The organism is Chryseobacterium sp. CP-77 (assembly GCF_036362765.1).
GTDB classification, from domain to species: Bacteria; Bacteroidota; Bacteroidia; order Flavobacteriales; family Weeksellaceae; genus Chryseobacterium; species Chryseobacterium cupriresistens.
In genome coordinates, this window is record NZ_CP143637.1 from 1,038,088 (window position 1) to 1,095,758 (window position 57,671).

At 36.9% G+C, this 57,671-nt stretch carries 52 protein-coding genes and 1 other RNA gene (2 of these 53 only partly in view); 13 read left to right on the plus strand and 40 right to left on the minus strand.

Annotated elements, in window-relative coordinates; genetic code table 11:
* The 8 genes from V0410_RS04565 to V0410_RS04600 form a co-directional block, all read right to left on the minus strand.
* Positions 1 to 2,670, minus strand: the 5' portion of a protein-coding gene (locus V0410_RS04565; protein WP_330746511.1) for a multicopper oxidase domain-containing protein. 108 nt of this gene lie to the left of the window's left edge; the window shows 2,670 of its 2,778 coding nt (coding positions 1-2,670); it begins with the start codon at positions 2,668 to 2,670; its stop codon lies beyond the left edge, outside the window.
* Between the two features lie 89 nt (positions 2,671 to 2,759).
* A complete protein-coding gene (locus V0410_RS04570; protein ID WP_330746512.1) occupies positions 2,760 to 3,233 on the minus strand; it encodes a DUF3347 domain-containing protein in 474 nt (157 codons plus the stop codon).
* A gap of 120 nt (positions 3,234 to 3,353) precedes the next feature.
* Entirely contained in the window at positions 3,354 to 3,734 is a 381-nt protein-coding gene (locus V0410_RS04575) for an HYC_CC_PP family protein (RefSeq protein WP_330746513.1), read from the minus strand.
* Between the two features lie 112 nt (positions 3,735 to 3,846).
* Positions 3,847 to 6,084 (minus strand): TonB-dependent receptor plug domain-containing protein, encoded by a 2,238-nt coding sequence (locus tag V0410_RS04580; protein ID WP_330746514.1) that lies wholly within the window; start codon positions 6,082 to 6,084, stop codon positions 3,847 to 3,849.
* A gap of 43 nt (positions 6,085 to 6,127) precedes the next feature.
* Positions 6,128 to 6,937, minus strand: coding sequence for a 3-deoxy-8-phosphooctulonate synthase (kdsA, locus tag V0410_RS04585; RefSeq protein WP_330746515.1), 810 nt, complete (start codon positions 6,935 to 6,937; stop codon positions 6,128 to 6,130).
* A gap of 813 nt (positions 6,938 to 7,750) precedes the next feature.
* Positions 7,751 to 8,278, minus strand: coding sequence for a DUF1697 domain-containing protein (locus tag V0410_RS04590; protein WP_330746516.1), 528 nt, complete (start codon positions 8,276 to 8,278; stop codon positions 7,751 to 7,753).
* Between the two features lie 121 nt (positions 8,279 to 8,399).
* Positions 8,400 to 9,893: a hypothetical protein gene (locus V0410_RS04595; RefSeq protein ID WP_330746517.1), complete on the minus strand. Its 1,494-nt coding sequence runs from the start codon at positions 9,891 to 9,893 to the stop codon at positions 8,400 to 8,402.
* Positions 9,894 to 9,982: 89 nt separating this feature from the next.
* Entirely contained in the window at positions 9,983 to 13,468 is a 3,486-nt protein-coding gene (locus V0410_RS04600; RefSeq protein WP_330746518.1) for a glycosyltransferase family 117 protein, read from the minus strand.
* 222 nt (positions 13,469 to 13,690) lie between these two features.
* On the opposite strand from V0410_RS04600, the gene V0410_RS04605 reads away from it, so the two are divergent.
* The 5 genes from V0410_RS04605 to V0410_RS04625 all read left to right on the plus strand — a co-directional run bounded on the left by V0410_RS04605 (position 13,691) and on the right by V0410_RS04625 (position 20,363).
* Entirely contained in the window at positions 13,691 to 14,728 is a 1,038-nt protein-coding gene (locus V0410_RS04605; protein ID WP_330746519.1) for a PLP-dependent cysteine synthase family protein, read from the plus strand.
* Between the two features lie 88 nt (positions 14,729 to 14,816).
* Complete coding sequence (locus V0410_RS04610) at positions 14,817 to 16,088, plus strand: aminotransferase class I/II-fold pyridoxal phosphate-dependent enzyme (protein WP_171006283.1); 1,272 nt, start codon at positions 14,817 to 14,819, stop codon at positions 16,086 to 16,088.
* Positions 16,089 to 16,154: 66 nt separating this feature from the next.
* The gene (locus tag V0410_RS04615) at positions 16,155 to 17,033 is read left to right on the plus strand and encodes a DMT family transporter (RefSeq protein ID WP_110010214.1); all 879 of its coding nucleotides are present in this window, start codon (positions 16,155 to 16,157) and stop codon (positions 17,031 to 17,033) included.
* Between the two features lie 228 nt (positions 17,034 to 17,261).
* Positions 17,262 to 18,023 (plus strand): hypothetical protein, encoded by a 762-nt coding sequence (locus V0410_RS04620; RefSeq protein ID WP_330746520.1) that lies wholly within the window; start codon positions 17,262 to 17,264, stop codon positions 18,021 to 18,023.
* A gap of 150 nt (positions 18,024 to 18,173) precedes the next feature.
* A complete protein-coding gene (locus V0410_RS04625) occupies positions 18,174 to 20,363 on the plus strand; it encodes a B12-binding domain-containing radical SAM protein (protein WP_330746521.1) in 2,190 nt (729 codons plus the stop codon).
* A 362-nt stretch (positions 20,364 to 20,725) separates the two neighbouring features.
* On the opposite strand, the gene V0410_RS04630 is transcribed toward V0410_RS04625, so the two are convergent.
* The 3 genes from V0410_RS04630 to atpD form a co-directional block, all read right to left on the minus strand.
* The gene (locus V0410_RS04630) at positions 20,726 to 21,544 is read right to left on the minus strand and encodes a hypothetical protein (protein WP_330746522.1); all 819 of its coding nucleotides are present in this window, start codon (positions 21,542 to 21,544) and stop codon (positions 20,726 to 20,728) included.
* Between the two features lie 78 nt (positions 21,545 to 21,622).
* Positions 21,623 to 21,904 carry a FoF1 ATP synthase subunit delta/epsilon gene (locus V0410_RS04635; RefSeq protein WP_062674884.1) on the minus strand — a complete coding sequence of 94 codons (282 nt, stop codon included), beginning with the start codon at positions 21,902 to 21,904 and terminating at the stop codon, positions 21,623 to 21,625.
* A gap of 88 nt (positions 21,905 to 21,992) precedes the next feature.
* A complete protein-coding gene (gene atpD, locus V0410_RS04640) occupies positions 21,993 to 23,501 on the minus strand; it encodes a F0F1 ATP synthase subunit beta (RefSeq protein WP_062674887.1) in 1,509 nt (502 codons plus the stop codon).
* A gap of 287 nt (positions 23,502 to 23,788) precedes the next feature.
* Here atpD and V0410_RS04645 point away from each other — a divergent pair, with 287 nt between their 5' ends.
* Positions 23,789 to 24,709 carry a bifunctional riboflavin kinase/FAD synthetase gene (locus V0410_RS04645; protein WP_330746523.1) on the plus strand — a complete coding sequence of 307 codons (921 nt, stop codon included), beginning with the start codon at positions 23,789 to 23,791 and terminating at the stop codon, positions 24,707 to 24,709.
* Positions 24,710 to 24,748: 39 nt separating this feature from the next.
* On the opposite strand, the gene V0410_RS04650 is transcribed toward V0410_RS04645, so the two are convergent.
* On the minus strand, positions 24,749 to 25,240 hold the full coding sequence (locus tag V0410_RS04650; RefSeq protein WP_330746524.1) for a hypothetical protein: 492 nt from the start codon (positions 25,238 to 25,240) through the stop codon (positions 24,749 to 24,751).
* Between the two features lie 82 nt (positions 25,241 to 25,322).
* On the minus strand, positions 25,323 to 25,676 hold the full coding sequence (locus V0410_RS04655; protein WP_330746525.1) for an MmcQ/YjbR family DNA-binding protein: 354 nt from the start codon (positions 25,674 to 25,676) through the stop codon (positions 25,323 to 25,325).
* Between the two features lie 115 nt (positions 25,677 to 25,791).
* Between V0410_RS04655 and V0410_RS04660 the strand changes: the two genes are divergently transcribed.
* The gene (locus V0410_RS04660; protein ID WP_202840627.1) at positions 25,792 to 26,448 is read left to right on the plus strand and encodes an NAD(P)H-binding protein; all 657 of its coding nucleotides are present in this window, start codon (positions 25,792 to 25,794) and stop codon (positions 26,446 to 26,448) included.
* A 128-nt stretch (positions 26,449 to 26,576) separates the two neighbouring features.
* On the opposite strand, the gene V0410_RS04665 is transcribed toward V0410_RS04660, so the two are convergent.
* Entirely contained in the window at positions 26,577 to 27,092 is a 516-nt protein-coding gene (locus V0410_RS04665; RefSeq protein ID WP_330746526.1) for a VOC family protein, read from the minus strand.
* A gap of 28 nt (positions 27,093 to 27,120) precedes the next feature.
* Here V0410_RS04665 and V0410_RS04670 point away from each other — a divergent pair, with 28 nt between their 5' ends.
* Entirely contained in the window at positions 27,121 to 27,246 is a 126-nt protein-coding gene (locus V0410_RS04670; protein WP_330746527.1) for a hypothetical protein, read from the plus strand.
* A 66-nt stretch (positions 27,247 to 27,312) separates the two neighbouring features.
* Here V0410_RS04670 and V0410_RS04675 read toward each other — a convergent pair whose 3' ends face one another.
* The 10 genes from V0410_RS04675 to V0410_RS04720 form a co-directional block, all read right to left on the minus strand.
* Positions 27,313 to 27,888 (minus strand): glutathione peroxidase, encoded by a 576-nt coding sequence (locus V0410_RS04675; RefSeq protein WP_110010221.1) that lies wholly within the window; start codon positions 27,886 to 27,888, stop codon positions 27,313 to 27,315.
* Positions 27,889 to 27,922: 34 nt separating this feature from the next.
* Positions 27,923 to 28,585, minus strand: coding sequence for a histidine kinase (locus V0410_RS04680; protein WP_202840629.1), 663 nt, complete (start codon positions 28,583 to 28,585; stop codon positions 27,923 to 27,925).
* Positions 28,586 to 28,670: 85 nt separating this feature from the next.
* Complete coding sequence (gene kdsB, locus V0410_RS04685; RefSeq protein WP_330746528.1) at positions 28,671 to 29,393, minus strand: 3-deoxy-manno-octulosonate cytidylyltransferase; 723 nt, start codon at positions 29,391 to 29,393, stop codon at positions 28,671 to 28,673.
* Positions 29,394 to 29,532: 139 nt separating this feature from the next.
* On the minus strand, positions 29,533 to 30,519 hold the full coding sequence (locus V0410_RS04690; RefSeq protein WP_330746529.1) for a phosphatase PAP2 family protein: 987 nt from the start codon (positions 30,517 to 30,519) through the stop codon (positions 29,533 to 29,535).
* 317 nt (positions 30,520 to 30,836) lie between these two features.
* Entirely contained in the window at positions 30,837 to 32,090 is a 1,254-nt protein-coding gene (locus tag V0410_RS04695) for a pyridoxal phosphate-dependent aminotransferase (RefSeq protein ID WP_330746530.1), read from the minus strand.
* A 77-nt stretch (positions 32,091 to 32,167) separates the two neighbouring features.
* A complete protein-coding gene (locus tag V0410_RS04700; RefSeq protein WP_330746531.1) occupies positions 32,168 to 33,883 on the minus strand; it encodes a phospho-sugar mutase in 1,716 nt (571 codons plus the stop codon).
* Positions 33,884 to 33,947: 64 nt separating this feature from the next.
* Complete coding sequence (locus tag V0410_RS04705; protein ID WP_330746532.1) at positions 33,948 to 34,649, minus strand: GIN domain-containing protein; 702 nt, start codon at positions 34,647 to 34,649, stop codon at positions 33,948 to 33,950.
* 195 nt (positions 34,650 to 34,844) lie between these two features.
* On the minus strand, positions 34,845 to 35,228 hold the full coding sequence (locus tag V0410_RS04710; protein WP_330746533.1) for a hypothetical protein: 384 nt from the start codon (positions 35,226 to 35,228) through the stop codon (positions 34,845 to 34,847).
* 198 nt (positions 35,229 to 35,426) lie between these two features.
* Positions 35,427 to 36,377 carry a glycosyltransferase family 2 protein gene (locus V0410_RS04715; RefSeq protein ID WP_110010230.1) on the minus strand — a complete coding sequence of 317 codons (951 nt, stop codon included), beginning with the start codon at positions 36,375 to 36,377 and terminating at the stop codon, positions 35,427 to 35,429.
* Between the two features lie 16 nt (positions 36,378 to 36,393).
* Positions 36,394 to 36,996 carry a DUF4199 domain-containing protein gene (locus V0410_RS04720; RefSeq protein WP_062674918.1) on the minus strand — a complete coding sequence of 201 codons (603 nt, stop codon included), beginning with the start codon at positions 36,994 to 36,996 and terminating at the stop codon, positions 36,394 to 36,396.
* A gap of 131 nt (positions 36,997 to 37,127) precedes the next feature.
* Between V0410_RS04720 and ffs the strand changes: the two genes are divergently transcribed.
* An RNA gene (ffs, locus tag V0410_RS04725) (signal recognition particle sRNA small type) lies at positions 37,128 to 37,225 on the plus strand.
* A gap of 117 nt (positions 37,226 to 37,342) precedes the next feature.
* Here the strand turns inward: ffs and V0410_RS04730 are convergent.
* The 4 genes from V0410_RS04730 to V0410_RS04745 all read right to left on the minus strand — a co-directional run bounded on the left by V0410_RS04730 (position 37,343) and on the right by V0410_RS04745 (position 40,460).
* On the minus strand, positions 37,343 to 38,029 hold the full coding sequence (locus V0410_RS04730) for a metal-dependent hydrolase (protein ID WP_330746534.1): 687 nt from the start codon (positions 38,027 to 38,029) through the stop codon (positions 37,343 to 37,345).
* Positions 38,030 to 38,156: 127 nt separating this feature from the next.
* Complete coding sequence (locus V0410_RS04735) at positions 38,157 to 38,603, minus strand: SRPBCC family protein (protein WP_330746535.1); 447 nt, start codon at positions 38,601 to 38,603, stop codon at positions 38,157 to 38,159.
* A 17-nt stretch (positions 38,604 to 38,620) separates the two neighbouring features.
* Positions 38,621 to 39,550: a 1,4-dihydroxy-2-naphthoate octaprenyltransferase gene (menA, locus tag V0410_RS04740; RefSeq protein WP_227942235.1), complete on the minus strand. Its 930-nt coding sequence runs from the start codon at positions 39,548 to 39,550 to the stop codon at positions 38,621 to 38,623.
* Positions 39,551 to 39,623: 73 nt separating this feature from the next.
* Positions 39,624 to 40,460 (minus strand): 1,4-dihydroxy-2-naphthoyl-CoA synthase, encoded by an 837-nt coding sequence (locus tag V0410_RS04745; RefSeq protein ID WP_034697698.1) that lies wholly within the window; start codon positions 40,458 to 40,460, stop codon positions 39,624 to 39,626.
* Positions 40,461 to 40,827: 367 nt separating this feature from the next.
* On the opposite strand from V0410_RS04745, the gene V0410_RS04750 reads away from it, so the two are divergent.
* A protein-coding gene (locus tag V0410_RS04750; RefSeq protein ID WP_330746536.1) for an IS3 family transposase occupies positions 40,828 to 42,080 on the plus strand; the annotation gives its coding sequence in 2 pieces (ribosomal slippage) (positions 40,828 to 41,155 and positions 41,155 to 42,080; 1,254 coding nt in all).
* Between the two features lie 64 nt (positions 42,081 to 42,144).
* Here V0410_RS04750 and V0410_RS04755 read toward each other — a convergent pair.
* Both V0410_RS04755 and gyrA read right to left on the minus strand, forming a co-directional pair.
* Positions 42,145 to 43,182 (minus strand): tetratricopeptide repeat protein, encoded by a 1,038-nt coding sequence (locus tag V0410_RS04755; protein WP_330746537.1) that lies wholly within the window; start codon positions 43,180 to 43,182, stop codon positions 42,145 to 42,147.
* Positions 43,183 to 43,212: 30 nt separating this feature from the next.
* Positions 43,213 to 45,807 carry a DNA gyrase subunit A gene (gene gyrA, locus V0410_RS04760; protein ID WP_227942237.1) on the minus strand — a complete coding sequence of 865 codons (2,595 nt, stop codon included), beginning with the start codon at positions 45,805 to 45,807 and terminating at the stop codon, positions 43,213 to 43,215.
* 149 nt (positions 45,808 to 45,956) lie between these two features.
* On the opposite strand from gyrA, the gene V0410_RS04765 reads away from it, so the two are divergent.
* Positions 45,957 to 46,271: a DUF4286 family protein gene (locus V0410_RS04765; protein WP_062674931.1), complete on the plus strand. Its 315-nt coding sequence runs from the start codon at positions 45,957 to 45,959 to the stop codon at positions 46,269 to 46,271.
* Positions 46,272 to 46,651: 380 nt separating this feature from the next.
* Here V0410_RS04765 and V0410_RS04770 read toward each other — a convergent pair whose 3' ends face one another.
* The 3 genes from V0410_RS04770 to V0410_RS04780 all read right to left on the minus strand — a co-directional run bounded on the left by V0410_RS04770 (position 46,652) and on the right by V0410_RS04780 (position 48,077).
* Positions 46,652 to 46,831 carry a quinol oxidase subunit 4 gene (locus V0410_RS04770; RefSeq protein ID WP_110010236.1) on the minus strand — a complete coding sequence of 60 codons (180 nt, stop codon included), beginning with the start codon at positions 46,829 to 46,831 and terminating at the stop codon, positions 46,652 to 46,654.
* A 236-nt stretch (positions 46,832 to 47,067) separates the two neighbouring features.
* Entirely contained in the window at positions 47,068 to 47,559 is a 492-nt protein-coding gene (locus V0410_RS04775; RefSeq protein WP_110010237.1) for a GNAT family N-acetyltransferase, read from the minus strand.
* Positions 47,560 to 47,564: 5 nt separating this feature from the next.
* Positions 47,565 to 48,077 carry a DUF421 domain-containing protein gene (locus V0410_RS04780; RefSeq protein WP_062674938.1) on the minus strand — a complete coding sequence of 171 codons (513 nt, stop codon included), beginning with the start codon at positions 48,075 to 48,077 and terminating at the stop codon, positions 47,565 to 47,567.
* Positions 48,078 to 48,301: 224 nt separating this feature from the next.
* On the opposite strand from V0410_RS04780, the gene V0410_RS04785 reads away from it, so the two are divergent.
* Positions 48,302 to 48,733 carry a hypothetical protein gene (locus tag V0410_RS04785; RefSeq protein ID WP_330746538.1) on the plus strand — a complete coding sequence of 144 codons (432 nt, stop codon included), beginning with the start codon at positions 48,302 to 48,304 and terminating at the stop codon, positions 48,731 to 48,733.
* Between the two features lie 34 nt (positions 48,734 to 48,767).
* On the opposite strand, the gene V0410_RS04790 is transcribed toward V0410_RS04785, so the two are convergent.
* The 6 genes from V0410_RS04790 to V0410_RS04815 form a co-directional block, all read right to left on the minus strand.
* Positions 48,768 to 48,902 (minus strand): bacteriocin-like protein, encoded by a 135-nt coding sequence (locus V0410_RS04790; RefSeq protein WP_082798797.1) that lies wholly within the window; start codon positions 48,900 to 48,902, stop codon positions 48,768 to 48,770.
* Between the two features lie 114 nt (positions 48,903 to 49,016).
* Positions 49,017 to 49,421, minus strand: coding sequence for a hypothetical protein (locus V0410_RS04795; protein WP_330746539.1), 405 nt, complete (start codon positions 49,419 to 49,421; stop codon positions 49,017 to 49,019).
* 318 nt (positions 49,422 to 49,739) lie between these two features.
* On the minus strand, positions 49,740 to 52,571 hold the full coding sequence (gene uvrA / locus V0410_RS04800; protein ID WP_330746540.1) for an excinuclease ABC subunit UvrA: 2,832 nt from the start codon (positions 52,569 to 52,571) through the stop codon (positions 49,740 to 49,742).
* A 285-nt stretch (positions 52,572 to 52,856) separates the two neighbouring features.
* Positions 52,857 to 54,740 (minus strand): type VI secretion system baseplate subunit TssF, encoded by a 1,884-nt coding sequence (locus V0410_RS04805; RefSeq protein ID WP_227942242.1) that lies wholly within the window; start codon positions 54,738 to 54,740, stop codon positions 52,857 to 52,859.
* A gap of 24 nt (positions 54,741 to 54,764) precedes the next feature.
* Positions 54,765 to 55,205: a GPW/gp25 family protein gene (locus V0410_RS04810; protein ID WP_002979175.1), complete on the minus strand. Its 441-nt coding sequence runs from the start codon at positions 55,203 to 55,205 to the stop codon at positions 54,765 to 54,767.
* Positions 55,206 to 55,362: 157 nt separating this feature from the next.
* Entirely contained in the window at positions 55,363 to 56,775 is a 1,413-nt protein-coding gene (locus V0410_RS04815) for an APC family permease (protein WP_330746542.1), read from the minus strand.
* 142 nt (positions 56,776 to 56,917) lie between these two features.
* Between V0410_RS04815 and V0410_RS04820 the strand changes: the two genes are divergently transcribed.
* Positions 56,918 to 57,415: a DUF4920 domain-containing protein gene (locus tag V0410_RS04820; RefSeq protein WP_202840669.1), complete on the plus strand. Its 498-nt coding sequence runs from the start codon at positions 56,918 to 56,920 to the stop codon at positions 57,413 to 57,415.
* A gap of 200 nt (positions 57,416 to 57,615) precedes the next feature.
* Here the strand turns inward: V0410_RS04820 and V0410_RS04825 are convergent, their stop codons facing one another.
* Positions 57,616 to 57,671, minus strand: partial view of a M14 family zinc carboxypeptidase gene (locus V0410_RS04825; RefSeq protein ID WP_330746543.1) — the 3' end only. It continues 1,054 nt past the right edge of the window; 56 of the gene's 1,110 nt are visible here — the last part of the coding sequence; its start codon lies off the right edge, out of view — the gene reads right to left on this strand; its stop codon occupies positions 57,616 to 57,618.

Below are 57,671 nucleotides of genomic sequence, written 5' to 3' on the forward strand. Positions count from 1 at the left end.
GTCTGAGTTGACAGAAAAATTTCCTCTCAGCCTTCTTGAAAGTGGGATATCTTCGCGGCTCAATTCCAGTAGTACTTTTCCGTTCTGATCTACACTAGCATCAGCAGTAATCAGCATTGGCAGCACATACTGCATACCCACCATGAATGTAAACTTATTTTTGGAGGCTTTCTGCTGTCCGAACCAGGTCTTTTTACCATGAAAATCCGTTCCCATATCTTCTGCCATCTGTCTTTCCATGATCTCATGATTCTTTTGAACTCTGATTCCGGCATAAGGAAGCGCCCACTGGAATTTACCTAAAAAACGTCCCACTTTCGCACTTCCTTCGAAATGATCAAAGTTCCAGTTGGAATGAAACTCATTCAGGTTAGCCCATCTAGGCCCGAACATCGTCATCGTTTCTGCATGGATTCTATTGCTTGCTACATCCAGCATCGCCATAGAGCTTGTCATTTTATTATCCTGTATGAAATTTTTCCAGGCTAATTTCCTGTTGGGAAGCTGCGGATTGGGCTTTGAGTTTTCATAACTGAAGATTCTTCCCATTCCTGCCATCATATGATATAGAATATGACAGTGGAAAAACCAGTCTCCATCCTGATTCGCAGCAAATTCTATCGTTACGGTTTCCATTGGCATGATATCCACAACATTTTTCAATGGAGAATATTCTCCTTTTGAATTGATCAATCTGAAATCATGACCGTGAAGGTGCATCGGGTGACGCATCATAGAATTATTATACATCTTGATTCTCAGAACCTCTCCTTTTTTGATCAGAATTTTATCTGTTTCTGTAACCGTTTTGTTATCCAGTGTCCACAGATAATGGTTCATATTCCCTTCCAGTGTAAATTTCATTTCACGAATACTGTCTGTGGGAAGAATGGTTTTCTCAGGAGATTTCAAAATATTGTAAGACAGTCTTTTGATTGTTTTCTCTTCCTTCATATCCATTCCGGCATGTTGAGAATGATCCTCTTTCTGATCTTCCTTCGTCTTCACACCCATCATTTCATTGATGTGCTTCGCTGTAGTCTTTCTCTGGCTTTCGGATAATTCAGGGTACATCACTTCGTTCATATCCATCATCTGATTTCCCATCGTCATATTCATCGGTTTCATATTTCCGCTCATCTCCATCATACCGTTCATCATTTTCATGCCTTCAAAAAGCATCAGCCTTGGAAGGTTGGGCGCTTCAACCTTTTCTCCTGAACCTAGCCAGAGAGATGCGTGCCCTATTCTGTCTTCAGAAGTCGCTCTGAATTCAAAGCTTTTGTTTTCAGGAATGGTCACTTCAATATCATAAGTTTCAGAAACTCCTACAATCAGGCGGTCAACTTCTACAGGCATCACATCATTTCCGTCATTTCCCACTACTTTTATCTTTCCTCCACCATAGTTCAGCCAGAAATAGGTAGATGAACCTCCATTGGCAACTCTCAGTCTTACTTTATCACCAGCTTTTACATTAGAATAATCTGAACTTGGTGCGCCATTGATTAAGAATTTATCGTAATAAACATCACTTACATCCATGGCTTCCATTCTTTTCCATTCATTCAGGGCTTTTGTCCCTAAATTTCCGGATTTGATGGCTTCCCAGTAACTCTGTACGGCATTTTTCTTTACCGCATACCAGTCTGTATTGGCCATATGAAGCCTTCTTGCAATCTGCATCGGATCATCATCACTCCAATCTCCAAGTAATACCGGAATTTCAGCATTGTATGTTGTTTTCGGCTCACCCTCTCTTTTTTTGAAAACCAGAATGCCGTTCATCCCAATCTGTTCCTGAAGGGCTTCGTGCGAATGATACCAATAGGTTCCGTTCTGAGAAATTCTGAATTTGTATAAATGAGTTTCCCCGGGTTTTACAGGTTTTGTGGTAAGGTATGGAACACCGTCATGTTCATTGGGAAGAATCACGCCGTGCCAGTGCAGCCCTGTATTTTCCTTAAGCATATTGTGCAGGTAGATCTCTGCAGTATCTCCTTCAGTAAAATACAAGGTTGGAGCCTGAAGTTTACCATTGATTGCAATGGCTCTTCTGTTTTTTCCTGTAAAATTGACAATCGTATCTTTTACATAGAGATCGTAACGAACTGTTTTTCCTCCAAAAGTAATCTTTCCATTTTCTGAATTACGTTTTAAAACAGATTTTTCTTCTTTAGGATTTTCAGTCTGTGCATGGGAATGATCTTCTTTTTCTACCAGTTCCATGCCGCATTTCGGACATTTTCCCGGTTTGTCTGAAACTATTTCAGGATGGATCGGGCAGGTATACGTAGCCTGTTTCTGAGCTTTAGATTCCGATTGATTTAAATCCTGAGTTTTAGCCGGCAATACAGTCTTTGTTTCAGATTTAGCATCATTAATCTTTTTAGCCTCCGCTTTTTTCTCAACCTTTCTCTTATTTATTTTTGTTTCTGCAGGTTTTGCTTTAGTCTCTGTTTTAGGGGTAGGTTTTACTTCCGGTTTTGCTGCTACTTTGGGTTTTATAACCACTGTTTTTTTCACGAGAGTCATTCCGCATTTCGGGCAGTCTCCAGGCTTTGATGACACCACCTCAGGGTGCATCGGACAGGTATAATACGTTTTTGTAGTTTGTGCGAAAGTAAAAACAGAGAATAAAAGCATCAGAAACATTATAAGTTTTTTCATAATATTTCGAACTTTTTACAAGCTGCATGAATTAAAGTTAATTCTAATTTAAGCCATGCAACTCATTGTTTTTAATAATAATACAGCAATTAATTAATTTCTGACTTTACACTTCCGCAAGAAAGCATAGACTTCCCATAGTATGGGTTAGCGATCTGTTTTTCATCGCTTAGCCAGCTTCCGTCTGCCATTGGGCAATATTGAACGTAGATTGGTTTTTCAGAAAGTTTGAACTCTTTGGTCAAAGCAATCATATTGTCGGAAAGATTGAAAAACGTTTCTCTTTGTGCGGCAACTGTTCTTGCTTCAGAAATGGCAGAGGCATCTTTTCTGAGAATATTAAGGTTTCCTTCAGAAACAACTTTATAGTCGATGGCTGAAGCTGTTTTAATGAATTCTGTTGCTGCTTTTGAAGTTGTGTCAGCATCATCTGAAGCTAAAGCTGATTTAATAGCGATATAGTTCTGATACAGCTTAGTAACCTGAGCATCCTTTTTAGATTGTGCTGATAATGATACGATTGAGAATAAAGATAAGGCTGCTGTGATGATATATTTTTTCATTGTTTTAAATTTTAGAATTAATTTTTTAATAAAGAATAAGGGATAACGCATCGGTAGTGCGTTAGAACATGTCGTCTGTAACGGTATATGATTCATTATACCGGAAACGACTGACGGATTCTAAATTCTAAAATTACAATGATTAATGTAGATAGGGACCAGCCTGTATTCAGGCGGCGCATTAATCTGGATCTGTGTAAATTTCGTAGCTGAAAAAGACTTGTCAACAACTGGAAACTGATGTTTCACCGGAATTTCTGAAACTGCACTTAAGAAATCCACATTCAGATAATCTGATTTCTGTGAATCGTCTACTTTTACAATTTTGATCTCCGTTTTGCAGCATCCCTTTTTATCTTTAACGCCGCATTTTCCACAGATGTCATCTACTTTCTGGCTTACGGAAACAAATTCTTTCATGCAATAATGAATGCTAAATGCCGCTCCGGAAGAGAATCCGAAGTAGAAAATAGAAAACAATATGGCAAGAATCTTTTTCATTGGTAGGACAAAGTTAAAAATATCTGTGATACCGTTGTTATAAAATTTGGTAATGTTGTTATAAAATTCGGGTAAATAAAAAAGCTTCCAAAAAAATTTGAAAGCTATTATTTTACAGTTTGAATTCCAGTTTTACATTAAAGAAACGTCCTGTAAGACGTACCGGAACAGGATACATATAATTGCTGTTATAATCTGTGATCCATTGGTTCGCAACAGTATTGTTAATATTAAATGCATTGAACACCTGAACGCCTAATGTCAGCTCTTCAAAATTACCCCAGAAACCGGATCTCTTATTTTTTTCTTTTGGATCAATGAATACCTTTGTCAACCCTAAGTCTACCCTTTTATAGGAAGGAAGGGTCTGCTGATAATTATAAGCTGAGCCAAAATCCGGCTGTCCGTTACTGTTAAACATTACAGGAGCTCCTGTCGGTAATCCCATAGCGTACACCAGGGTAAGGTTCACACGCATACTCGGAAAGCTTGGCATATAGTCCTGATAGAACATCGCAAACCTCAACCTCTGATCTGTAGGTCTGGGAATATCTCCTCTTCCATCAATATTTTCATACACTCTGGCATAACTTGCAGACAACCAGGAATCTACACCCGGAACAAATTCTCCGAATAACCTGGTATCAATACCATACGCATATCCTTTTGAATTATTCTGCCCGGAATAACGAATTCTTACATTATCCATATAATATGGGATCAGGTTATCCATTTTTTTGTAATAAAGTTCTGTTGTCAGTTTGAATGGTCTGTCATACATCTGGAACTCATAATCATTGGCCAGAATAACCTGGATAGAACGCTGCGATTTTATATTAGAGTTAAAATTACCATCCAAATCTTTAATTTCTTTATAGAAAGGAGCCTGATAGTAGATTCCCCCTGAAATTTTGAACAACATATCGCTGTCCCAATCCGGTTTGATCGCAAACTGGGCTCTTGGTGAGAATATCGTTTCTTTATTGAAACTCCAGTTGGCAACACGTACTCCTGCATTCACAAACACTTTACTGGCTCCCCAGTAGAACTTCTGTGAATACTGTGCATATGCTGAAAGTCTTGTAGGCTCAATATTATTTTGCCCGGCAATATAATAAGCAAGCTTAAGATCTCCTGTGGTTCCTGTTCTCGGATCAATAACTTCCGGTCTTGGAAGGCTGTATCCTGCAGAGTCTACCAATTTCCATTCATTGGTAAGATCTTTCAGGTTTTCTTTTTCATATTTGAAACCTACTTCAAAATCTGTATTGACATTGGGTGAAAATTTAGCTCTGAATTGTGTTCCGTAGGTTCTTACAAACAAGTCGTTTCTGGCATGTTCTATTTGTCCTCCCACATCAAAAGACGTTACAGGCTGCTGCGTCACAGGATCAAAAGTTTGCAGCTCGTATGCTGACTGTATCGTGTAATATTCTCTTTCTCTGTTCTGATAAGCAAAGGCATCCAGGGTAAGCTTCCACTTGTCCGCCGGCTTATAGTTCATGGAGAATGTTCCCATCATATTTTTATATTGGTCATTTTCCTGACCTCCATAGCCGATATTTACGGTAATAGGCTGCTGAAGACTTCCGAAAGTAACACTTTTTGCTCTGGGGATCATCTCATAATCATTCTTGGAATAATATCCGATGAATGACATGGAGAATTTGTCACTGACATGATAATTGAGATAAGACTGGAAATCCCAATAGGTTGGATTAAAGTCTGTATCTTCTTTTAAGGTATTAAGAACAAGGTTGGTATTTCTGTATCTGCCAGAAAATAAAGCAGTAAATTTTTTATTTTTTGAAGCCAGACCTGTTGTAAGCCTGCCTCCGATTAAGCTTGCCTCTCCTGAAACTTCAAATTTTTCAGGCTCACGGTAATAGATATTCAAAGCAGAAGACATTTTATCGCCATACTTAGCTTCAAATCCTCCCGCAGAGAAATTCACTGCAGAAACCATATCCGGGTTGATAATACTCATCCCTTCCTGTTGAGAGTTTCTGATCAGGAAAGGTCTGTAGATCTCAATATCATTAATGTAAATCAGGTTTTCATCATAGTTTCCACCACGAACCATATATTGTGAAGACAGCTCGGTATTGGAGTTTACGGAAGGAAGTGTTTTAAGCAATCCTTCAATCCCACCATTAATTGAAGCTACTGATTTCGCTTCTTTCGCTGAAATCCTTACATTGGTAAGGTCATTGGTTCTTCCTGTTGCTTTTTTCTGGAAGACAACTTCCTCTATATCGGTTACTTTAGTGGTCGCTGTATCTTTTTTCCTTTGTTGGGAGAAAAACAGTACAGGGACCATAAGGCTTAGCGGTAAAACTAGTTTTTTCAAAAGAAATGTTTTAGAATTTCTAAAATTAATGTTTTTTTAACAATTACAAAATCGATTCTCTAATTCTTGTCAATTTTTGTAACAAATCTTCTAATAAATCTAATCTTAACATGTTGGCACCATCAGATAATGCCGTTTCCGGTGTAGGATGCGTTTCGATGAAAATTCCGTCTGCTCCCACTGCAATTCCTGCTTTGGCAACGGTTTCAATAAGATCTGGTCTTCCTCCTGTAACGCCTGAACTTTGGTTAGGCTGCTGCAGAGAGTGTGTAACATCCAAAATCACTGGAGCGTATTCTCTCATCGTAGGAATTCCTCTGTAATCTACGATCAGATCTGTATATCCGAAAGAATTTCCTCTTTCAATGATGGCTACTTTCTCGTTATTGGAATCTGTAATTTTCTGAACGGCAAACTTCATCGCTTCCGGAGAAAGGAACTGCCCTTTTTTCAAAGTCACACATTTTCCTGTTTGTGCTGCCGCCACCAATAAATCGGTCTGGCGCACCAGGAATGCCGGAATCTGTAAAACATCCACATACTGTGCTGCTAATGCTGCATGTTCGTTCTCATGAATATCTGTTGTGGTAGGAATATTGAACGTCTCTCCTACTTTTTTAAGAATTTCCAGAGATTTCTCTTCACCAATGGTTGTGAAAGAATCTACACGGCTTCTGTTTGCTTTTTTGAAACTTCCTTTGAAAATATAAGGAATATTGTATCTATCGGTAATACTGATTACTTTTTCAGCAATTCTTAATGCCATATCTTCCCCTTCAATAATACAAGGTCCGGCAATAAGGAAAAAGTTTTTTGAATCTTTGTGCGAAATATTATCTAAATACTGAATCATTTTTGTTGTAATTAAAAAGTTCAGTAAAAATACTGAGAAAGTTTCACAAATGGAAATTATTTGATTGCTTTAACAGGCTATGGCTGCAATAGTTTTTGGCTTTTGGATTTCTTATTATTTATTGATAGATGCTTCGACAGGCTCAGCATGACAGCTCTAATACTAGCTGTTAATCGGCACTGGATAAGTGATAAGTGATAGATGCTTCGACAGGCTCAGCATGACAGTTCTAATACTAGCTGTTAATCGGTACTTGATAAGTGATAAGTGATAATTGATGGATGCTTCGACAAGCTCAGCATGACAGCTCTAATACTAGCTGTTTTATTAATGTGAAAACTATAATACAAAGTATAAACCATCAATGTACAAACACCTACGTCGAGCCACATTATATTAACGTTATTTTTTAGCGGTGTCATGCTGAGCCTGTCGAAGCATTGCAATAATTATTTAGAATTTTTTAAAATTTTCTCATGCCTGTTCACCTTCCTGCTGGTAAACTGATCTTTAAGAGTTTTTTTGCCCAGTACTTTCCAAAGGTAGAATCTGTGTAGATCTGAGAAATCTGTGGGAAACTCTACAATAACTTATAAAATAGGTTTTGGCTGAAGCCAATGGCTGCTACTATTATGGATAAAGAGGCTGTCTCAAAAGTACCCCCTCTCTCGGACTCCTGCCTGACAACTTTTGTCATTTAGGAAATTCTCAGAGCGTTAATTTACCTTTTGAGACAGCCTCTTCCCTATTGAATTTCCAATAAATGTTATAATATCACTGGATAAGCTATATCCGAAGGATAATTCGTGTATTTTAATTCATCTTTTTCAGAATCTTCTCAAACGTATTCACATTCCTGCTGGTAAACTGATCTTTAAGGCTTTTTTTGCCCAGCACTTTTCCGAAAGTAGAATCTAAAGTATTTCCCTTAGGAATCTGCCAGTAAAATATACCATTGATAATTTCTGCTTTTTCATTTTCTGCCTGAGCGGCTTTTTGAAACTCCTCCATCAAAACTTTTTCCACGCCCGGAATACCGACAAAACTATAAATATGGAGACTCTCATTCTTTTCAAAAGGAATACTGTTCCAGAACACTTCTATCTCTTCCTGGGTTTTCACAAACAAAAAAGCTTCGTAAGAAAAATGGTCTGACATCGCTTTTTCAAGAATGGTTTTTAACTCCTCAACATTTTTATCTGAAGAAAACACAATATTTCCGGACGCCAATATTGAACTTACGTCTTTCATCCCCGTATCTTTAAAAACCTGGCAGACTTCCGCCATTTTCATATTGGTTCCTTTTACGTTGACGCCACGGAGAAAAGCACAGTATTTCATTTTTTTCAGGTATTAGGTTTGTTTTGAGTTTGAGGGTTTGAGGGTTTGAGAGTATTAGAGTGAAAGAGTTATTATAAAACTTTTTTTCTGAATACTTTCAGTTTTTAAATATTTTAATCTTTTAATCAATTCTAATGTACAAATTATAGTCTGTTCCGGAAGGTTTCAGATGGTAAATTTTTTCCAGAATCTTATGATCACTATTCAGATGATCTTTCACACGGAATTCCTTCAAAAGTTTATAATGGGTTTTATAGTATTCTGAATTGGCATTCTTTTCTTCATATAAATTCTGATAAGAAAGAAGATATTTCGGTTTTCTGTTTTTTACCGTGTTGATCCAGTAATTCGTTTTATCTTTTTTAATTTCCTCCTGAATCTGTTTATCAACCAATCCAACCTCATCAATCGTTTTTAATCCTGAGAAATAAGGAACATAACCTGCCGGCTCCAATAAAATCCATTGGTTTTTATCTTTTTCATATTGATTTAAAAAGGTACCAATCGTTCTGCGGTAGTTCCACTCTCCGTTTCCTGTTGCAATACAGTGAACAGTCTGGAAAACAAACATCGGGAAAATGTAGAATACAATTAATAATGAAAGCCATAGGTTTTTCTTCTCTTTCTGTTCCAGTACGAAAATAAGAACAGGAACAAAAAGTAAAAGCTGCGGCACCCAGTAATACCAGTCGAATAAACTTTTTTGAGAAATGAATATGATTTGTTTTGCCCATCCGAAAAGGAAAATCATCCACAAAAAGTAGTTTCTTTTTTCCCTTTGTCTGATCAGATAAATAAAACAAAGCAATTCAAAAATCAATACTACAATTGTCATAGGATTGAAATCTCCCGGAACTTTCAGCATTCCCCAGAAATTCCCAAAGCTTTTAAAGAAATACCCGATATGCTGCTGGATCGTAAAATTTTCACTGTAAAGTAATTTTTTTGCGGTAATGGTATTGTTCACCAGTTCGCCAAAGTAAAACCAGTTGAAAGCAACTGTTGATAAAACTCCAAAAGCTCCTCCAAAAATATAATTCCATCGTATTTTTCTGTTCCAGAACAGGTCCACAAGAAATACAATTCCAAGGAATATGACGGTATCAATTCTGGTAAACATGATTAAAACGGGAAAGAGTGTCACAACCCATTTTTTCCCTTTGTTAAATCCGTAGTACAGCAATGCCATCTCCAGAAAAAACAGAATTCCATATTCCATACCAAGGATTGAAATTTTAATGGCAGGCGGTAAAATACCGATCAGAAATATAAAGATTGCTTTATGCCATGGATTTTTTAAAACCAGATTAGACAGCCATAAAGTTCCTATGGTAAACAGTATGGAATTAAAAATCAAAAGAGGCTCAATAAAATTTTCTTTCCCAAAAACAAGATTGAAAATATAGGATACAAAAACATACAGATGTGTTGTAGATGCAGAAATTTTAGTATCTCCATTGAAGCCGATTACTCCATAATCCAATAGATTCTGGGCAACTCTCCAGGTGATAAACGCATCTTCCTGAATATAGTGCGTTAATAAAAAAAGAAGTTTAAAAAGAACCGTAGCAATGACGGCATACATTGGGAATTTGCTATTTTGTGTTTCGGACATTATGTATTTTTACTTTCACAAATATAATCTTAAAATTCAGGATTCCCAATAATAAAAAAAAACGGAACCGAAGTTCCGTTTTAAGTATTTTATTTTGTTGCTTTGATAATTGCAGTCGTAATCTGATTTTCCTTTTCTTTTGAATAGGTAGAATCATAAGGCTCCATCACATCAAATAAGTACTGATAGAAAGGTGTAATTTCCTGTACATTTTCAGACTCTTTCATCGCCTTATCTCTGCCCATTTCCTGAAGATCTTTGATAAATACATTGAACTTCTTGTCAATCGGCTCTATGGATTTTACCAGATAAGCATATGCTTTTTCTTTCTGTCCGATCTTTGTATAAGCATCTGTTACTGCAGAAACCACAAGAGAATATTCCATTGGTTTTGTTCTCATCTGTCTTCTCAGATAGCTTTGATCTGCTTTGGAAAGACTTAAATAATAATCATACTCTTCAAAGATTCCTTTTTTAAGCACTTCAGCAATCTGAAGACCTTTCTGCTCCTGTCCTGCAATAATGTATCCTGAAACAATTGAACTTAATGAACGGGGATCATTATATTTCTCTGCCGGAATTTCTTTGGCTGCAAGATCCAGAATTTCCAATGCTTTTGCTTTCTGTCCGCTTAATGCTAAAGCTGCTGCCGCTCTGCTTGCTGACATTCTGTAGCTGATGATATTGGAAGTAGCTGTTTCATCAAAGTGAGCATTTAAATTCTTAAAGTTCCCCCATCTGAAGTTTTTCACTACATTATAAAGAGAATTGGCATCTACTCGTCCCATATCTCCATCAGCGCTCGGAGGCGTCTGGATAGGAATCAATCTGTAACTGAATCCGTCAAACTGAAGGTAATCGTTCAGATAGAAAATATTCTCACTGTCATAAATACCTCCTGATGAGAAGTTGATCGGACGCTTCCAGTCGAAGTTCGCTAAAAGATCCATCAGGATCAGGTTGTTTTTATACAATGTATTTCCTTTGTAAGTAATCATGATCTGATTAGCAACATTCGGAAGATCTTCTTTGTTGATGATGCCTGCTTTTAAAGCATTTTCTTTGTTAACAGGAAGGATGAATTTGTTTACCGGAAGGATATTGTATTTTTCAAATTTCTCTTCCCCGAAATACATTTTCAACAATTCGTCTTTTTCAGGAGATTTGAATTTAATAAATTCAATTGCCTGTTTCAAGGTTAAAGAATCCTGAGTAAGATATTTTCTGAACGACTGGAATTCTGTTTCCGGAGCTCCCTGTTCTTTCAACATAGAGAAAACACCTTCCCAATCTTCCTTCTTCATCATATAGATCTGGTCGTTTACACCATCTCTGTAATCATCATGCGTCAATTGGCTAGGGATTCCCATCGCATTGTATGTTCTTCTTTTGATCTGATCCAGATTCCATGGAGTTGAAGCAAGGGTAAAGTTAACCACCTTCACATCATCCCTGAACTGTTCCGTCTCCTGAATAGCCCAAACCGGGTAAGTATCGTTATCTCCGTAAACGAAAAGGATATCGTTTTTCGGCAATGATTTTAACACTGAATACGCATAGTCGTATGCAGTATATCTGTTGCTTCTGTCATGAACATTATAGTTCTGGAAGCCCATCATGAATGGTACTCCTAATAAAACCACTCCCAGAGCAACATTAGCCCCGTTTGATTTTATTTTAGATTGTAAGAACCAAAGAATGGCTCCGGCACCCAAACCAATCCAGATGGCAAATGCATAGAATGAACCTACCATTGCATAATCTCTTTCTCTTGGTTCAAATGGTTTTACCCCAGTGTAGAAGATAATCCCTACACTTGTTAAAATAAATAAAGATAACAGTGCATAGAATCTTCCGAAGTCTCTGTTCAATTGGAAGAAGAATCCGATCAAACCTAAAATTAATGGAAGGAAAAAGAATTTTACCGTACTTTCATTCTTAAATTTAGCAGGCATTTTATCCTGATTTCCTACCGTAGCATTATCAATGAAAGGAATTCCGGAAATCCAGTTTCCTTTTGTGCTTTCCATGTTTCCTTCAAGATCATTTTGTCTTCCTACGAAGTTCCACATCAGGTATCTTACAAAGTAATATCCGTTCTGGAAAGTAATAAAGTAATCCATATTCTGAAGGAATGATGGCTTCTGAACATTGATCAGATTATAAGGTTTTACTTTCAGATAATCTGAAGCAGTAATGGATTTGTCTTCATATTTAGCTCTCAGTTCATCAAAGATCTGCTTTGCCTGCGGATTGTCTGCCACATCTTCATTCGCATAGTTGAATGTAAAATCAGGAGCACCATACATAGAAATATAGTTCGCCATTACATCCTTATCCTCATTAAACATTCTTGGCATTAAGCTCACCTGAGACTTGTTGAATACATAATTGAAACGATCTCCGGTTTTTCTGTAGGTTCCCGTTTTTTCATCTTTTTCGTAAATTTCTCCGGTTTTCTGTGTCTTAAAGCTTCCGTCTTCGTTTTTCTCAATTCCGTTAGCATCAAGGAAAGCCGTATAGTTTTGTCCGTAAATAGTTGGCCAGTCACCATACTGCTCTCTGTTATAATAATCCAGCATACCAATTGCTGTATCCGGATCATTAAGGTTCATCGGCGGATTAGCATTCGCTCTGATAGGAATAACCATCCAGCAGGAGAATCCGATCATCATGAAAACTACAGATAATGCAGCCGTCTGATAAATGTTTCTTTTTGCCTTTCTTGCATATTTAATTAAGAAGTAGCAGATCGCTACCATTAAAATAAACGCTGCAATGGTTCCTGAGTGGAAAGGAAGTCCAAGACCATTTACAAAGAAAATCTCAAGTCTTCCGAACATCGTCATAATTAAAGGGAAAATAATTTTGAAAACGATAATCAAAATTCCCAGTGTAATAAGGTTTGCCCAGATAAAGTTTTTCCAGGTAAACTTGTAATTTCTTGCATAATATACCAGACATACTGCAGGAATTGCCAGCATACACATCATGTGTACTCCCACAGAAAGTCCTAAAATGAAGAAAATAAGAATAATCCATCTTTCACTGTCTCCCGCCTGATACTCATTCTCCCATTTGGTGATCAACCAGACCAAAAGCGCAATAAACATAGAAGCCATAGAGTAAACCTCTCCCTCTACTGCTGAGAACCAGAACGTATCTGAGAACGTAAAGCAAAGTGCTCCCACTGCTCCTGCAAATAAAATAGAGATTTCCTGATGTTTTGTAATTTCTTCAAAATCTTTGTTTAAAAGTCTTCTCACAAAATGAGTGATCGTCCAAAACAAAAATAAAATAGTCAGCGCACTGAACAATGCAGACATCGCGTTGATCACGATAGAATAGTTTTCGCCTTTCCCTAATGCAAAAATGGCTGCCACGGCACCCACTATCTGGAATAAAGCAGCTCCGGGAGCGTGCGTTACTTCAAGTTTTACTGCAGAAGAAATGTACTCGCCACAATCCCAGAAACTGAAATTGGGTTCTATGGTGGACAAGTACGTGAAGAAAGCAATAACGAAAATCACCCATCCTGAAACGGTGTTCCATTGCCTAAAAGTCCAATTTTTCATAGTATTAAATCAATTATGCGAAAATAAGGCTTTTATCTTATTTTATGCGGGTTTTAACAAAATTTAAAAATTTTGGCGTAGTATTTGCGATTATACTCGTGTCAAAACTGAAAATACGAAAATATTTTTTTACAAACTATGCCCCAGAAATCAAACAAAAGTTTAGTAATTATTTATTTTTTTGTATTTTTGCAGTCAGATTTTTATTGAAAATAACAAATAATGAGTAATGTTTACGATAATATTCTTGGCCTGATAGGACACACTCCGATGGTGAAGCTAAATACTGTGACAAAAGATATTCCAGCAACCGTTTATGCCAAGTTAGAATCATATAATCCTGGACATTCCACCAAAGACCGAATCGCACTTCATATTATAGAAAACGCAGAGAAAAAAGGCCTTTTAAAGGAAGATTCTGTAGTTGTAGAAACTACTTCCGGTAATACCGGATTTTCTATTGCGATGGTGTGTATCATTAAGGGATATAAATGTATTCTTGCAGTAAGTGATAAAACAAAACCTGAAAAAATTGCTTATCTGAAAGCATTGGGAGCTACGGTGTATATATGCCCGGCCAATGTACCGGCAGATGATCCAAGGTCATATTATGAAGTAGCTAAAAGAATCGCTCAGGAAACTCCTAATTCTATTTACATCAATCAATATTTTAATGAGTTGAATATTGATGCACACTATCAGACAACAGGTCCAGAGATCTGGGAACAGACACAAGGTAAGATCACTCACCTTTTTGCCTGCACCGGAACGGGGGGTACACTGTCTGGTTCTGCCAAATTTTTGAAGGAAAAAAATCCTGATATCAAGATAATTGGTGTAGATGCAGACGGTTCTATCCTTAAAAGCTACCACGAAACAGGAGAAATACACAAAGAAGATGTACATCCTTATCAAATTGAAGGAATGGGTAAAAACCTGATCCCTTCCGCCCTGCTTTTCGACAAGGTGGATGAGTTTGTAAGGGTAAATGATGAAATGTCCGCGTACAGAACCCGCGAAATCGCTTTGAAAGAAGCCATCATGGGAGGTTATACTACCGGAGCTGTAACCCAGGGATTAATGCAGTATGCCCAATCTCATGAACTTACAGAAAATGACGTAGTTGTTTTGATTTATCCTGACCACGGTTCCAGATACATCACCAAAGTATACAGTGACAAATGGATGGCTGAACAGGGATTTGTTAACAACTGTGTTCACAACTATGACGAAGTTTTCAAAACCGAGTTTATCAAATAAAAACGAATAAAATCACGATACAAATAAATAAAGCCTTTTGCGTATTCAGACAAAAAAGGCTTTATTACTTAAAAATTACGATACAATGTTGGATATTTTTGAAAGAATAAAAGAAAATCCAGGACCACTTGGACAATTTGCAGATTATGGTGAAGGCTATTTTATTTTCCCGAGATTAGAGGGACCTATCGGCCCGAGAATGCAATTTCAGGGGAGAGAAGTAATTTTCTGGAGTGCCAATGACTATTTAGGGCTGTGTAATCACCCTGAAGTAATAGAAGCGGATGCGAAAGCGGCTGCAGAATATGGAATGTTCTATCCAATGGGTGCAAGAGCAATGTCCGGAGAGACAGACCAGCACCTTCAGCTGGAAAGAGAACTGGCAGACTTCGTAAAAAAAGAATCAGCATACTTATTGAATTTCGGTTACCAGGGAATGGTTTCTACCATTGATGCTTTGGTAAGCAGAAATGATGTGATTGTTTATGATATGGATTCTCATGCCTGCATCGTGGATGGAGTAAGACTTCATTCCGGTAAAAGATTTACCTACAAGCATAATGATATGGCAAGTCTGGAGAAAAACCTTCAGAGAGCCACTAAAGTAGCTGAAGAAACAGGAGGTGGTATTCTTGTAATCACAGAAGGAGTTTTCGGGATGAGAGGACAGCAGGGAAAAATCAAAGAGATCTGCGATCTTAAATCCAAATATCAGTTCAGACTTTTAGTAGATGATGCCCACGGTTTCGGAACTCTTGGTAAAACAGGTGCCGGTGTGGGTGAAGAGCAGGATTGCAATGATCAGATTGATGTCTATTTCTCAACTTTTGCTAAATCTATGGCAGGTTTTGGAGCATTCCTTGCGGGTGACAAAGAAATCATCAGATATCTTAAATTCAACCTGAGATCACAAATCTTTGCAAAATCTCTTACGATGCCAATGGTAATCGGAGGATTAAAAAGACTGGAGCTATTGAGATCAAGACCGGAAATCAAAGCTAAACTTTGGGAGAATGTTTACAAATTACAGAACGGACTTAAAGAAAGAGGATTCAACATTGGAGACACGAATACTTGTGTAACTCCTGTAATGATGCAGGGAACTCCGGTAGAGGCTACTCTATTGGTAAAAGATTTAAGAGAAAATTATGGTATCTTCACCTCTGTGGTGGTATATCCGGTCATTCCAAAGGGAATGATTCTTTTAAGACTGATTCCTACCGCTTCTCATACTGATGCAGAGATTAATGAAACTCTGGCAGCGTTTGAAGCTATTCACGATAAATTAGTAGGTGGCTACTACAAAGAGCAGGAAGAAAAATTACTGCAGGAACAAGGATTAAGTTTTAAACCGATTTAATCTTAAAAAAATAAAGAAAGCCACTGATTGATTCAGTGGTTTTTTTGTTTAATAACTATAATGCACATGAAACTTAGAGGTTACACACTGGGAATTTTGTCGGCCGTTTCCTATGGTCTGATTCCGATTTTTATTCTGCCCGTAAAACAGGCGCACTTTTCAATGGATATCACGCTGTTTTACAGATTTTTCTTTTCAGCATTAATGGTGGGAGGATATCTGCTGTATTCAGGCGAGAGTTTTAGAATCAATAAAAAAGAGGTCTTAATCCTGGCCATCCTTGGAATCTGTTATGCCCTTTCTTCAGAGTTTCTCTTTTTAGGGTATGATTTCCTGACCCCCGGAATTGCCTCTACCGTTTTATTTATTTATCCGATTATTGTCGCATTGATCATGCTTTTCTTTTATAAGGAGAAGCTTACCAGATTATCCGGAGCTTCTTTACTTCTTGCTTTCGCGGGAGTTATTGTTTTATGTTTAAAAGGAAAAGGACTGGAAATCAACTTTGCAGGGTTGGGAATTGTCATGCTCAGTTCACTGTTCTATGCTTTATATATGGTTATCGTCAACAAGTCGAATATCAAGGTTTCCGGATTCAAGCTTACATTTTATTCAATGCTTTTCACCTCTTTGTTCTTTATGTCCAAAGCGGTCACAGCACACGCATCGTTTGCTATTCCTTCAACAGAGATCTTCATTAACTTCCTTATTTTTGCCTTTCTGACTACGGTGATCTCCAGTCTTTGTCTGGTATATGCTATTAAATATATCGGATCCACTCCTGTTGCTATTTTGGGAGCTTTGGAACCTGTAGTTGCTGTATTGATCAGTGTCCTGATGTTTCATGAAAAATTCACTCTGAATTTACTCATCGGGATTACTTTAATTCTTTTGGGAGTTACCCTGAATGTGATTGGAGACCAAAAGAAAATAAATCATATCTAAAATTTTTATTGACTGATATACAAAATAATACAAAAGCCGGACTTCTTGATGAGTTCGGTTTTTGTATGAAATAATCTAATTTTTCAGCTCAGGAAATCATCAAAAAGAAAAATATTTGAAAAAATACATCTCTTTCTGGCGTAACACAATTTATCTGACTATATTGCATCAGTCTATTAACAGGTGTTTCCCCCACCGAATAGATAATGTATATACTTTTAAAAACCGATGAAAGAATTGCAAAAACTGACCAAAGACCAATTATACAAACAACTCAAAGAAAAATCAGAAAATCTATACAGCATTGCTCACGAAGCCCTGGAAAACAATTTTTTCAATGAAAGCGGCATAGATGAAGAAAGTCTTAGTGAATTTCTCGAAATGCTGGACGATGAAACAGCAGAAAAGTTAAAGGACGCTTCCCTGTACATCAATAATGAAAATGATGCTCCTGAAATTGTTCTTATACAAAATGACAGCAATACTTCTCTGGAACTGATTACTTCCGAAGATGAAGGGTATAAAATCATTCTTATCGATGGTGATCTTCACTTATCGGAGAAACTTTTTGTGGAAGATTTTATTGTCCTTATTGTTACCGGTAATATCCAGGCAGAAAATATCATCATCAACGGTTCGCTGTATTGCGCTGGAAATGTTACCTCAAAAGTATTGTTTGGTGCTTCGGGGAATGATAATGAAACCTACATCGGAGGAAGCATTATGACTTCACTTATTGCAGAAAACGGACATTACACTGTTGCTGAAGGCAATATTTATTCCAGATACTTAATCAGTTTTCACAATGAGATCACAGGCAAAACCGGAAAGTTTATTGAAAATATCAGCCTGGAAAAACCCAGTGAAATTGAATTATTAAATCCGGCAATTCTTGATGAGGACGGATATTTTGATGAAGATGCTTTTCTGAACTTTATCGATAACAATGCTACTGATGCTTTGTTTAATAAACCCGCTGATTTATTCTAAAATACATTTTCAAGATTGAAAATAAAACAATTGTGATAAAAAGGATGTAATAAAGCAAACTTTTTCTGAAGACTTTTTCGGACTGCTTATAATCAGGAGAAAAAATTTTTTTCTAAAAAAACTTTAGAATAACTTTGCAAAAAATTTCTGTTGAAAGACCTGCTTCTTATTACTCCGCCTTTTACCCAACTTAATACTCCTTATCCTGCAACGGCTTATATTAAAGGATTTTTAAATACCAAAAATATTTCCAGTTATCAGGTAGATTTGGGGATCGATGTTATTTTGGAATTATTTTCAAAGGACGGAATACTCAAGGTTTTCAATAAAGAAATTGGTCTTCAGAACACCTCTGAAAATTCCCAGAGAATTTATGCCTTAAGAGAAGAGTATTTAAAAACGATAGATCAGGTGATTCCTTTTCTACAGGGAAAAACACCTACACTGGCAAGACAGATCTGCAGCATGAACTTTCTTCCCGAAGCTTCCCGTTTCAACCAGCTGGATGATATGGAATTTGCTTTTGGAAATATGGGGCTCCAGGATAAAGCCAAACATCTGGCAACTTTGTACCTGGAAGATATTTCCGATTATATTGTAGAAAATATTGATGCTGATTTTGGTTTCAGCAGATATGCGGAACGCCTTGGAAAAAGTGCTAATTCTTTTGATGAACTTTATTCAAAACTATCTGGTGAGCCTACCTTTATTGATGAATTTACGTTAAAAATTCTTCAGGAAAAAATAGAAACCGTACAGCCAAAACTGGTTTGCTTTTCAATACCGTTTCCCGGTAATCTGTATTCCGGTTTCAAATGTGCCCAATGGATCAAAAAGTATTATCCTCACATTAAAATTGCAATGGGAGGAGGATTTCCCAATACAGAATTAAGAGAAGTAAAAGACCAGAGAGTATTTGAATTTTTTGATTTTATTACTTTAGATGACGGTGAGCTTCCATTGGAACTTCTTCACCAAAATTTAGAAATTCCCGCAGGGGAAGGCGAATTTAAAAGAACTTTTCTTCTCGAAAATAATGAAGTTGTCTACAAGAATAATTCTAAAAGACATGACTTCAAACAGTCTGAAATAGGTACTCCCGATTATACAGATTTAAAACTGGATCAATATATTTCCGTTATCGAAATCGCCAATCCGATGCACAGTTTATGGAGCGACGGACGATGGAACAAACTGACGATGGCACACGGATGCTACTGGGGAAAATGTACATTCTGTGATATTTCTTTAGACTATATTAAAATCTACGAACCTATTTCTGCAAAAATTCTGGTAGACCGGATTGAAGAACTGATCCGTACAACCGGTGAAACAGGATTCCATTTTGTGGATGAAGCCGCACCGCCTGCCTTAATGAGAGAAGTAGCTCTGGAAATCCTCAGAAGAAATCTTGTGGTTACCTGGTGGACCAATATCCGTTTTGAAAAAAGCTTTACCCGTGATCTCTGCTATCTTCTGAAACTTTCAGGATGCGTGGCTGTTTCCGGTGGGCTTGAAGTAGCAAGCGACCGATTATTGAAATTAATTGATAAAGGAGTTTCCGTGGAACAGGTTGCCAATGTAACAAGAAATTTTACAGAAGCCGGAATTATGGTTCATGCTTATCTGATGTATGGCTATCCCACCCAAACCGTTCAGGAAACTGTCGATTCCCTTGAAATGGTAAGACAAATGTTTGAAATGGGAATTCTTCAAAGCGGTTTCTGGCATCAGTTTGCGATGACCGCTCACTCACCTGTCGGGATGAGCCCGGAAGATTTCGGTGTAGTTCCGGTAAAACAGGAAATTTTGTTTGCTAATAATGATATTGACTTTAAAGATAAAACCGGAATCGATCACAATAAGTTCAGCTTCGGATTAAAAAAGTCTCTGTTCAATTATATGCATGGAGTCAATTTCGAACTGCCGCTTCAGGAATGGTTTGATTTTAAAATTCCAAGAACAACCATTCATCCGGATTATATTCACGACTGTCTTTTGGAAGATGGGCAGTTTCAGTTGAAGACCAATTCCAAAGTTGTCTTTTTAACCAAAAATGTAATCGCTGAGAATCGCGTAAAAAATAAAAAGAAATATTCTGGTACGTATACGCTTCTTACATTCCACTTAAAAACCAATATTGTGAAGGTGGAACTGGAACAGGAAAAAGCAGAATGGCTGATGAATGTACTGGAAGAAAATGCTGTTGAAAATTCTAAAAAACCTACTATTCAACAACTTAAAAATCAATTTGAAGAAAATTTCGATGATTTTGAGCTGTTCTGGTTCTCAAAACCAATGCAGCAATTGAAGGAAAACGGGGTGATTTTAAGTTTATAAAAAATTCCGTTTTTTTCTCAGGAATTTTTAAAATTGGTGAATTTTCCGTGAATTCTTATTTTTCTGAATGAATAAGACTTGTTTTGATTAAAATATAATCTCTCACAGATTTCACGGATTACACAAATTCAAATTTTTATTTAAGAGAATAAAATCTTCTATTTTTATACTAAGGAATCAAAAACCAATTTCTAGCTGCCATAGATAAACCGGCAAAATATTCCCCTCCTCCGGAGGGGTGGCAAAACATTCAAAGAATTTTTGACGGGGTGGTTTTAAAGTTTTGGCTAAAGCCGGATGAATTTGATCCATAATAAAAAAACGGGCTAAAGCCCGTTCCTATCGATAAAATCTGTATTACATTAATTAGGGGTCTCTTTTGAAACAGTACCTACGTTTACTTTTTCCTGTATTTTGATAAAATTGGGATCCATAATCGCCATACGCTCAGCCAATGCTTTGTAGGTCGGGAATTTCAGGATTGAAGCTCTTCCGGACATTTCTCTGTAGATGGTAAAAGACTTTCCTCCCGCTGTTTTCAGCTGTTTTGTTGTGGTAATATACCTTCCGATAAGTTTACTTTTAGCATCATAAATTTCAATATCAATAGGTGTTTTGTCCATAATGGTATCTTCCGAACCAAAACTTACCGGCAGATTGGTAAAATATCCCACCGGAACGCCATTACTAAGGATCTCTCCCACTTTATTGACCTCAATATTCATCTTGTCTATTTTCTTTCTGATTGCATAAGCATCTTTTGTCTTAGCATCCAGCTTCCTTTTGGGAACATTTGAAAAAAGCTCATCCAGGTTTTTAACATTGATCCCTTTGTTATCAATAATTTTAAGATCTTTAACTGAGGTAAAGACGGCAGATTTTTCTTCTCCGGAAAATGCAGAAGGTGACGAGTAATCAATTTCGATGGTTTTGTCCCTGTTATATACTCTGTTGACCATGATATAACTGTCGCGAACAGAATCCACGATGCTTTTATCAATGAATTTAATCGTATACATCGGGGTCTCTTTAAGATCCATAAACGTATATTCGCTGGATTTGTTGGAGAGCTTAGCTACCGGAATACCGTCAAGATTAATAATTCCTCTTTTGGTTTTGATATTCTGGGCATGGAGGAAAACACCCAGAACTGTAAATAATATGATTATGCCTCTCTTCATACAATCAGACTTTTACAAATAAAAAAAGTGTAACACAAAGTTACACTTTCTTGAAAATATATTTAGCTTTTCATTTAATTATTCACAAAGGATAATTCCTTTATTATGATTAAATTCTACAACACCGCTTTTGATAGCATAAGCAAAAACAGAGTCTTTTCCGGCTTCTTTAGTGAAGTTTTTAGCATAAGCCTCATCAATAGAATTAGCAAAAAGCTTTACATCACCTCCGATTAAAGAAGAAACAATTCCTGCGTGGTTTTTCATGATGTGAAATTCACCATTTTTTCCAGGCAATAATACTGAGTCTACTTCTCCTTCAAAAACTACGTATTCTGGTGTTAAAATTTTTATATTCATTTTAATTTAGATTTGAAGATTTCAGATTTCAGATTTCAGACAACCTTAAAGTCTCATGTCTGGTATCTGTAATCTTTATGTCTAATTATTAAGCGTTTTCAGCTAACATTTTTTGTCCTGCTTCGATAGCTTCTTCGATAGTTCCTTTCAGGTTGAAAGCTGCTTCTGGTAAGTGATCTAATTCACCATCCATAATCATGTTGAATCCTTTGATTGTATCTTTGATGTCTACCAATGATCCTGGGATACCTGTAAACTGCTCTGCTACGTGGAAAGGCTGAGATAAGAATCTCTGAACTTTTCTTGCACGGTATACAACAGCTTTATCTTCTTCAGAAAGTTCTTCCATACCAAGGATTGCAATGATATCCTGAAGTGCTTTATATCTTTGAAGGATCTCTTTTACTCTTTGAGCACAGTTGTAGTGATCGTGACCGATAACTTCAGGAGCAAGGATTCTAGAAGTAGAAGCTAGTGGATCTACCGCTGGATAGATACCTAATGAAGCAATCTTTCTGTCAAGTACCGTAGTTGCATCCAAGTGAGCAAACGTAGTTGCAGGAGCCGGGTCAGTTAAGTCATCCGCAGGTACGTATACCGCCTGTACTGAAGTAATTGAACCATTTTTAGTTGAAGTAATTCTTTCCTGCATCGCACCCATTTCAGAAGCTAGCGTTGGTTGGTAACCTACCGCTGATGGCATACGACCAAGAAGTGCAGATACCTCAGAACCAGCCTGTGTAAAACGGAAGATGTTGTCTACGAAGAAAAGTACGTCTCTACCTTGTCCGCTTTCTCCACCGTCTCTGTAGTACTCAGCCAATGTAAGACCAGAAAGTGCTACTCTCGCTCTTGCACCTGGCGGCTCGTTCATCTGTCCGAAAACGAATGCAGCTTTTGAATCTTTCATAGCTTCTAAGTCTACTTTAGAAAGATCCCAGCCTCCGTTTTCCATAGAGTGCATGAAATCATCACCATACTTGATAATACCTGATTCCAACATCTCTCTCAAAAGGTCATTTCCTTCTCTCGTTCTTTCACCTACTCCGGCGAATACAGAAAGACCTCCGTGTCCTTTTGCAATATTGTTAATCAACTCCTGGATCAATACTGTTTTACCTACACCGGCACCACCGAACAATCCAATTTTACCTCCTTTTGCATAAGGCTCAACTAGGTCGATTACTTTAATACCTGTAAATAAAACTTCTGCTGAAGTTGATAATTGATCAAATTTTGGAGCTGGTCTGTGAATTGGAAGACCACCATCCTTAGAAATATCTTGAAGTCCGTCGATAGCATCACCAACAACGTTGAATAGTCTTCCGTTTACAGCCTCTCCGATAGGCATCATAATAGGATTTCCGTATCCAATTACGTCCTGCCCTCTTTTAAGACCGTCAGTAGCGTCCATTGCGATACATCTTACTGTATCTTCGCCAATATGTTGTTCTACCTCTAAAACTACTTTTTCACCGTTTTCTTTTGTAATTTCTAACGCGTCATAGATTGCTGGAACAGCTTCCACATCTGTGAAGACAACGTCGATTACCGGACCAATAATTTGAGAAATTTTACCTTTAATTTGGTTTGCCATTGCTAAATTTTTTCTTGGTGCAAATATAGTGATTCTTCATAAACCCGCAATTGGTAAAAAAAAGATTTTTATCATGCTTTTGAAGAGAGGAAGGAGTTTGCTATTTACTATGTAAAATTCAATATTTATCATTATATTTAACAGCAAATATGCAATTCATTACTTTGTCATTATTATCATACAATATAATGCAGGATATTTTCAGAATTTTTCATTTTTAAATTTTCAGGTTCTCTCCGTTACATTAAAAATAAAGGTTTTATATTTGCAATCAAAATTTTTCCGTTTTGAAAGTTTTCAAGAATTTTACAGATTACTCCTCACAGAAGCCTCTAGCGTTGTCTTTAGGAATGTTTGACGGGGTACATCTCGGGCACAAGAGTATTATCGATGAACTGACTAAAATAGGTACAGAAAATAATCTGGAAACTGCAATCCTTACCTTCTGGCCGCATCCAAGATTTGTTTTTAATCCGAATGAAGATTTAAAGCTTCTGAATACACTGGAGGAAAAGAAACAACTTGTAGAGAAATATGGCATTGATAATTTGTTCCTGAAAGAATTTGATGAGGAATTCAGAAATTTAACCGGAGAAGAATTTGTACGTCAGATTTTAGTTGATAAACTTAATGTAAAGTATCTTATTATAGGCTACGATCATTCTTTTGGAAAAAACAAAAGCGGAAATTTTGAGCTTCTTCAGAAATTATCAAAAGAACTTGATTTTGAAGTAGAACAGATGGAAGCCATCAACATTCATGAAAACAATATCAGCTCCACAAAAGTGCGTAATGCGCTTTTAGCAGGAAATGTTAAAGAAGCAAATGAAATGTTGGGCTACTTCTACTCTGTTTCCGGAACTGTAGTTCATGGGAAAAAGATCGGAAGAACCATCGGATATCCCACAGCTAATATTGATACCGAATCGATCAAGCTGTTGCCTAAAAAAGGAGCTTATATTGTAGAAGTATTTGTAAAAGGCAACCAATATAAAGGAATGCTGAGCGTGGGAACCAATCCTACGGTAAACGGTGAAAAACTAACTGTGGAAGTTTATATCCTTGATTTTGATGATGATATTTATGGAGAAAAGATTACGGTAAGTTTCAGGGATTTTCTTCATGATGAAATCAAATTTGAAGGTCTGGACAAATTGATTGAAAGACTGGATGAGGATAAAAGAATAACAGAAAAATTTGATTTCTAAATATAGAGAAAGGCTATTCGGTGAGAATAGCCTTTTTGTTTATTTTAGTACTTTTAAGTAGATTTTCTGGGTTTCATTATTCAGTTTCACATTCGGGAACTGCTTGTCATAATCAATAAAGATATCTCCTTTCTGATCTGCTTTTCCGTTTCCATCAGAGTCCCAGCTTATGGTTACATAATATTTTGCAGGCCCTGTAGGTTTTGGATTAATCTTGCTTTCAGCATCTTCAGGTATTGGCAGATTGATGGTGAAAGGTATTGATTTCTGTTCATATTCCTGTTCTGTGATTAAAGTAGCAGGAGCATCAGCCAGTTTTTCGTCCATTCTATATAAGCTCACTTTCAGCCGTGCATTTGTAATGGTAAATGCGTCTGTCCCTGAAAATTCTAATTTAAGAGTTTCGGGAGATTTTTCAGGGGCTGATACAGCAGAAGTGTTTTTTTCGGTAGTGTTCTTATTTACCGGCTTGGTGCAGCCTGACAGCATCAATGTTCCGGCTGCTGCGAATAATAAAAGGTGATTTCTCATTTGTTATTTATTTTATTAATGTCAAATATATTATTTCACCAGTAATAGATAACAAATCCCGTACCTCAATTTATTTTATTTACTATAATGAATTGACTTGATTCTGCGCCTTTTTAGTCAGAGATTTGAAAACCAGCTCGTAGGATTGATCAATGAGTTTAAAGATCAGATCTCTTTTCAATCCATCTACAGTTACAGAATTCCAGTGGGTTTTGTTCATGTAATAGGCCCCCGAGATCTGCGGATATTGCTCACGAAGCTCTGCGCTCCATTCAGGATCTGTTTTTACATTAATGGCCAACGGCTGTCTCTCAAGTCCCATCAGTAAAAACATTTTGGTGTCTACTTTCATCACCAGAGTTTCGTTATCAAACGGAAAACTTTCTGTAACTCCTTTTTTGGCAAGACAGTAATCTAAAATTTCGTTGGCATCCATGTTCAATATAAGTAATAAGTGATAAGTAATAGGTAATGATCAAATTAATTCTTTAATCTTTGATTCAAATTTAGTAAATTTAAGAAAGAAATAATCTCACAAAACCGCAATTATTATGAAAGCTCTGGTAATAGGTGCTACAGGTGCCACAGGAAAAGATCTTGTCAATCAGTTACTGAATGACAAAGAGTTTGATGAAGTGGATATCTTTGTCAGAAAGCCTGTTGATATTCAAAATGACAAGCTTAAAGTTCATGTGGTGAATTTTGAGAAGCCGGAGGAATGGAAAAATATGGTAAAAGGAGATGTTGCCTTTTCCTGTCTTGGAACAACTTTAAAAGATGCCGGAAGCAAAGAAGCCCAAAAGAAAGTAGACTTTGATTATCAGTATGAATTTGCGAAAGCAGCGAAAGAGAATGAGGTGGAAGATTATATTCTGGTATCAGCCTACGGAGCAAATCCACAGTCTAAAATTTTCTATTCCAAAATGAAAGGCGAACTGGAAGAAGCTGTAAAACAATTGCATTTCAACAAGATCACTATTTTTAAGCCGGGAATGCTGGAACGAAAAGATTCTGAAAGAACCGGAGAAGTATTGGGAAGCCGCATCATCAAATTTGCTAATAAATTAGGGCTATTAGAAAGTCAGAAGCCCCTGCCAACCGATATTCTGGCAAAAGCTATGATTAATTCTTCGAAAATAAAAAGTAACGGTTACTCCAGTATCAAGCTGGGAAATATTTTCTGTTTTGCGGAAAAGAGCAATGAATAGTTAAAAGATTCGGGATGCGTGATTCGGGATTTCGGGATGCGGGGTAATATGTTTCGTGTTAAAGGGGAAAAACTCCTTATTGATTCCCTTAAGTTTAAGCTCCCAATACTGCTACCTGTAATGTATTCCTATTTTGTAGTCTTGCTGCCCATTTTCTGTCCTAATTTTTCATATTCAATATCATTAGGCTCCCAAAGTTCTATTTTATTGCCCTCAATATCCATAATGTGGATAAACTTTCCATATTCATAAGTCTCAATCTTATCTACAACGGTTACATTTTCTTTCTTCAACTGTTCAACAAGTTTTTCAAGGTTATCCACCCTGTAATTGATCATGAAATCTTTCTCCGAAGGCTGAAAATATTTAGTCTTTTCACTGAAAGGGCTCCACTGGCTGAATCCTTTTTTAGAATTATCACTACCCTGAAACCATTCAAATACAGCTCCATACTGATTGGTACTGAGTCCCAGATGATTTTTGTACCACTCTCTCATTTTCTCAGGATCTTTACATTTAAAAAAGATACCGCCAATACCGGTAACTCTTTTCATATCGTCAGACTTGTTTTCTGTAACGGCCTTAAAAGCAAATCCTAACATAAACGAAGCCACGATACAAAGGGTAAAAATTATTTTTTTCATAAGATATATTACAATTTAAAAGGACTATATGCAATTTGATGCCATTGCCATTCTGACGAAGGAAGAACCTTATGGAAAGTCCGGATTCTTCATTTCACTGCGTTACATTCAGAATGACAGAGTCATAATAAATAAGATAGCAGTATTAATGTAAAATTGTATAATTACCAATTTTAAAATAAAAAAGTGGATGTTAACACCCACTTATAAAAAATATTTCTTATTTCAGATACTTTGTAATAGCCTCATCAGTAGGCTTTGTAGTACTTACAAAAGAATCGATGAGTTTTCCGTTTTCATCTACCAGGAATTTGGTGAAGTTCCAAAGGATGGTTGTGTTCTTTACTCCGTTCAATTCCTTTTCCGTTAAGTACTTGAAGATGGGAGCGGTATCATCTCCTTTCACGGAAACTTTGGCTGCCAAAGGGAACGTTACTCCGTAGTTTTTCTGGCAGAAAGCACCGATTTCCGTGTTGGTCCCAGGCTCCTGGCCCCCGAAATTGTTTGCAGGGAAACCTACTACAACCAGTTTATCTTTATATTGTTCGTACACCTTTTCAAGATCTGCGTATTGGGGTGTAAACCCACATTCTGAAGCGGTATTGACAATCAGGATTTTTTTCCCTTTGAAATCTGCAAAATTGATTTCTTTACCGTCAAGACTTTCTACTTTAAAGTCATATATTGTTTTTCCCATAAGTTCTGTGGTTTTAGCTTTAGAAATTTCACTTTTCTGGTTGGTGCAGCTTTGCAGGAATGCCATGAAAGAAAGCAGCAGTAAAAAAATCTTTTTCATTTCTTATAATTTTATGCAGCAGGCTGCAGTTGATTTAAAACTTAAAAATATTAGCCGGAAAAACTTTATTGATATCGATTCTGTTTAATAACATCACATAATCTCCGTCTTTTTTGGGACTTGAAGATTCGATTCTGAAGGGCATGATAATGTTCCCAACTTTTTTGAAATCAGAATAGATCAGTGTCTCATCTTTTTTCACTTCTTTAATCAGCATATACGTTTTTGTATCAAAATAGTACATGTTCTTATTTACATTCTTGGTAAGCTGTACCTTATGGCAGTAGATCTCTCCTACTTTTTCTTTTCCAAGATATTTGGCGTCAAATCCTTTATTTTCCCAATCAATGAAATCATTATCAAAACTTTCCGGCACATATTCAGGATATTCCTGAAGTTTGTTGGCCGCATAGTTCATTGCATATCCTTTGGTACCATCAAAACCTTCAATGGCTGTTTCTTTCCCTCCGGTGGTAATCAATGTTTTAGTAAGATTCGGACGCTGCTGAAAAATTCTTATCGGATATTCATCTTTGACACCCAGAATTACTTTTCCCTGAAGCAATACTGAGTTTAACAGTTTCCAATTGGTTAAACCTCCGGATAATTCAATGTTTTTGTCAATAATTTCCTTTGCGGTCTGTCCGAATATCACGTGCGAAAATATCAGTCCAAATACTAATAATAACTTCTTCATTAATTTTATTTATAAATTCAAATATAGGGGGATTTATGGAAAATTGCAAAAAAGGCAAAAGCTCAGGAAGACCAATTTGTTAATTTCAGATAAGTTTTCGGGCTTTTTCCAGATCTTCCGGAGTATCAATGCCTACTCCTACGAAATTGGTTTCTATCATTTTGATTTTCATTCCATATTCAAGATAGCGGATGCATTCAATCTTTTCGGATATTTCCAATGGCTTCATAGCCAGCTTTGAAAACTGCAGCAAGGCATCTTTTCTGAAAGCATATACTCCAATATGTTTAAAATAACTTACATCATAAGAAACCTCCCTGTGAAAAGGAATGACGGAACGGCTAAAATACAGGGCAAACCCATTATTATCGGTAATCACTTTTACATTATTCGGGTTTTCAATTTCTTCTTTTTCATGCAGCTGTATTTTCAAAGAAGCTAAAGATATTTCCTGTTGCCGGTCATGTTTAAAAACTTCTATCAGTTGACGTAAAGGTTCTAACTTAAGGAAAGGCTCATCTCCCTGGACGTTGATCACAATGTCGCAGTCAATATTCTGTACAGCTTCCGCAATACGGTCGCTTCCGGTTTCATGCTGTCCTGTCATGACCGCTTTTCCTCCGTTTTTTACGATTTCATCAAGAATAATTTCGGAGTCGGTGGCAACAAATACTTCATCAAACAGCCCTGTTTCCACTACATTCTGATAGGTTGTGGTAATAACGGTTTTTTCTCCTAAAATCTGCATTAATTTCCCCGGAAAACGGCTTGCTTCATAACGTGCAGGGATGACAGCGATTATTTTCATTCAATACAATATTAAGTAATTCTTTTTAAATCAGGAGGTTTCATTCCGGTATTTATAAAAGTCCGGATACACCTTTTATCCTGAGATCAAATGTAGTGAAAAGTATCTTATTTCCTAAACAAAACAGAGATTTCAGAGATTAAAAAGAGAGTTTTACGCCTACCATATTGTATTCCCATTGGCGGGATGCAGTGAAGTTGAGACTATATTTTGTCTTTCCGATTGTTCCTTCTGAAGAAGTGTATCTGCTTTTTGAAATGGTTTTTCCTATAAAATACCCCATGAATAAAGCCAGAGGATAGTCTGAAGCCCAGTGAACTTTACTCTGCATCATTTGAAAGCACAATGCTCCGGCTAATGTATATCCTACAGGTTTGATCCATTTCGCATCCGGATAGTTATCTGCAATTACAGTAATCCCAGCCATAAATGTCGTTAAATGTCCTGATGGCATTGCGTCGTAATTCGAGGTGTTTTTGCTGAATGCTGAAAAGCTTGGAAAAGGGTTCCATGCGCCTCCTTTATGTCCGTATTCTTCGGCAATAAAAGGGCTTTCTCTTCCGGTAATTCTTTTAAGGGTCTGCGTAAAAACTCCTGAAAGAATTAAACTTTCCATTAAACCACTGGCGGTAGCCTGGGCTCTGTAGTCATTTTTTATCAATCCATAGGTTCCGAAGCCTATTCCTAATAAGACTAACGTAGACCCGTTTCCGATCAGGTACAGCGCAGATCCGACATCTTTAGGAATTTTAAAAACACCTCCCACTTTGTGATAGTTGTTATCCTTATCCATTCCCCATCTTTCGGCCAGCTCTCTTGAATTATCAATTAGTTTCTGATCAAACGGCAGGAGTATTAACGTAGCACCAACAGCACCCCCCAGATAATAAGCATGATCTTTAGCTACGAAATCTTTATTGGTATTGATGAAGTTTCTTGGTAATTTGGTGACAAAGTCAAGGAGTTTAGGTTTTGGATACGTCCGGACGGAACCGTCTTTTAAGGTGTAGGTTTGTACTTTTGGAAGCTCAGCTTCTTTGGGAAGTTCTTGTACCTTCAATGTATCAACTTCTTGTGAGCATACCAATATTGAAACCGGTAAGAGTAGAAATCTCAGTTTTTTCATCGTGTAATTTTCGATTTATATATTCAGGTGTGTAAAAGCCACAAATATAATTCCTTGTTGAATGTAGTGCAAAGCGGTTATCTAACTTTTAATATTTATTTAATTTTTCGAGAAATAAACGCAGCTTTAATTCCAATATTGGATCAGAAAAATAATCCCATATATCCATGAAATATAGGGTTTCTGTGGAAGGTTCATGGTTTAAAAGGTGTGTAAAAAAAGCTTCGACTCCGCTCAGCGTGACATTGCTAAAACTAAAGGATGTATTTTAACGATGTCATGCCGGACAGAGTCGAAGCCTATATTTTATGTAAAGATTACTTTAAATTGTTCAAAGCACTTTCCAGTTTTGGAAGCATTACCTTGATCTCATCTACAGCCAATCCTCCTACAGAAGCACGGAACCAAGGTTCTGATTTTTCTTCTCCGAAGGCTGAGAACGGTACCAAAGCCACTCCTGCTTCATTGATTAAGTAGAAAACAAGATCTGAAGAGTTTTCAATGACAGCTCCGTCAGGTTTTGTTTTTCCGATATAATCAAGTTTGATGGTAAGGTAAAGAGCACCCATTGGTTCGATGCTGTCAACAGCAAGTCCTTTTGCCTTTAAATCCTGAACTCCGTTGTGAAGTACTTTTAAGCTGTTTTCAAGTTTAGCTTTAAAGTCGTTAACGAAAACATCAACGTTCTCTGAGTTTTCATAGAATTTAGCGGTTGCTTCCTGCTCAGGTTTAGGTGCCCAAGCTCCAACGTGAGTAAGAAGTGCCTTCATTTTATCAAGAATATGAGCAGGTCCGAATCCCCATCCTACACGTACTCCGGTTGCAGCAAGGCATTTTGAAATACCGTCAATATAGATGGTGTAGTCTTTCATTTCAGGGAAAAGAGAAACCGGATCTACATGTTCTGCTCCAAACGTAAGACAAGAATAGATCTGGTCATACATCAGGTATAACGGTTTTTCGTCTGCTCCTCTTTTTTTGTTTTCAGCAATAACCAGTTCACAGATTTCTGAAAGCTGTTCTTTTGTAAACATGGTTCCTGTAGGGTTCAATGGAGAACACAATGCCAACAGCACTGCTCCATCCAAATGCGGTCTTAAATCATCAGCAGTCGGAAGGAAGTTGGTTTCAGGTTTTGTTTTCACTTCTACAGCGTTGGCAGAAGTAAGATAAGCATAGTGATTGTTGTTCCATGATGGTGTAGGATACACTACTTTATCTCCTTCGTCTACAATGGTTTTGTACACCGCATAGATCAAAGGTCTTGATCCTGCAGTAATCAGAATATCGTTAGGAGAATAATCCAGGTTCCATCTTTTTTTAAGGTCTTTGGAAACTTCTTTTCTTAAAGATAAAAGTCCGTTGGCAGGCGGATAGTTCGTCAAATTATTCTGATATGCTTTCTGAATCTCTTCCTTCAGCAATGCCGGAATAGGATAGATATTAGAATTCAGATCACCAATAGTAAGATTGGCAATTTCCGCTCCTTTTGCTTTTAGATCATTTACTTCGTTACCAATTTTTACAATTTCAGAACCGATCAGGTTCGCTGCTAATTTTGAAACTTTCACTTTTTCTTATTTTAAATTTATATTATCGTTCTCCATGAATCTTCTCATATTTTTGATTGATGGTGTTTTTAAGAGTATTAATCCAGTTTCAAATCTGTCTTAACGGCTCCTATTTTGGCTTCCAATGATTTTAATTTGTCTCTGAAATCTGCTTCTGAAGTAATGGAATCCTTTACAGAAACATAGAACTTGATTTTTGGTTCCGTTCCTGAAGGTCTTACGCATACTTTTGTTCCATCCTGTGTATAATAGATCAAAACGTTAGATTTCGGAATATCATTCATTACTTTTTTCTCGTTGGTAGAAACGGTAAGGCTGGTTTGTTCTTTGAAATCCTTTACTTCTTCTACCGGTGATCCTGCCAGTTCCTTCGGAGGATTTTCACGGAAGTTTTTCATCATATTCTGAATTTCTTCAGCACCTTCTTTTCCTTTTCTTACAATATTGATCAATCCTTCGTAATACATTCCAAGGTCTTCATAGATCTCGATCATGTACTGATACATTGTTCTTCCGTTGGCTTTACACCATGCTGCAATTTCGCAGGCTAAAAGGATACTTCCACAAGAATCTTTGTCACGAACGAAATCTCCGGTCATAAATCCGAAACTTTCTTCACCTCCGCATACAAATTTCTGCTTTCCTTCTGCTTCACGGATCATTTTTCCGATCCATTTGAATCCGGTAAGACCTACTTTGCATTCTACTCCGAATTTCTGAGCGATATCAAAGAAGATATCTGAAGTTACAATCGTAGAACCAATAAATTCTTTTCCTGTAATTCTTTCCTGCTTTCTCCACTCGTTTAAGATATAATACGTAAGGATGGTATTGGTCTGGTTTCCGTTCAACAGCTGCATTTCGCCATCAAGGTTTCTTACCGCGATTCCTAATCTGTCTCCATCCGGGTCTGTTCCGATCACAATATCAGCATTGGTAATTCTTGCCAGATCCATTGCCATTTCCAATGCTGCAGGCTCTTCCGGGTTGGGAGAATCTACAGTAGGGAAATTTCCGCTTGGGATCATCTGTTCTCTTACCAGATCAACCTTTTTGAACCCTGCTTTTTCAAGTGCTTTAGGAACAGTTGTATATGTTGTACCGTGGATTGAAGTGAAAACAATATTTAAATTTTCTTTTCCGATATTCTGATAGGTAGAGTTTTCAATACATGCATCGATATATACGTCGTCCTGCTCCTCTCCGATCCATTCGATCAGATCATCATTTCCGTTGAATTTAATTTCCTCAAATTTTACAGAATATACTTCATTGATAATCGCTTCATCATTAGGCGGTACAATCTGTGCACCGTCATTCCAGTAAACTTTATAACCGTTGTATTCCGGCGGGTTGTGGGAAGCTGTTAAAACAATCCCTCCGTTACATTTTTTATCACGAACGGTGAAAGACAACTCAGGTGTCGGTCTGTGGTCTTTGAAAAGCAGTACTTTAATTCCGTTGGCTGTTAAAACATCTGCTACCAGTTTCCCGAATTCTTTTGAGTTATTACGAACATCATAAGCGATGGCCACTTTAATCTCTTCACCTTTGAACTGCTGTAACATGTAGTTCGCCAATCCCTGTGTAGCCTGTCCTAATGTATATTTATTCAAGCGGTTGGTTCCTACTCCCATTATCCCACGCATTCCTCCTGTCCCAAATTCCAGTTCTCTGTAGAAAGAATCTTCCAGATCAGGGGAATTGCTGTCAATCAGTAATTGTACAGCATCTCTCGTTTCCTTATCGAAGGTATCACTTAACCAAAGTTTCGCTTTTTCTAGTGTATTCATATTTATATGTTGTTCTTTTATAGTTTGTAAAATTCCTAGTTTCTAGTTTAAATAATGCTGTTTTTTAATCCAGCTTTTTGTTTTCAACTTTCGTCGTTTTATCAATTTTAAACGCTCTGATCGGATCGTTATAATAGACAAATTTTGCTGTGTTCTGAATATGTCCTTTCAAAGAATCCTTTACGTTTACTTCTGCATAATTTCCGTTTTTGGAATCAATATTCAGGTTGGTAATTTTCCAGTAAGGCGCAATCAAACTTGCTGTATCTGAGATTTTTATAACAGCTTCTTTGGACAATCCAAGAAAATTAGCACGGCTTCTGTTATGCATTTCCACTTCTGCTCTTCTGGTGTTGACAGAGCCCATGAAGCTTGCATTATTTTTCATACTAAGCCTGAAATTGTCTGTCTTGATTTCACTTGAAATATTGACTTCAACAGAATCGGAAACGGCAACTTTTTCAAGATTATATTTTGAATAAATCGTTACATTATAAAAATCGACTCCTTTTGTACCTCTTTTTTCTTTGATGAAAAGTGTTTTGTCTTCTACATCCACATCCAGATTATTGGCTACATTCGGATAGGTCTCTATTTCTACAAAATTTTTCGGACCTCTGGCATAAAATACACGGAATTTCCCTTCCAGGTCAAGGTTTACAAATTCCGGTACATCCACATCTTTCTTTTCAATATTTCCTTTTGGAGAAACTTTTCCACAGGAAACAACTGCCATCAGCATCAATGTGTATACAACTTTTTTCATATTTAATTTTAAATATTACATTATTATCGTAACAATTCGTACTGAAAATCCCTGAAAGTTTTTTCATATCTCTCAGTAGACTTTCAATATTACTTTGAACAAAAATAGGATTAAAATTTCTAAAAATCTTTGTCTTTTGACAATAAAATACCTGATCATTTTTAATTTTCTGCTTTTCAGGGAAAAGACTGTTTCCTATTTATACTTTGTCTTTATTTTTTTATAAAACCACGTTTTAGGACTTCCCGACATTGAAAATAAAAGCAGGTAATTTTTATCTACACCTGAAATCTTCATAGGAGTTACATTTTCATCATCATTATACTTCATTTTCAACAGATTATTTTCTATCTGATAAGTTCCATTGTTGCCCATTGAACTGAAAGTTTTATCCTGATAAAAGGTCAGAATTCCTGTTCCGTATCTGGAATTATTTGTTTTGGTTTTCAGTGTATCTGTCTGACTGATTTCACCATCATAAATATCGATAAACTCCCACGAACCAGAGAGTTTGTTGGATGAACAGGAAATTATCAGGAATAAAAGAAAATAAAAAAGGATTGATTTGAATTGAAACATTGAGATTAAAAGTTTTTATAAAAATACAAAAAGCACCCTGTAACAGAGTGCTTATATTTATTCAGAGAAGTTATTATCGTTAATTGTGGTCTACTATCATTGTGCTTAAGAACCACTAATTACACTAATTTTATACACTAATATCACAAACACCCATAGTGTAATTTGTGAAGCATTCGTGCCATTAGTATTTAAAGATTATATCACTTCGTCAATATTATAGTTTTTATGTTCGCGGTTGGTTCTGATAATCATTTCTCCTAAGAATCCTGCAATAAAGAGAAGGGTTCCCATAATCATCATGGTTAATGCAATAAAGAACCATGGGTTATTGGTAATCAAATGTCCGTAAATTCCTCTTGCCACATCAATCAGTTTAGAAATTCCCAGCCAAAGTGCTGAAAGAAAACCAACAATAAACATTAAAGTCCCCACAGCTCCAAAGAAATGCATTGGTCTTCCTCCGAAACGGCTTACAAACCAAAGGGTTATCAGATCCAGAAATCCTCTGATAAATCTTTCCGTTCCGAATTTTGAAGTTCCGTAAGGTCTTGCCTGGTGCTGTACTTCTTTCTCGGTAATTCTTCTGAAACCTGCATTGGCAGCCAATACCGGAATATAACGGTGCATATCTCCGTACACATCAACCGATTTTACCACCTGTCTTTTATAAGCTTTCAAACCACAGTTGAAGTCGTGAAGGTAAACTCCTGAAACTTTTCTCGCTGCCGCATTGAATAGTTTTGACGGAATATTTTTCGTCATTACATTATCAAAACGCTTCTTTTTCCAACCGGAAACGATATCATAATTATCATGAATCACCATATTGTACAGTTCCGGAATTTCTTCTGGGAAATCTTGTAAATCGGCATCCATTGTAATCACTACATCACCGTTTGTTCTTTCAAAAGCGGCATGAAGCGCCTGTGATTTTCCATAATTTCTGGAAAATTTAATAGCGTGGATCTGAGGATACTGAACTTTCATATTCTCAATAATACTCCACGACAAATCCGTACTTCCGTCGTCTACAAACCAGATCTCATAAGATAAATTACTGGTTGTACACACTTTATCAATTCTTGAAAAAAGTTCTTCCAGAGAGTCTTCTTCGTTCAGTAACGGAATAACTATAGATAAATTCATTTAATTTTAATAAAAATTAGGCTTGATTGGTTTCTTCGGGCTGATGTATTGTTCTTGTTCTGAAAAATGCTCCGAAAAACACCGACAAAACTACGTAAAATATAAGAATTGCTGCAAAATATCCTGAAAAATGACTTGCGGTAAGCATATCTTTTCCTTTAACCGCCTCAGGAGTGAAGCTTTGCAGTCTTTCTTTGTATTTCTGATCCAGTTCATCAATATCTTTCTGATGCTTCAGAATTTTTCTTGCAGAAGTATATTCTGTATCCAGTTCTGATTTTTGTCTCTGAACATATTGATAGTTCAAAAGGCTTTTTGCTGCAGGATCAACGAAGGTTAAAAACGCATAAATACTGAAGATGGAAAGAATTCCTCCGATAAACATCGGAACAAATGCTCTTTTGAAAGCATCTTTAAATTTCACCACTCTATGGTTGTTCCAGTAAGATTTTACAGACCAGAAAGCAGCTCCGGCATATAAAAGAGGTAAAACAAAAGCATTGGCTTTCAAAGAGATATCAAAATAATTGATTCCTGAGAAAAAAGTATATACTACAAAGAAAACGATCATTGTAGCAATAAAAAGTATAATTCCTAGTGTTGATGGACTTTTCGTCATATTTAAATTTTTAGAAAAAAGTTGAAAAATTTTCCCTCTAAATGTCAGGCGTTTAGCTTTACCACTGCATTTTTTCGACTAATTTTCTTTAATAAAGTTTTGAAGTTTATAAAATATTCCTACCTTTGCAACGGCAAGTCCTAAACAACCAGCTCCTGAGAATCCTCCAGGGTGGGAACGCAGCAAAGGTAATCGGTCGTAGCGGTGTGATTTAGGTAGCTTGCCATTTTTTTTTGGTTTAAAGTAAGAAGAGAGGTAATTTGATAATTATCTTTTTTTGTTTTTAATACCTTACGCATCATTTTCATTTTTCTAATTTTCAGATTACCTCCGGTTTTGTTATCGATTAAAATTCGAACGTTTCTCCTAATTTTGGTAAAACAAGTTCTACATTTTTATCAGCGAAATGCTGTAGTGCACTTTCATGGTTGATTTCAATGGCAGGGAAAGTATCAAAGTGACATCCGATTACTTTCGGAGTTTTTAACAATTCTGCTGCTGCAAAAGAAGCTTTTCTGGGACACATTGTATAGTGGCTTCCGATGGGAAGAATAGAAAGGTCGATGTTTCCGTATAGTCTCGGGAACAGCTCCATATCAGCCATTACTCCTGTATCACCTGCCAGATAGATGTTCTTACCTTCAGGAAGTCTGAAGATATACCCTACAGGAACGCCTCCATAGCTTCCATCCGGGAAAGAACTTGTATGGTGAGCCGGAACCATGGAAATTTTAAGATCGTCGATTTTTGCCGATCCTCCTAAGTTCACATCGTCTTTATTTTTTGCCTGCTGGAAATAACCGCATACTTCAGGAACTCCAATGATGGTAGCTTCCGGATAGTGCTGCAATACCTCTGCTACATCAGCAATATGATCACCGTGCGCATGGGTCAGCAGAATATAGTCGATTTTTTGAGCAGCAATATCAAACCCTGACTCTGCTTTTTTGTAGTTGTAAAAAGGGTCACTCAAAATTGTTTTGTCCTTGTACGTGAACAGGAAACAATTTTGCCCTAAGAATTGTATTTTCATTTTAAATTTAATTTCAATTATTATTAAATAGATTAAACACAAATGACTCAAATAATTTCACAAACAGCACAATGAGATTAGTGGAGCTTGTGAAAGCATTCGTGCCATCCGTGTTTTCTTTAATTTATTATTTCGCCGGGAATTTATCCTCAATCAATCTTAAATGAATCCCATGCTCCAGATACGCTTTGCAGCCGTCTAAAACCGTTGTAAAACCGCCTGTATTGTCATTGATTACTTTCAGCAGGTCTTCACCTGTCTGGCTGAATCCATAACTTTTAATGACTACGAGTGTTCCTTTTTCCATCGTTTTGAATTCATAATCTACGTTTACTGAAGGCTCTCCCCATTCTGTTCTGATCAGTTGGTTCGGAATAATCTCGTGAACTTTCACTACGTTTTTTACTCCGTACATTTCCCATTCCCAGGTAACCGTCTTACCTTCTTCCAATTTTCCGGTCGATTTGGTAAACCAGAAATTGGTAGTTACTTCCGGATTGACGAATGCTTCGAAAACATCCTCAACCGGCTTCCTGATAAGCATTTGAGCTTCAACGTATGCATTAGAACTCATGGTATACTATTTTAGATTTAGTGAAATAAGTTAAGTCCGGCTGCTGTAAGAATTGCCATTACAAAAGTCATGATTCCTACCTGTTTTAAGTACTGGTCTAATTCTTTTGGTTCTTTCACCGACATGATGCTTCTCCTCAGCTTGGCTAATGGGAATAACAGGATCATTACAATAAACACATAGTAGTTTTGCTGCTGTATAAACCCGTTTACTCCTAAAAAGATAAGGATAAGCACCAATGGTAACTGCAACAGAACCATTTCATAGATCATTGCATTTTTGAATCCGATTCTCAATGCAAAGCTGTTTTTCCCAGACAGTCTATCACTTTCGATATCTCTCATATTGTTCAGGTTAAGAACCGCCATACTCATCATTCCAACCGCTGTTCCGGGTAATAATATATCCCAGCTGAAAGTTTTTGTGAATAAAAAATAGCTTCCGCACACAGAAACCAGTCCAAAGAAGATAAACACGAAAATATCTCCCAATCCCATGTATCCGTAAGGTTTTTTACCTACCGTATATCCAATTGCGGCAAGAATGCATGCTACTCCCAATCCTATGAAGATATAGAATTCATTCATATAGTTTGGAATGAAGGCTACGTATAGCAAAGCGATGGTAGCAATGAAGGATAATGCTGCGAAAAGGATTACTGCATTTTTCATCTGTTTTGCGGTAATTTTCCCTGATGCTACAGCTCTTGCTTCAGCTTCATTGATTCTTTTGGCGTCTGTACCTTTTACTCCGTCACCATAATCATTGGCATAATTTGATAAAATCTGGTATAAAAGTGTAACCAAAAGAGCAAGCGCAAGGATTTTCCAGTCCCAGGTACCTCCTTCTCCGTAAAGTCTCCATTTTGCAATAAAAGCTCCCATAATAATTCCGCTTAAGGAAAGCGGTAAAGTTCTTAGCCTTGCGGCTTTTATCCAATGTGTCATAAATTTATCATTGATAAGAGATAATTGATAAATGATAATATCAATCATCATTCATCAATTATCAATTATATTTTTAAGATATCCATTGATCTTCTCCGAAGTTGGGCTTTCTCTTTTCAAGGAAAGCATTTCTTCCCTCCTGAGCTTCTTCTGTCATATAAGCAAGACGGGTAGCTTCTCCGGCAAAAACCTGCTGCCCTACCATACCATCATCTGTAAGGTTCATGGCAAATTTCAGCATTCTGATAGAAGTTGGTGATTTAGCTAATATTTCCTGTGCCCATTCGTAAGCTGTATCCTCTAGTTCTGCATGAGGCACCACTTTATTCACCATTCCCATTTCGAAAGCTTCCTGTGCAGAATAGTTTCTTCCTAAAAAGAAAATCTCACGTGCTTTTTTCTGTCCTACCATTTTAGCAAGATAAGCAGAACCATAACCACCATCGAAACTGGTAACATCGGCATCGGTTTGCTTGAAAATAGCATGTTCTTCACTCGCTAAAGTAAGGTCACATACTACGTGAAGTGAGTGTCCTCCACCAACTGCCCATCCTGGAACAACAGCGATCACCACTTTCGGCATAAAACGGATCAGACGCTGAACTTCAAGAATGTTCAGACGATGTCTTCCATCTTCTCCTACATATCCCTGGTGTCCTCTGGCTTTCTGATCTCCTCCACTGCAAAATGCCCATCCTCCGTCTTTTGGACTTGGTCCTTCTCCTGACAGCAATACAACGCCTATGGAAGGGTCTTCATAGGCATCATAAAAAGCATCATATAATTCTGAAGTTGTTTTAGGTCTGAAAGCATTACGTACTTCAGGTCTGTTGAAAGCAATTCTTGCTACTCCGTTAGATTTTTTATAGGTAATATCTTCGTATTCCTTGGCGGTTTTCCACTCGATCATCTTATAAAAATTTTTCTCAAAGATACGGAATTACAGAGAAATTTTCAGGTTGAAATTGAAGGTTCATCTTTATAAAAAAAGAAATTTTGAATGCATGAATCCGGCATGAAAAATTTTCAACAGAAACTGCATCTTAGGGCCGGTAATAAATGAAACCTAACAGGTTTTTAAAACCTGTTAGGTTTATAGATGTAATTCAAAATCATAAAAGGTCTGCAAGACTTCTAGATGAAACATAAAATCCTGATAAGAACTTCAGTACTTTGCGTTTACAATAAAAAAACCGAAACATTTCTGTTCCGGTTTTTTTATCTGTTGTCTCGTCCTGAAAAAGGTTGACTAAAAAACCATAAAATTAGTCACCCTTATGAATCTAAAAAAAACATCGCCCCCTGTCCAAGAATACAGTGAGGCATTCAAACGGCAAGTTGTCTCTGAATATGAACGGGGATTATATACAAAATCCCAATTGCAAACTCGATACAATATTCGGGGTAATTCATGCATTTCTAGTTGGTTAATAAAATATGGTAACTTTACTTATGAAAAACAATTAAGTAAAGGCAGACCTATGAAAGATCCACAGAAACAAAAGATTAAAGAGCTTGAAGCTGCTTTATCCAAAAAGGAAGAAGAGCTCAAAGTGTTTAAGAAATTTATAGAAATCGCAGAGCGTGAGTTGAAGATTGAAATTATAAAAAAGTCTGGTTCCAATCAATCCAGGAAATAAGGCCGTATACAAATCTTTCACTGGAAGATATCTGCCGATTGTTTGGATACAGTAAACAAGCTTATTATAAAAGGAAGAAACAGCCTGATTCTATCAATAATCAAAAAAGGATTATAGAACTGGTATTATCAATTCGTAAAAAGATGCCTAAAATAGGGACTCGAAAACTTTATGTATTACTTAAAAATGATTTTTCAAAAGAGGATCTTCGTATAGGAAGAGATCGGCTGTTTCAACTTTTAAGATCGAATTATCTTTTAATTCCCAGAAGACACAGTTATTTTAAAACAACCAATTCCAGACATTGGATGAAGAAATACCCGAATATTATTAAAGAAAAGGAGTTGAAATGTTCAGAAAAAGTTTGGGTTGCAGATATTACCTATCTGAAGACTAAAGAGAAAAATTATTATCTTCATTTGATTACCGATGCCTATTCAAAGAAAATTGTAGGATATGAACTAAGTGATAATTTACAGACTGCCTCCACATTGAAAGCATTAAAACAAGCCCTAAAGAACAGGGTGTATAAACATTCTTTAATTCATCATTCAGACAGAGGATTGCAGTATTGTAGTAAAGAATATACTGAAACGTTAAGGAAAAATGATATTCTTATCAGTATGACCGAGAACTCGGATCCTTATGAGAATGCTGTAGCAGAGAGGGTAAACGGCATTCTAAAATATGAGTTTGGATTGATTGATACTTTTGAAAACTTTAAGAATCTCTCACAGCAGCTTGACCAATCAATTTATTATTATAATAATTTAAGACCTCATTTTTCCCTAAATTATAACATCCCCAGCCAAGTGCATATGAAAAATAACGTGAAATTAAAAACATACAAAAAACAAAATCAGAATAGGAAAATTCCTACTCTGATTTAAGTATATTTGAAATATTAAACTAGTCAACCTTTTTCAGGACTAGTCATGTTGTGTCAAAAAATGATTATTTTGCTCCAGCGGCTGTAAGTTCAGCTTCTTTAGCTTTCATTTCTTTAACTTTATCCATGTTTTTAGTTACAATGTAGATTTCTTTTAACGCAGTAACCGCATCAAGACTCTTTGGATTTGCTTTATACCATCCTTCAGCATATGGTAGTGCTTTTCCGAATCTTTCTCTTCTTGCATCAATCAGCTTAGAAGCTTCGTCCGGCTTGTCTTTTCTTAATGCATTGATCTCTCCTACTACTTTAGCATCATCACCAATAGTCGTATATACTAAATTCTGATATGCATCAGAGAAATCAGGCTTCAGCTCAACAGCTTTTTTGAACGCTTCCAAAGCATCGTTAACAGTAGCCGGGTTTTTAGCCTGCATTACCCCAAGGTTATACCAGTTTGTAGCATCGTTAGGGTTTTTAGCCAACTGTTCTTTCAATCCTGAAACGAATTTGTCTGTATTTCCAGACTGAAGATATGCTGTAGTCTGAGCTTCTTTAAGCTTAGCATTGTTTGGGAATTTCACCAAACCTTTTTCGATAATCGTAAGAGCCTCAGTTGGTTTTTTAGCATTCAAAAGCAATGAAGACAAAGTTTCATACAAATCAGACTCTATACTTTTAGTCTGTTCTGTTTTGAAATCACTGTAATCAGAGTTCTTTTTCATCAGTTCCCACGTCGCTTTATCAAGATTTACAACCTGACCTGTCTTCTTCTCTTTTGCAGTGTATGTAGTTTCTACTCCTGTAAATCCGGAATTGATAAGGTCTGTATATATTTTGATAGACTGATCACTGTTATTAGCTAATGCGTGGCTCAATCCGGCATAATACATATATATTTTATTATCCTGCCCGTTAGCCTTTAACAAGTCGTAGACTTCTATAAACTTAGGCGCTGCAGCAGCATAGTTTTTTGCATTATATGCATCCATAGCCACTTTGTTAGCTTCCTGAAGTTGAGCATTTAAAGCTGCCGCATCTTTTTTCTGCCCAAAAGCAAAAGCAGATGCTACGATAGCCATTCCTAAAATTAGTTTCTTCATAATAACTATTTTATATTTATATTGTACAATTTATTCGGAATCAGAATTCTCATTTTCCTCTGCAGAATTTTCATTTTCAGCCTGAGGAGCCTCTTCGTTTTCCTGGTTATCAAATAGTGATCCTACAACACCTTCTTCTGTTTCTTCAAGTTCTTCAGAATCTTCCTCTACATCTTTATCCATTTCTACTTTTGCAATGGCAGCAATTTCGTCATTTTTCTTAAGGTTGATCAGTTTTACACCCTGAGTATTTCTACCCATTACTCTCATTTCATCCATTCCCATTCTGATGGCAACACCGGATTTGTTGATAATCATCAATCCGTCTTCGTCTGTTACGTTCTGAATAGCAATTAGATTTCCTGTTTTTTCAGTAATATTAAGCGTAATAACTCCTTTTCCTCCTCTGTTGGTAATTCTGTAGTCTTCTACCGCAGTTCTCTTACCATATCCTTTTTCAGATACTACAAGTACTGTTTCGTTCTCTACATCGTTCACAACAATCATACCAATAGCTTCGTCACCATCTTCAAGCAGGATTCCTCTTACCCCGATAGATCCTCTACCTACTTCTCTTACTTTCTCCTCAGGGAAACGGATACACTTACCGTTTTTAGTGGCAATCATGATCTGAGAAGTTCCATTGGTTAGGTAAGCTCCTAATAGCTGGTCATTATCTCTGATTTCGATAGCATTCACCCCGTTTACTCTTGGTCTTGAATACGCTTCCAACGATGTTTTCTTGATGGTTCCGTTTTTAGTTACCATCACGACGCTCATCTGATTTACATATTCGGAATCCTTAAGGTTGTTGGTTCTGATATATGCTTTGATCTTATCATCCGGTTCAATGTTGATAAGGTTTTGTACTGCTCTTCCTTTTGCCGTTTTGGAGCCTTCAGGAATTTCAAATACTCTTAACCAGTAACATCTTCCTTTTTCAGTGAAGAACAGCATATACTGGTGGTTGGTTGCAGAAACGATATATTCAAGGAAATCGGAATCCCTTGTCGTTGCCGCTTTATTACCTACACCACCTCTACTTTGGATTTTATATTCTGAAAGTGAAGTTCTCTTGATGTATCCTGCATGAGAAATAGTAAGAACTACAGATTCATTCGGGATAATATCTTCGATAGACATTTCTCCTCCTGAGTAATCTATTTCAGTTCTTCTTTCATCTCCGTATTTTTCTTTGATCTCAAGCAATTCTTCTTTAATGATCTGGAATCTTCTCGGCTCGTTCGCTAAGATGTCTTCCAAATTCGCAATTTCTTTCATAATCGCATCATACTCATCACGGATCTTATCAAGCTCCATTCCTGTAAGACGGGCTAATCTAAGATCAAGAATTGCCTGAGCCTGAATATCAGAAAGTTCAAAAGCTTCGATCAAGCCTTCTTTTGCAGCCTGAGGGTTGGCACTGTGACGGATAATAGAGATTGCTCTGTCTAAAGCATCCTGAGTTCCGATCACCTTCATAAATCCTTCAAGGATATGTGCTCTCTCTTTTGCTTTCTTAAGCTCATACTGAGTTCTTCTTACGATGACCTCGTGTCTGTGCTCTACAAAGTGATGAATGATATCTTTAAGGTTCAGCTGCTCCGGTCTTCCGTGTACCAATGCAATATTGTTTACACTGAAAGAAGTCTGAAGTGCCGTATATTTATATAATAGGTTAAGAACGACATTCGGGATTGCATCGTTTTTCAGTTCGTATACAATGCGAAGTCCTTTTCTATCCGATTCGTCTCTGATCTCGTGGATTCCAGGGATTTTTTCGTCTTTAACAAGTTCTGCTGTTCTGGCGATCATTTCAGCTTTGTTCACCTGATAAGGGATTTCAGTAACGATGATAGCGTTTCTGTTTCCGATTTCATCAAAGTTAACTTTAGCTCTTAAAACAACTCTACCTCTTCCTGTATGGAAAGCATCTCTTACTCCGTCGTATCCGTAGATGATACCACCTGTAGGGAAATCTGGTGCAATGATGTGCTGCATCAGTTCGTCAATCGTAATTTCTTTATTATCGATATAAGCACAGATTGCATCTACAGATTCTGAAAGGTTATGAGGTGCCATATTCGTTGCCATACCTACGGCGATACCTGAAGTACCATTTACCAAAAGATTCGGAATTTTAGTAGGCATTACGGTCGGTTCCTGTAAACTGTCGTCGAAGTTATTCTGGAAATCAACTGTTTCTTTGTCCAGGTCTGAAAGAACCTCATCAGAGATTTTTTTCAATCTAGCCTCGGTATAACGCATTGCTGCAGGCGGGTCACCATCCATGGAACCAAAGTTACCCTGTCCGTCTACCTGAGGATAGCGTAAGCTCCAGTCCTGAGCCATTCTTACCATAGCATCATATACAGAGGAATCTCCGTGCGGGTGATATTTACCCAAAACATCCCCAACAATTCTCGCAGATTTCAAATATTTTCTATTAGAAAACACCCCTAATCCATACATACCGTATAATACTCTTCTATGAACGGGTTTCAAGCCGTCTCTTACATCCGGTAACGCTCTTGAAACGATAACCGACATCGAATAATCGATATAAGACGACTTCATTTCATCAACAATGTTGATAGGAATCAGTCTTTCTCCTTCTTTTTGCATAAACAAATTTTATTGTAATGATATTCAAACTTTTAGCTGTAAGTTTGAAAATTATTTATTTCCAATTTTTATTAACGGGCTAATTTACGAAAAAAAAGCCGATTTTTGTGGTAGAATTTATCCAAAAAATCTTAAAAATTCATAAAAATATGAGCGTATTAAGTATAACTTTCCACTGCACAAAAGATAACCTGGAAGAATGGGAAAATTATATTGATGAAACCCTGGTTTTAATGACTGAAAACCTTATGGATGTCAACAAATATATTCTTTCTGAAGTGCACAGTGACTTTATTGAGGAAGGTAAAAATTATAATCTCCTGCTAATTTTTGATAATGATGAACTGAGGGAAGATTTTATTAAAAGTGAACTTTTAAATATTTCCGAAAGGATTGAGAAAAAGTTCGGACAGGAAGTTATGGTTTTCAACACTTTCCTTAATCCCAAAAAATCGAGATTATAATAGATCATAAAAAAAGCACTGAAAAAATTCAGTGCTTTTCTTTTTATCTGTGATGTCCATGACCGCGGCCTTTGTGATGATGCCCTCGATCGTCATAAATATACACTTTCTTTACCTGTCCTGGCGCGTAGTACCTCGCGCTTCCACCATAATACCTTTTTGCATGGCCCGGAGGCATTCTCCTTCCATGATGCTCATGTACCACACATGAAGACAGCAATAACACTACCACAGCTACTCCAGCCACTTTAAACATACTTTTCATTATTTTCACTTTTTCAATTTCGATAGCGAAATATATCAATGTTAATGCCAAAAGAAATTGAAATTAAGCTAATGTATGTTAAAACTAACTGCTAATTTTTTATTTTTTGTGCCTGTTAGTAGCCGCTTCTTTTTTTCACCTGCCCAGGAGCATAGTCTTTTGCGCTTCCTCCAAAGACTTTTTTAGCCTGTCCTGGCGGAACTGTTTTCACCCGGCGTCCATTGTCATGCACCACACAAGATGATAACATGAATGCTACAATAAGAACTCCTGTAATTTTAATCAAATTTTTCATTATTTCTATTTTTCAACTTTATTTAATATAACAATGGTAATGCCAAAGGTTAAAAAATTTAAAGTTCAAAGCTCAAAGTTTAAGGTCGGAATAGATGGTCTTTTATTGTCAATAGTCAATTTTGCTTCACAAGTCAATAGTGAATTTTGTTATGGAGAATTATATTACCAAACAAAATCACCAATCATCTATCATCTATTATCTATTATCTATTATCTATTATCTATTATAGTTCTCTAGATGATTTCGCTTCTTTTTTCCATCAGGATAATGTCTTTCCACTCTCCATTGAGTTTTCCGATTTTTTTACGGACGCCTACGATTCTGAAACCGTTTTTCTGATGAAATTTGATAGAAGTTTCATTTTCAGAGAAGATGTTGGTCTGTAACGTCCAGAATCCGTGATCCTCGCTATCCAAAATCAATTTTTTAAGCAATACAGACCCCAATCCCTTTCCCTGGTATTCGTTATCAAAATAAATGCTTACCTCTGCCACTCCTTTATAGCACTCTCTTTTGCTGACCGGTTTTAAGGCACACCATCCTACTACTTCATTTTTTTCATTTTCCAGTACCCAGCGGCAGTCGTTAAAATAGCCCATGCTCCAGGCTTCAGCAGTTGGAACTTCTGTTTCAAAAGTGGAAATCCCACCGTCTATTCCCTGGCGGAAAATTTCAAGGACCCTGGCTTCATCAGTAGGAAGCATTTCTCTTAATTCGTAATTCATCGTATTTAATGGTATTTTCTTTTGATTTTTCTTTTAATTCTTGAATAGTGTGTCTGCTTGCTTTTTTCATCCTGAGAAACCACACTGATATTTCCATCCACTTCCAGAACGGAAAGCTTTACATTGTTTATGTTTTCAATTCCGTGTTCTCTTATCGCTTCTTCCAATTCACTTTCTGTAATCTTTACCCGATTCAGGGCTGCCTGATCGGCAATTCCATCCCTGATCAGAATAACCGGCTCATCTTCCATAAAAGTCTGAAAGGAACGGCTGGAAAACATGAGTCTCTTCAGAATGAAATTAGCAACAAACAAAACCAATGCCGCCACGATTCCTCCCTGAAGAGAGGTATCAGGACCTACCATTGCATTCTGAACAGCATTTGAAATTAACAACAGCAATACAACATCCCCTGCATTGAGCTGGGAAAGCTGATTTTTGCCAAATAAACGAATGGCAATTACCATGAATAGGTAAACGCAGAGGGAACGGACAGCAACGTTAAGAATAGGATCCACAATTTTTTTATCTACTCAAATGTATTGATTTTTGTGATTCGTGAGAAATATTTTACAGACAGATTTTGGTATACATTTTGAGCCTGGAATTCACATAATACCACAAAATAATACAATGAAAAAATTACTTCTCTGTTTAGGAATATTCCTGTTTTTTGTATCCTGCAAGAAGAACGAGCCTCAACCTACCCGGTTTTCAGAAACTGCCATTATTGAAAAAGTAAATGAACTGTATACTCTATGGAAAATCCAACGAAGCTGTTTATAACCAGCCGATTCCCGATACTTTATTTTCTCAGGAGCTAAAAAGAGTTTTAGACGAGGCCATCAATGCATCAAAAGCAGATATTGAAAAGGTAAAAAAAAGTAATCATCCTGATGAGAAACCTTTAATATTCGAAGGCGCTATGTTTTCCAGCCTGTATGAAGGATTTACAGATTATAAAATCAAGTCTGTTAAGATACAGGATAAGACTGCTGAAGCATTGGTAGCCTTCGAATATAATGAAGCTTCCCCCAAAGAAACCTGGATCGACACCGTGCATCTTATCAATACAGAGAAAGGATGGAGAATAGATAATGTTACTTTTGATACAATAGGAAATTCTAAAGATCTTAAAGCAAGATTAACAGAGTTTGTTCAGAGTACACAATAATAGAAAAGCCGCTTTTTGTAAGCGGCTTTATTTTTTACGGACATTGAACGATTGGAATATCGCTGCAGATTACTTTATTTGCCCACTCGCAAAACGTACAGTATTTTACAGGTTCTCCTCCGTTCACTGACTTCAACTCTGACTTTGTCAGCTTCTTTAAATTTTTCATATCGTTTTAATTTTATGGTAGCCCAAAACTAAAACATATCTGTTTATTCTTTATTACAATTTAATCGGATAAGGTTTCATTATTCACACATTCATGAATAATATGCAATAAATATTATCTGCTGTGGATCTCTACTGTCACAGGCATTACATAGGTGTAAGCAACCATGTTATCAGTTAGTTTTTTGTGGTCTACTCTATAGTCAAGATCGCTTAACACGGTTTCAATTTCCTTGCTTACGGTTTTACAGTCACCACTGGAATGAACATTAACGATTTTTCCGTTTTTTGCAATATCAAATTTCACCACAGAGTTTACGGTTCCCTGTTTGTAATCAGGATTCGTAAGGTCAAAATTAGCTTCTAATTTATTTCTGATATCATTAAATGTTTCACTCCTGTTCAACTGAATTTCCTGAATGGTATTATGATCTGTAGTTTGAGCTTTAGCAGTGTTCAAAACAGCAGCAAATCCGCAAACGAAAAGTGAAGCCATCAATATTTGAATTCTATTTTTCATAACTAACTGGTTTTAAATATTATACTAACCTATATTTGTATCTCTTAACCAAAGTTATTAAAAATAATTCATATTAATTTTACATTCAGTTAACATTGAGTTAACATTAAAATTTAATTAACTGATTATCAGCTTAATAATTTTTAAAAATAATTGAAAATTTAATATTGGAAGCTTATTTTAGGCATAAAAAAGGCTAAACCTGATAAGTTTAGCCAATTATTATCTCGATTTTTATTTTAAATGTTGATCAATATTCTGAAGTAAATTATTTAGATTCTTTGGAATAACAAAAAAGCTGCATCATTTTATGAATACTTACTCCAGTTCTCTTTTCAGGAACTTCCCTGTCAAGCTCTTCTTGGACTTCACAATTTCCTCAGGAGTTCCCTGTGCAACGATCTGTCCGCCATGTTTTCCTCCTTCAGGTCCTACGTCGATAATATGGTCTGCTAATTTGATGACATCCATATTATGTTCAATGATGATGAATGAGTTTCCGAGTTCTACCAACTGATTGATGGCATCCATCAGGATTTTTACATCTTCAAAATGTAGTCCTGTTGTTGGTTCATCAAGGATATAAAGGGTATTTCCGGTTTGTCTTTTTGCCAGTTCGGTTGCTAGCTTGATACGTTGCGCTTCACCTCCCGAAAGGGTTGTCGACTGCTGTCCAAGCGTAATATATCCTAAACCGACATCCTGTAATGTTTTTACTTTTGCAAAAATCTTAGGAATCGGCTGGAAGAAATCTACGGCTTCATCAATTGTCATATCCAATACATCAGAAATTGATTTTCCTTTGTAACGAACTTCCAGGGTTTCTCTGTTGAAACGTTTTCCGTTGCAGGTTTCACAGTGCACGTATACATCCGGAAGGAAATTCATTTCGATCACTTTCAATCCTCCACCCTGACAGGTTTCGCATCTTCCGCCTTTTACATTGAAAGAGAATCTTCCTGGCTTATACCCACGGATTTTACTTTCCGGCAGTTCTGCAAAAAGGTTTCTGATATCGGTAAACATTCCGGTATAGGTTGCAGGGTTCGAACGTGGCGTTCTTCCGATTGGAGTCTGATCTACGTCTACAATTTTATCAATATTCTCTAACCCTTCAATTTTCTTGTAAGGTAACGGTTCCTGAACCGCTCTGTAGAAATGTTTGTTAAGGATCGGATACAATGTTCCGTTAATCAGAGAAGATTTTCCGCTACCTGAAATTCCTGTTACTACAACCAGTTTTCCAAGAGGAATATCAAGGGTTACGTTTTTAAGATTGTTCCCTGTAGCGCCTTTTAACACAATATTTTTACCACTTCCTGCTCTTCTTTCTGCAGGAATTTCTATTTTTCTTTTTCCATTAATATACTGAGCCGTGATGGTATCAGCTTTCAAAAGATCTTTTGGTTTTCCCTGCCAAAGAATCTCTCCTCCGAATTTTCCTGCTCTCGGACCAATATCCAGCACCTCATCGGCTTCCAGGATCATGTCTTTATCATGTTCTACCACCAATACAGAATTTCCGATATCTCTCAGGTTTTTCAGAGAATGGATCAATCTTTCATTATCTCTCTGGTGAAGCCCGATACTTGGTTCATCAAGAATATACAATACATTCACCAACTGAGATCCGATCTGTGTTGCCAGACGGATTCTCTGCGATTCTCCTCCTGAAAGGGTTTTTGAACTTCTGCTCAAACTTAAATAATCCAATCCTACATCCAGCAAAAACTGAAGTCTGGTTTCAATTTCTTTTAAGATCTCGTGAGCAATAATTTTATTCTTTTCTGAGAATTTATCTTTAACATCAGCCAGCCAGTCTTTTAAATCTGCTAAGCTTAATCCATTAACCTCAGCAATGTTCTTTCCATCAATTTTAAAACTTAAGCTTGAAGGCTGAAGGCGGGTGCCATGACATTCAGGACATATTTCTTCTGTGGTGAAATGTCTTTCCAATAAAACAGCTTCATAGGAATCTCTTTCATCAATAATCTCTTCCATGAAAGCAATCAGACCATCGAAACCAATTTTTATTTTCTTGGTAATTCCGGCGTATTTCAGGTCTTTATTGAATTCCTTGTGACATCCGTTGTAGATATAATCCAGTGCTTCTTCAGGAATATCCTGCAATGGCGTTGTTAATCCTAATCCAAAGATCTCAAGAATGTTTTTGATCTGTGACAGGATCCATTTGTTGGACTTGATATCTTCCAACGGCAGTAATCCTCCCTGATTGATGGATAGTTTCGGATTGTCTATAAAGTAATCGGTATTGATTTTTTTAATGGTTCCCAGACCTTTACAATTCGGGCAGCTTCCTTTTGGAGAGTTGAATGAGAAAGTATTGGGTTCAGGCAGCGCCAGAGAGTGTCCTGTTTCCGCATCCATCAGATTTTTGGAAAAGTATTCAATATCTGTACTTCCCAGTTTCTGAATTCCGATAATTCCTTCCCCCATTTCCATTGCTGTTCGCAACGATTTTTCCATTCTGCTTTCCGAAGCATTCTCCCCGATAATCCAACGGTCGATTACAATGTCTATGTCGTGGGTTTTATAACGGTCAAGTTTTAAATCATATTCAATATCCTGCAGCTCACCATCAATCCTTGCCTGCCCGTAACCTTTTTTGGCCATCTGAACAAAAAGCTCATGATAATGTCCTTTTCTGGAGCGCACCACGGGCGCCAAAAGCATGATTTTCTCTTTTTTATAATTTTCTTTGATGGTTTCAAGGATCTGATCTTCTGTATAGCTTACCAACTTCTGCCCTGTGGACAAAGAGTACGCATCCGAAACTCTGGCATACAGAAGACGCAGAAAATCGTACAGTTCGGTGACCGTTCCTACGGTAGAACGCGGGTTTTTATTGGTTGTTTTCTGCTCAATGGCAATAACCGGAGAAAGTCCTTCGATTTTATCCACATCGGGACGCTCCAATCCGCCCAGAAATTGGCGTGCATAGGCAGAGAATGTTTCGATATAACGACGCTGGCCTTCTGCAAAAATAGTATCAAAAGCCAACGACGATTTTCCACTTCCGGAAAGGCCGGTAATCACGACCAATTCGTTGCGCGGAATTTTTACGTTAATATTTTTAAGATTGTGTTCACGGGCTCCGTAAACTTCTATATATTCTGTTGATTTACTCATAATTTGGGGTGATTTTGCCTGAAAATCACAACGTGCAAAAATACGAAATTTTATAGACTTTTTTTGAATATAAAAGGGATAAAAGTTTCATAAAAAATTCTTAGGTTTTGTTAATGCATTGAACCCAATGTTATTGAATTTTTCCGGAGAGATTTTATAAGTTTTGGATGAAGCCAATGAAAAGCTCATTTATTAAAAAAACGGGTCAAAGCCCGTTCCTATTGATTCAAAAATGCCGCAATTGATACGGCATTTTATATTTTAAACTGATTTATTTTTTAAGGATTACATATCCTGGAAGTCAACATCTTCATTGGTGATTCTTACAATATATTCAATTCCGTCAATAGCCTTGGCAATAATCTGATTCCTGATAATATTGGCCATATTTTCCCAATACGCTCTTCCGTAGAAAGAATAGTTCTGCGGAATGATTTCTACCTCAACCGTTCTTACAAATCCTTCTTTTGGCTTGTTGCTGATCATCGTTCCTCTTCTTACCCTTACTTCTCTTACCTCATCTTTCAGAATCATGCGGCAATAATTTTTAACGTCTTCCAAAGAAATGATCTTATCTCTGGTTGTTAATGCATATTTATACGCCTGAATACTATCCGTTCCTTTTTGTTCCTCAGCTCCCCCTAATGTTTCGGTAAGCAGTACCACAGTCTGGGATTTCAGCTGGTTGGAAAGTTCAGTTCCCGGACGCATATGATTGGCGAGCGTACAGTGTGTTACCCAAAAAGAAGCGTAGGTATGATCGGTTTTTTCTACCGGTTCCATGATCACGTAATTCAGTTCCTGTCTGATATTCCTTTTGGCATTATTTACTTTCTGCACCATGGATTTCATTTTGTCAGACATTTCGCTGAGAACTCCTTTTACATTATCTCTGTTCAAAAGGGAAAATGCAGCAATTTCATCTCTCGTCAGTTCCAGAACATTGGCAATCATATCTACTGCATTTCGGCTGGTAAAACGTTCCATTCCTCCCTTTCTTACAGTATATAATCCTTTTTTAAGATCATCGGCCGGAGTGAAAGGAATTTCGGTATATCTTCTACCGTCACCATCCTGTACCTCATCTACATAAAGGAAATGCTCGCCTTCGTCTGTCACCAAAGGGATATTATTCCCCATGATATCAAGGCTGTATTCTGTTTTTTTCCAGCCTCTGTTATAGATTGGAAAAGCATTCAATACAAATGAGAAATTATCCAGGATTTCGGCTGAAAACTGTGGTGGAAACTCAAACGTAAGCCACAGATAACTTTTATTATCCAGGAATTTAGTAATTTCTTCTTTTCCGGCAAGAAAATCAAGGTTCTGTGGAAGCTGTCCCGGTTCTGAGAACAGACTTTGAGAGATTCCTGTTACTTCAATAAATTTATGACGATAGATACTTTTAATATCTTCAATCACCTTATTTCTGATGGATTGTTCTTTGAACATCTGCTCATAACCATCGTTCTGACTTTCCGTAAGATAGCTTAATCCTTCTCTTACAAACAGAGGGTTACCATTGCTTGAAACCGTGATATAAGGTAATAATTTATATACGAAATCAAGGTGCTCAAAAGCCGGATTGGAGCAGAATATGCTCAGGTATTTGGGAAAGTTTTCACTTACATATTTGCTTACATCTACTCCTATTGTGATTTTTCTGTAATCTTCAGGTCTTCCCTGAAATCTTGCAATAGGAATTTTGTTGAATCTGTCGTCGATGCTGTAGCAGGTATTTCCTACAAACATGATCGAAGTGTGAACTTTATTGATTCTCACATTTCCTACAGGGGTAAACGGAATGTTCAGCTGTTTGTCCGATTCCGATTTCACCGTGGAAGTCATCTGTTTACGGAAGAAAAATTCCGTGTGTTCCAATAAAATTTCAGAAGACTCATAAGGCTGTGTAAAAGCTACGGAATGAGCCGGAATAGGATGTGTATAAATGGACGGTGTAAGCAGTTTTGCCAGTTTTTCCAATATACGGGCATTCACTGTCTGTATTTCATTATTCGCTTTGAAAACCTCTGTACTGAATGCGTCTATCAGCAGTTTTACAAAAGGATCTAAAGACTGTGGGCTCCTTAATCCCCATACTTTAGTTGCATTCTGCAGCATTCTCGCTTTTACAGATTCTTTGGAATAAATATTCTGATCTAAATTCATAATTTTCTTTCGCTGTTAAAAATATTAATCAATAGACATCGGGCTTAGAAACAGCTCTGTTGAGAAACTGAACCGTTCTCCTGTTTCTTCCATTTTTGCATTGATGGCAATTCTTACTTTCTTTTTAATTTCGGTGTGTTCTTTAGTATCGTAGCTGTGCTCTACAAATTGTATGTGAGCATCGATCTGCGGGTTTACGATTCTTGGTTCATATTCCTGAATCTGTCTTCTTAAGCTTTTGATAAAAACGCTTTCCCAGATGGCACTTGTAACTCCATTATCGAATTCAAGGTTCCAGACATCGTTTCCATAGTTTTCATCATATCTGTTCTCCCCTTTTTTGGTGGTGATCAGCAGCATAATATTGTGGGCAATACTTTCGCCCATATCGCAGGTATCGATACTTCCGCCTTCGGTCATTAAAGTAGACGGTACGAAAGGCATTCTGTAATTTGGTGTATCCATAACTTATTGTTTTTACTTCATGGTCCTGTTCTAAAAACGAAATACCAAATTACACATTTTCGACAAATAATAATGATATACTTTAAAATATTATTCAAAAACAAGGGCCTTCAAACTGAATTGAAAGCCCTTTAATCTGTTATATTTTTGTTTTATTTTAAGTATTTGCTTTTTTTCTGTTGATAAAATAGTACACAGGAAGTCCCAGCAATACCAAAACAAAACCAGGCCATGTATATTGCTGCTTGTAAATAAGCAAGAGGATACAGAAACATGTTCCTATGACAAGATAAATAACCGGCGTTACAGGATAAAGCCATGTTTTATAAGGTCTTTCCAGCTGCGGCTGTTTGATTCTTAAATAAATAACTCCAAAAACCGTAATCATATAGAAAAGGACGATCACGAAAGAGATCATATCCAGTAAATTTCCATACTGCCCGCTCAGACACAAAATGGAAGCCCAGACTCCCTGCATCCACAGTGCATTTTCAGGAACTTCATTTTTATTATTTTTTACTGCTGACTTAAAGAACATACCGTCTTTGGCCATCGTCTGGAAAACTCTTGCTCCTGCCAGAATCAGTCCGTTGTTACATCCAAATGTAGAAATCATGACCAATAAGGCAATGATGATAGTTCCTGCACTTCCAAATATATTCTGGGATGCCGCTACCGCTACTCTGTCATTAGCAGCAAATGCAATTCCGTCTCTGTCCAGAGCATTTAAGTAGACATAGTTTACCGCGATATAAAGAATCATTACAGCAGAAGTTCCGTAAATCATTGATTTGACTACATTCTTTTTAGGGTTTTCAATTTCACCGGAAACAAATGTTACACTTTCCCATGCCACAGAGCTGAAGACAGAGCCTACCATGGCAGCAGCAATTCCGCCTAGAAGAGTCATTCCTCCGATAGGTTCCCAGCCTTCTTTAAGGAAATTTCCGCTCAAATCTTTTTTAAGATTATTGAAAGAATCTGTTCCCCAGTTAAAGTTTTCTGCTAAATGAGAAATGTCTACTAAAATAAAACCGGCCGCAATCAGCCCAAGTAATGCAATAATTTTGGAACCGGTAAAGATATTCTGAAGGATTTTTCCGCTTTCTACACCTCTGGTATTGATATAGGTGAGCAAAATAATGACAGCAATTGCAAGAATCTGTATCCAGGTTATTTTAAATTCACCACTCTGGAAAATAGGAGCAGCATCGTTTAATGACGGAATCAGATAAGCGGTAAATTTCCCAAAAGCCATTGCCACCGCAGCAATAGTTCCGGTTTGTATCACCGTAAACAATCCCCATCCGTAAAGAAATCCCATTTTTTTTCCGAAAATCTCTTTCAGGTAAGTATATTGCCCTCCGGCTTTCGGAAACAGTGCAGACAGTTCTCCATAGCTTATGGCTGCAGCTACTGTCATCACTCCTGTAATTACCCATACGATAATCAGCCAAAACCCGGATCCCAGGTTTCGCATCATGTCAGCACTTACAATAAAGATCCCGCTTCCGATCATAGATCCCATCACAAGCATGATGGCATCCCATAGTTTCAGTTTTTTTTGCATAGTCAAGTATAGGGGTCAAATATAATCAAATCTGTCTTTGATTTTCAAATTTGTTGAAAATTCATCAAAACACCTGTCTTTTGTCATTTTTTATTCCTTTATGATTCAATTTTAATTAGTATTTTTGAGAAAAATATTAAACATGAAATTTAAAGCAATATTATTGGGTGCAGCCTTAACAGCTTCTTCGTTAGCTTTTGCTCAATCCGGACCACCGGAAGGGAAAGCGTTGGTAGGTGATACTTACGGAGATCAGGTAACTTCATCCGCTGAATCTAAAGCGATCACCGCAGATAAATTGAATAAGCAGCTTAAAAAAGATAACAAAAAAGTTGAGAATGTTTCCGTTAAGGGAAAAGTAACAGACGTATGCGACAAAAAAGGCTGCTGGCTTACGATCCAGACAGAAGATAATTCTAAGTTTTTTGTAAAAATGAAGGATTATGCTTTCTTTGTACCTACCGCATTAAAAGGGAAAAATGTTGTGTTGGAAGGGAATGCAGAAAGAAAAGTAACTTCTGTAAATGAACAGAAACATTACGCCGAAGATGCTAAAAAGCCTCAGTCTGAAATTGATGCTATCACTCAGCCAAAAGAAGAAATCAGGTTTGTAGCTAACGGAATTAAAGTAGTTAACTAAACTTTATATTCTGAAATTAAGTTTTGGTTAAGCCGTATGAATATTCATTAAATTCAATGGGCTAAAGCCCACTCCTATTGAATCACATTATAATTTAGTGCATAGCCATTTAAATTTTGGAAATTAGTTATAAAAATAAAAGTTTCGGCAGCCCCTCCAGGGCTGCCGAAACTTTTTTATATGGAGATATTTAAAGTCTTTTAATCTTCTATTTTAAAATCCACAACTGAGTCCAGTTTCGGATATTTAGTTGCAG

Excerpts from the sequence above, each read along its gene's own strand:
- V0410_RS04710 (WP_330746533.1), bottom strand. The coding sequence starts at position 35,228 with ATGTTTCAATTCAAATCAATCCTTTTTTATTTTCTTTTATTCCTGATA.
- V0410_RS04770 (WP_110010236.1), bottom strand. The coding sequence starts at position 46,831 with ATGAAAAATTTGATTAAAATTACAGGAGTTCTTATTGTAGCATTCATG.
- menA (WP_227942235.1), bottom strand. The coding sequence starts at position 39,550 with ATGACACATTGGATAAAAGCCGCAAGGCTAAGAACTTTACCGCTTTCC.
- kdsA (WP_330746515.1), bottom strand. The coding sequence starts at position 6,937 with ATGATTCAGTATTTAGATAATATTTCGCACAAAGATTCAAAAAACTTT.
- V0410_RS04735 (WP_330746535.1), bottom strand. The coding sequence starts at position 38,603 with ATGAGTTCTAATGCATACGTTGAAGCTCAAATGCTTATCAGGAAGCCG.
- V0410_RS04570 (WP_330746512.1), bottom strand. The coding sequence starts at position 3,233 with ATGAAAAAATATATCATCACAGCAGCCTTATCTTTATTCTCAATCGTA.
- V0410_RS04745 (WP_034697698.1), bottom strand. The coding sequence starts at position 40,460 with ATGATCGAGTGGAAAACCGCCAAGGAATACGAAGATATTACCTATAAA.
- V0410_RS04815 (WP_330746542.1), bottom strand. The coding sequence starts at position 56,775 with ATGCAAAAAAAACTGAAACTATGGGATGCCATCATGCTTGTGATGGGA.
- V0410_RS04820 (WP_202840669.1), top strand. The coding sequence starts at position 56,918 with ATGAAATTTAAAGCAATATTATTGGGTGCAGCCTTAACAGCTTCTTCG.
- V0410_RS04715 (WP_110010230.1), bottom strand. The coding sequence starts at position 36,377 with ATGAATTTATCTATAGTTATTCCGTTACTGAACGAAGAAGACTCTCTG.
- V0410_RS04775 (WP_110010237.1), bottom strand. The coding sequence starts at position 47,559 with ATGAATTACGAATTAAGAGAAATGCTTCCTACTGATGAAGCCAGGGTC.
- V0410_RS04650 (WP_330746524.1), bottom strand. The coding sequence starts at position 25,240 with ATGAGAAATCACCTTTTATTATTCGCAGCAGCCGGAACATTGATGCTG.
- V0410_RS04810 (WP_002979175.1), bottom strand. The coding sequence starts at position 55,205 with ATGGATACACCAAATTACAGAATGCCTTTCGTACCGTCTACTTTAATG.
- V0410_RS04635 (WP_062674884.1), bottom strand. The coding sequence starts at position 21,904 with ATGAATATAAAAATTTTAACACCAGAATACGTAGTTTTTGAAGGAGAA.
- V0410_RS04605 (WP_330746519.1), top strand. The coding sequence starts at position 13,691 with ATGAGTAATGTTTACGATAATATTCTTGGCCTGATAGGACACACTCCG.
- V0410_RS04615 (WP_110010214.1), top strand. The coding sequence starts at position 16,155 with ATGAAACTTAGAGGTTACACACTGGGAATTTTGTCGGCCGTTTCCTAT.
- atpD (WP_062674887.1), bottom strand. The coding sequence starts at position 23,501 with ATGGCAAACCAAATTAAAGGTAAAATTTCTCAAATTATTGGTCCGGTA.
- kdsB (WP_330746528.1), bottom strand. The coding sequence starts at position 29,393 with ATGAAAATAATCGCTGTCATCCCTGCACGTTATGAAGCAAGCCGTTTT.
- V0410_RS04590 (WP_330746516.1), bottom strand. The coding sequence starts at position 8,278 with ATGAAATACTGTGCTTTTCTCCGTGGCGTCAACGTAAAAGGAACCAAT.
- V0410_RS04600 (WP_330746518.1), bottom strand. The coding sequence starts at position 13,468 with ATGAAAAATTGGACTTTTAGGCAATGGAACACCGTTTCAGGATGGGTG.
- V0410_RS04765 (WP_062674931.1), top strand. The coding sequence starts at position 45,957 with ATGAGCGTATTAAGTATAACTTTCCACTGCACAAAAGATAACCTGGAA.
- V0410_RS04575 (WP_330746513.1), bottom strand. The coding sequence starts at position 3,734 with ATGAAAAAGATTCTTGCCATATTGTTTTCTATTTTCTACTTCGGATTC.
- V0410_RS04700 (WP_330746531.1), bottom strand. The coding sequence starts at position 33,883 with ATGAATACACTAGAAAAAGCGAAACTTTGGTTAAGTGATACCTTCGAT.
- V0410_RS04660 (WP_202840627.1), top strand. The coding sequence starts at position 25,792 with ATGAAAGCTCTGGTAATAGGTGCTACAGGTGCCACAGGAAAAGATCTT.
- V0410_RS04620 (WP_330746520.1), top strand. The coding sequence starts at position 17,262 with ATGAAAGAATTGCAAAAACTGACCAAAGACCAATTATACAAACAACTC.
- V0410_RS04680 (WP_202840629.1), bottom strand. The coding sequence starts at position 28,585 with ATGAAGAAGTTATTATTAGTATTTGGACTGATATTTTCGCACGTGATA.
- V0410_RS04795 (WP_330746539.1), bottom strand. The coding sequence starts at position 49,421 with ATGAAAAATAGAATTCAAATATTGATGGCTTCACTTTTCGTTTGCGGA.
- V0410_RS04690 (WP_330746529.1), bottom strand. The coding sequence starts at position 30,519 with ATGAAAAAACTGAGATTTCTACTCTTACCGGTTTCAATATTGGTATGC.
- gyrA (WP_227942237.1), bottom strand. The coding sequence starts at position 45,807 with ATGCAAAAAGAAGGAGAAAGACTGATTCCTATCAACATTGTTGATGAA.
- V0410_RS04720 (WP_062674918.1), bottom strand. The coding sequence starts at position 36,996 with ATGACGAAAAGTCCATCAACACTAGGAATTATACTTTTTATTGCTACA.
- V0410_RS04675 (WP_110010221.1), bottom strand. The coding sequence starts at position 27,888 with ATGAAAAAGATTTTTTTACTGCTGCTTTCTTTCATGGCATTCCTGCAA.
- V0410_RS04670 (WP_330746527.1), top strand. The coding sequence starts at position 27,121 with ATGCAATTTGATGCCATTGCCATTCTGACGAAGGAAGAACCTTATGGA.
- uvrA (WP_330746540.1), bottom strand. The coding sequence starts at position 52,571 with ATGAGTAAATCAACAGAATATATAGAAGTTTACGGAGCCCGTGAACAC.
- V0410_RS04805 (WP_227942242.1), bottom strand. The coding sequence starts at position 54,740 with ATGAATTTAGATCAGAATATTTATTCCAAAGAATCTGTAAAAGCGAGA.
- V0410_RS04755 (WP_330746537.1), bottom strand. The coding sequence starts at position 43,182 with ATGAAGAAACTAATTTTAGGAATGGCTATCGTAGCATCTGCTTTTGCT.
- V0410_RS04790 (WP_082798797.1), bottom strand. The coding sequence starts at position 48,902 with ATGAAAAATTTAAAGAAGCTGACAAAGTCAGAGTTGAAGTCAGTGAAC.
- V0410_RS04730 (WP_330746534.1), bottom strand. The coding sequence starts at position 38,029 with ATGAAAATACAATTCTTAGGGCAAAATTGTTTCCTGTTCACGTACAAG.
- V0410_RS04630 (WP_330746522.1), bottom strand. The coding sequence starts at position 21,544 with ATGAAGAGAGGCATAATCATATTATTTACAGTTCTGGGTGTTTTCCTC.
- V0410_RS04655 (WP_330746525.1), bottom strand. The coding sequence starts at position 25,676 with ATGGATGCCAACGAAATTTTAGATTACTGTCTTGCCAAAAAAGGAGTT.
- V0410_RS04785 (WP_330746538.1), top strand. The coding sequence starts at position 48,302 with ATGAACTGTATACTCTATGGAAAATCCAACGAAGCTGTTTATAACCAG.
- V0410_RS04595 (WP_330746517.1), bottom strand. The coding sequence starts at position 9,893 with ATGTCCGAAACACAAAATAGCAAATTCCCAATGTATGCCGTCATTGCT.
- V0410_RS04665 (WP_330746526.1), bottom strand. The coding sequence starts at position 27,092 with ATGAAAAAAATAATTTTTACCCTTTGTATCGTGGCTTCGTTTATGTTA.
- V0410_RS04705 (WP_330746532.1), bottom strand. The coding sequence starts at position 34,649 with ATGAAAAAAGTTGTATACACATTGATGCTGATGGCAGTTGTTTCCTGT.